Genomic DNA, 56,619 nt, shown 5'->3' with positions numbered 1-56,619 from the left:
GCAGGGAGGAGTACAAGGGCTAATACCATGGCTAAGTCTTCAACTATCAACCAACCAATCGCAATTTGGCCTCGCTGACTATCAATAAGCCCTCTTTCTTCAAGTGCCCGTAAAAGAACGACGGTACTTGCGGTTGAAAGGCATAAACCAAACACAATACCACTAAATAAACCCCAACCAAAAAATGCTGATAATCCCAAGCCTAATAATGTAGCTACTGCAATTTGCGCAATAGCACCAGGAATAGCAATAGCTTTTACCGCCATAAGATCTTTTAAAGAAAAATGTAAACCTACGCCAAACATTAGCAGAATGACGCCAATTTCAGCGAGTTCAGGGGCGAGAGAGGTATCAGCGACAAAACCGGGGGTAAAAGGGCCAGCGAGTACACCCGCAGCAAGATATCCTACTAAAGGTGAGATTTTTAGCCGTTGAGCAATCATGCCTAAAATGTAAGCAAGTGCTAATCCACCAACAATGGTGGTAATGAGGGGGGTTGAATGCGGCATCAATTCTCCTTCTTTTTATAAAACTACATGTATCGGGGGGCGAGTAATATAGCAGGCTGACAGTTTAACGTATTTATGCAATAAATTCGCTAAAAATTATTGATTATTTATAAAAATAGCAAGTTGGTTGAGTTTTTTGATGCAAATGCTCATTTTTATGTTATTTTAGTCAGTTCTCGCCTTTGATGCTTGTTATACCCTGTTATCAATTCATTTATATTACAGGGTGATGTACAGCTTATTCGGTTTTTTCTACCCCAATATTGGGTAGAAAAAGGGTGAAAATACCAAGTAGTGGTAGATAAGCACAAATATGATAAACATATTCAATACTTTTCTGATCTGCGATATACCCTAGGACAGCAGCACCAATTCCTCCCATCCCAAAAGCAAGTCCAAAGAAAAGTCCTGAAATCATGCCTGTTTTACCCGGGATGAGCTCCTGAGCATAAACTAAGATAGCAGAAAATGCTGAAGCCAAAATCACACCAATAAATACGGTTAAGATACCCGTCCAATACAAGCTGGCATAAGGCAAAATCAATGTAAAAGGCGCGACACCTAGAATAGATCCCCAAATAACATATTTTCTACCAATTTTATCGCCAACAGGTCCGCCTATCATCGTGCCCGCGGCTACTGCAAAAAGGAAAACAAATAGGTGAATTTGTGCATTTTGTACAGAAACGCCAAATTTATGGATCAAATAGAAAGTATAGTAGCTACTGATACTCGCAAGATAAAAATACTTAGAAAAAATCAGAATAAGCAAAATACCAAGAGAGCCAAAGATAGCCTTGCGAGGCAATAATGCTTTAACTTGCATCACATGAAACTGTTTCTTTTGAGCTTCTTGCTGAATTTTATACCAACGACTGACTTGTAATAACACGACGATTGCCAGCAATGCAGCAAGAGAGAACCAACCGATATTTCCTTTGCCATACGGAGCAATAATTAAAGCGGCTAAAAGTGGCCCTAATGAACTGCCGAGATTTCCGCCCACTTGGAAAAGTGATTGTGCAAACCCATGTCTTCCTCCTGACGCCATTCTGGCAACACGAGAAGATTCAGGGTGGAAAACAGATGAACCTGTACCTACTAATCCAGCTGCCAGTAATAACATAGGGAATGTGTCTGCAAAGGCGAGAAGAATAAGCCCTGTTAGAGTGAATCCCATACCAATAGGTAATGAATAAGGCTTAGGATATTTATCAGTATAGAGCCCAATAAAAGGTTGTAATAAAGATGCTGTAATTTGATACGTTAAAGTGATCATCCCAATTTGCACAAAGCTCAAGGAAAACTCAGATTGCAACATTGGGTAAATAGCCAATATCAATGATTGGATCATATCATTGAGTAAGTGTGAGAAGCTTATTGCAGTTAAGATGCTGAAAACGGTATTACGTTTATTGGCTTTTCGCTGTAAAACGTGCGCTTTTATGGGGATTGTCGGGTCGGTATTACACATTTTAATTCCCTGTCACATCATTTTGTTAATAAATTGTTTCTGTTTTTATTGGTCTAGTTTACATCTATTTGGAATAGAGTGCTTTTGTGAGAAATAGAGTTTGATTCATGTCTCAAAAAAACTATTGGAACAATGAAATAATAAAAAAATTATATAACCTACGTCATAAAATACAGCAAAAGTATTTAACTTCTGTCTTTTTTTTCTACAGTAGATGCATGGCAGAACCTTCTCAATAATTAATATACATGGGGATATACCATGAGCTTATCTTTTAAATTATCGGCATGCGCGTTGACCGTTTCTTTGGCTATGGCGCCTGCGTTGTCTCAGGCATGGGAAAAGGATAAAACGTACGAAATCACTATTTTGCATACTAATGATCATCATGGCCATTTCTGGCATAACGATCGTGGTGAATACGGCTTAGCAGCTCAAAAAACTGTTGTTGATAATATTCGTGATGAAGTGGCTAAAAAAGGCGGTAGTGTTCTGCTGTTATCAGGCGGTGATATCAATACAGGGGTTCCTGAGTCTGACTTACAAGATGCAGAACCTGATTTTAAAGGAATGAATCTTGTTGGTTACGATGCCATGGCATTAGGTAACCATGAGTTTGATAATCCATTAGAGGTATTACGCCAACAAGAAAAATGGGCCACATTCCCATTCTTATCTGCAAATATTTATCAAAAGAGTACTGGTGAGCGTTTATTTAAGCCTTACACTATTTTTGATAAGCAAGGTGTGAAAATTGCAGTATTAGGCCTAACAACGGACGATACTGTTCGTATTGGTAACCCCGCGAACTTCCCTGATACCGAATTCCGCAAGCCTTCTGATGAAGCTAAAAAAGTGGTAGAAGAGTTACGTACAACGGAGAAACCAGACATTATTATCGCAGCAACTCATATGGGTCACTATGATGATGGTCATCATGGCTCTAACGCACCAGGCGATGTAGAAATGGCGCGTGCTTTGCCAAAAGGCTACCTTGATATGATTGTGGGTGGTCACTCACAAGATCCAGTCTGTATGTCTCAAGAGAATAAAAACTACAAACAAGCTGATTATGTACCTGGAACACCTTGTGCACCTGATAACCAAAATGGCACATGGATTGTTCAAGCTCATGAATGGGGCAAATATGTTGGTCGTGCAGATTTCGAATTCCGTAATGGTGAATTCACATTAAAGCATTATCAACTTATTCCAATTAACTTAAATCAAAAAGTGAAGAAGGACGACGGTACTACGGAACTTGTCTACTACACAGAAGAAATTCCGCATAATCCAGAGATGATGAAATTGTTAACCCCTTACCAAGAAAAAGGTGGCGAGCAACTGAATGTTAAAGTGGGTGAGGTTGTTGGAAAATTAGAAGGTGATCGTAGTAAAGTTCGCTTTGTTCAAACCAATATGGCACGTTTATTATTATCAGCTCAAGCTGAACGTGCGAATGCAGATTTCGCAATTATGAGTGGCGGTGGTGTTCGTGATTCAATTGAATCTGGTGATATCACTTATAAAGATGTTTTAAAAGTTCAACCATTTGCTAACGAATTGGTTTATGTTGATTTCAAAGGCGAAGAAGTAGAACCTTATCTATCAACTGTTGCATGCATGAAAGTCGATTCTGGTGCGTATGCTCAGTTCTACAATGTTAGTTTAACCGTCGATGCCGATTGTAAAGTTAGTGATGTTAAAATTGCAGGCAAACCATTAGATAAAACACAATCTTACCGTATGGCGACATTAAACTTTAACGGTATCGGTGGGGATGGATATCCTAAGATTGATACACACCCTGGTTATGTCAACACGGGGTTTGTTGATGCTGAAGTATTAAAAGGTTATATCGAATCGCATTCTCCATTGAAAGCTGCTGATTTCGAACCTAAAGGCGAAATTGTTTACAAAAAATAAGTTTTATCAATAATGCTTATATAGACAAAAGGCGACATTAATGTCGCCTTTTATTTTTGGTCAAGATCACGGTAATTTCTTATTTTGAGGATGAACCTTAAAATAAAAAATCATTTATGATTATGACTCCTTACGAATAAGTGCAAATTGAGCACCTAATACGGCACTTAAATCTTTCGCTGATAATTCAATATCTAAGCCTCGTTTACCACCAGAAACAAAGATCGTATCAAATTCAAGAGCCTGTTCATCGATCACGGTCGGTAGGCGTTTTTTTTGACCTAATGGACTGATCCCACCAACTAAATAACCTGTTACCTTCTGTGCAATTTGTGGGTCTGCCATATCCGCTTTTTTTGCTTTAAAGCATTTAGCGATAAGTTTTAAATCTAACTGACCAGAAACGGGAGTGACTGCAACAGCTAGATTTTTAGCGTCACTATTTAAAGAAACTAAAAGAGTTTTAAAGACTTGGCGATTATTCAAACCTAGTTTTTCAACGGCTTCATCACCAAAATTATGAACATTAGCATCATGCTCATAAGGATGAAGGGTAAATTTTATTTTCTTTTTTTCCAGTAAATTTACAGCGGGAGTCATAATTATTCCTATTTACAAGGTTAGAACAATATCTTTATGCTTGGTGAGTTAATAAATCGACCAAATTCTCTTCACCAAATAAATGAAGGGCACCTACAGTCACTACATAACGGCCAGCCGGTAATTTTAATAATATACTGACCCATTTTTGGTTACGGCTTTCCATTAAAATATCAAATACCGCTTTGCTAAAGGTGTTTGGTAAAGGTGGCTGTTTCTCTCTATTATTATAATTTAACCACCAATTGATCATGATTTGCAATGTACGTGCGTTATCGTGCCAATTTTTTAGTGTGTCTTCGAGCAATTGCTGACCATCATCAGGAAAATTCAATAGTAATGAGACCTGATCCTCAATACCTTCGAGTTCAATAATATTTTTTTTGTATTTATTAGCATATTGGATAACTTGATAATCAATACCATATTGAGGCTGTAATCCAAGTTGCATTGCTTGGGTTGATTGCAAAATTAAGGCAATTTGCCAAAGTGGTTTATTTTCGATCTGATAAAGAGAAAGAGGGAGAGCTTCACAGTGTTGTGTAATTTGAGAAAAAAGAGAGCTATTTAAGCGTGTTTCTAGTGACGCTCTAAAAAGTGAGGCTTGATCAAAAGGTTGAACGCTTGTTGAGATATCTGCTTCAACAATAACCGCATTTGCATTCTTTATTTCGTTAATAAACACATTGGAAAGCGGTGACATAGTAGGCACACCCATATGAATACTACCCACAAGGTGTAAAGAGACATTATTCGGTAGCGTAATATCAACAGCAGGATAAGGGTATTGGGGCGTATTTTTTATTCCTACCCAATGTTTTATTTTTTGAAAAATCCCCGTCATTGATAGGCTCCTTTGAGCATAAAATCACAAAGTTTTAGCATAACGGATTTGATATGGAATGATACAGCGAAAACTAAGCTTTACTTAGTTTTCGCAGTTTTTACGTTATTTACCAGCTTACACCAACACCACCAGCAGAGACCCAATTTGATTCATTCCATGCTGTAGAAGCTCTTACTTTAATATTTTCATTAATACGATATTGCATACCCCAAGCAAGCGCAGTGGCATTACGATAATTACCGATACCAATAGCGGTACTAAATGTCGCTGAATCAGTAAAAGGTAAATTACTCATTGCTGCAACAGAAGCAATACCTTGATTGGCACGTTTTTCTACTTTATAAAAACGATTTTGAGTGTCAGATTTAAATTGTTCAAAATTGTTTTTAAGCGCATTAAATTGGCTTCTGTTTGTTGATTGTTCATTATATAAATGAGAAAGATGGTTTTTTAAAGGTAATTTAACGTTATTAATATTAATATTATCTATAATATTTTCTTTTATATCATCTATTATTGATGCATTATAGTTAATGTTATCTCTATTTTTTGTTATATGATTTTTATTCTCACTAATATCCGCTTTATTTTTTTTAATTGCGTCTTCATGTGTGATGATACTATTTATATTTTGTGTTATTTTTTCATCATGCTTTGCAATATCGTTCGTGTTTTTCGTTATTTTTTCATTGTTTTCTTGAATGCTATTTTTATTTTTATTTGTTTTTTGGTTAAGATCATTGAATTCTTCGTTTGTTCTTTCTTTAAGATCGCGTATTGAGTTGTTGAGCATACCATCGGCTTGTTCTAATTTTGTTATTTCACGCTCAATATGTTGGCTTAGTACCATGATTGTTGAATTTCTTGGTTTGTATTTATCTGTATTAATGTTAAATTCAGCTATATCTTCAGGGAGATCTGCGCCATCTTCTCTTAGCTTATCTAGCTTTATTCCTGATTGTGGTGTTCTTTCGAGAAGGATATTTTTATTTCCTTGCATGATACTTAAAACGCTGTCGCGATTCATTGAAAAATTTGAATATTCTGAATCTGGGTTATGACGAAAAGAGAAGAAATCTGTGATTACATCTCTTACTTTTTTATCAGAAGCATTAATTTGAATATATCCGTTAGGTATTTTAATCAGTTTATCTTGTATTTTATTCGCTTCATTTGTTAACCCTCTATTTTGTAAATAACTAGCTAACTCTGAAAGTAGTGGTTTATCTATACGTAGATAAGAGTAATTCTGATCGTTATCTATCCAAACATAACTGTTGCTGATAATTTTATCTGCTACCGGTTTTTTTAAAAAATGAGGGGTAGATACTGAAGGTTGAAACTCAGGAATAATTGTATCTTGTGTGCTTTTTTTTATTTCTATAGTGTTGGAAAAAACAGTGGAAGAGTAAATCAAAGAAAAACTAATAATAAATAATTTGTTATATCTCATGTATAAATCCCTTTAAAATTAAATTATATTAACAATGTTTTAATTCTAATATTTTAAACTCTAGCTTTTATTTCACTATAAATTAATAACCTTATTATTGAAGTGCTTTTAATATCAATGTTATATTTATTTTAAGAGTAATAAAATTTAATGAAATATTTATAAGATATTGCTATTCTAGCACTAAGAGAGCGGAGTAATGACTCTCTTGTATAATGAGAAATTCCTCTTTGACTGGCCGATAGAAATATCGGCTTTTTTTTAACCTTTTGATAATATTACCAATCATCAAAGAAATGTGAAAACTAAGATAATAAAAACCCCTTTTATAGATAAGTAAAAAGGGGTTCAGTATGATACTTATTAATATATTGTTAGGCTTTATTGCTTAGGTTTAAAACGTAATAAGCGGTTTGCATTACTCACGACAGTGATTGAAGACAGAGCCATTGCTGCACCAGCAACAACAGGATTTAATAATGTGCCTGTAAATGGGTATAGAAGGCCTGCCGCAATAGGAATACCTAAACTGTTATAGATAAAAGCGCCGAATAAGTTTTGTTTCATATTGCGTAGCGTACCTTTTGATATTTCAACGGCATCAGCAACACCATGTAAGCTATGGCGCATCAACGTGATAGACGCAGTTTCAATCGCGATATCACTACCTCCTCCCATCGCAATACCGACATCCGCTTTGGCTAATGCGGGGGCATCATTAATGCCATCACCTACCATTGCTACGCGACGACCTTCCGCTTGAAGCTCCATAATAGCTTGTGCTTTACCCTCGGGCATTACGCCTGCAATAACTTGATCAATACCGGCTTCTTTTGCAATTGCATTTGCAGTAATCGGGTTATCTCCTGTTAACATCACTAGGCGATAACCTTGATTATGTAAACGTTGCAACGCACTGACAGTATCTTCTCTAAGTGGATCTCGTATAGAAAGCAGTGCCGCAATTTTGCCATCTTGTGCTAATAAAACGGGCGTAACACCTTTGGTTGCCTGTGCATCAATCAGTGGATTAATTTCACTAATATCAATACCCGATCCAAGCATGAGTTTAGGGTTGCCTAAAAGCACTGTTTTACCATTAATCTCTCCCCTTAATCCCATACCTGCGAGTGTACGGAAATTGTTTATTTCAGGTAAATCAATGCCTTCAGCACGTGTTAAAATTGCTTTAGCTAATGGGTGATTAGAACCATTTTCCAGTGATGCGGCTAACGCAAGTGCTTGTGTTTCATCTACTTGATTGAAAGTATGAATTTCAGTGACCTGAGGCATACCTTCTGTCAATGTTCCTGTTTTATCAAAAACTAAAGTATCTAATTTACTCGCTTGTTGTAGTGCATCCGCATCACGAACAAGTACTCCATATTCAGCTGCACGACCAACACCTGAAATAATCGACATCGGCGTGGCTAAACCTAAAGCACAGGGGCAAGCGATGATGAGCACCGTTGTAATAATCACCAGTGCATACGTAATTTGAGGCGAAGGGCCAAAGAAATACCAAATAGCACCAGCAATTAAGGCAATAGCAACGACAATAGGAACAAAAATACTTGAAATTTTATCTGCTAACTGACCTATTTCAGGTTTGCTGCTTTGTGCTTGGCGAACTAATTTAATGATACGAGCCAGCGTCGTTTTACTTCCCACAGCAGCTGCTTTAAATAGGACTGAACCATCTTGGACTGTGGTTCCGGCATGAATAGTATCACCTACTGTTTTTTGTTGTGGAATGGGTTCACCTGTCAACATGGCTTCATCCATCCACACTTCACCTTGGATAATTTCACCATCAACCGGTACTTTATCACCTGTTGCTAAACGTAATGTCATTCCTTGTTTAACATCAGCCAATGGCATTTCAACTTCACCGTTTTCAGTGATGACTCTGGCTGTTGGTGGCGTTAAATCTAATAAACGCTCTAGTGCTTTAGAAGAACGCTGGCGTGCCCGCTGCTCAAGCATATGACCCAGATTAATTAAACCAATAATCATTGCACTGGCTTCATAATAGAGATGTCGAGCTTGAACAGGAAAGACTTCTGGCCATAAGTTTACTGTTATAGAATAGAGCCATGCAGCCCCTGTACCTAATGCAACTAAGGTATCCATTGTTGCATTACGGTTTTTTAAACTCTGCCATGCACTACGATAGAAATGGCCACCAGCAACAACCATGACAAACAGTGTTGCAATACCAATACTCAACCAAATGCCATGGTTAGCCTCTGTGAGCATCATATTGTCGCCGATCATTCCCCAAATCATGACAGGAATACCAACAATTAAGGCTAATGCAGCTTGCCAGCGAAAACGTTTCATATTAGCAACAGCGACTTCTTGCTGACGCTCTCTGCGTTTTACATCATCTTGAATAATTTCAGCGCCATAACCTGCTTTTTCAATGGCAGTCACTAGTGCATCATGTTCGATTTCACCTGTCACTAATGCGCTACGTTCAGCAAGGTTTACACGCACATTCTCAACACCATCAACAGATTGTAATGCTTTGTGAACCTTGTTTACGCAACTTGCACAGGTCATGCCATCAATTAAAAGTTGAACACTGCTGTCATCGTCAGTGTCTATTTCTGGGCTGTTCTCAATGTCAGCATTTTCAACTGGAATGTCGCAAATAGCCGCTGACGATGCTTCCAGTTGTGCATGCGTTTGCGTCAGCGGCTCAGTTTTTGGGAAATCAGTACCTGCTCGTTGTGCTTCAAAACCAGCATCTTTAATAGCAGCTATTAATGATTCTGTGGAGGCGGACCCGATTACTTTTGCGTGAGTTAATTCAACTTCAGCGCTTTCAACACCTGTCGTGGATTCAAGGGCTTTTTTAACAGTACCGATACAATGACCACAATTTAAACCAGAAAGAGTTAAATAAATGGTTTCATCAGTCGGCGCTAAACTTGCTTGAAAACCTTCTGAGGTGATAGCTGAAATCAAAGTATCAGCATTGGCATCACCAAAGATCTCAGCCGTTTCTTTAGTGACATTAACAGCAACAACACCATCAATATCTAATAATGCTTTTTCGGTTTTACCTATACACTTCATGCAGTTAAGTCCACTTAGACTTAATTTTACATCAGGTTGTGTTGCAATTTTAGCTTCATAACCAGCATCCTCAATCGTTTTGATTAAACTTTCAGCGGTTGCATCACTGTCAATTTTAGCGTATTGAATAGTCACATTTGACTGTTCTATATCATTGCGAGCATCAAGTGCTTTTTTTACACTGTTAACACAGTGGGAGCATGAAAGCCCTTGTAATGCGAGTAGCGTAGTTTTTGCCATGTTAGTTTATCTCCGAAATAAAAAGCGTTACCTCTATTATTGCGCAATATCTGGTAACTTGCTTTCTTTAAAGGTTTTTTCTTATCAGAGATAAAGGCTAAACCTTTCCGCAAGGGGAAGGTCAAGGGGGAATTTTGAATATTAGTGAAATCGCACACAAAACAGGGTTAACAGCGAAAGCTATTCGGTTTTATGAAGAAAAAGACTTGATTACACCTCCAGGGCGAGGTGAAAACGGCTATCGCTATTATCAAGCGCAACATATTGAAGAGTTAACATTATTGCGACAAGCCAGAGAGGTGGGTTTTAACTTAGAAGAGTGTCGCGCACTGTTAATGTTATTAAGAAATCCATCACGACATAGCGCTGATGTGAAAGAAGCGACGTTAAAAAAGGTTGCTGAAATTGAGAAGACGATTAACGAGCTTAATGCCATTCGTCAACGTCTTCTCTTGTTAGCCAGTGAATGTCCCGGCGATGATGGTGCAGATTGCCCGATCATTGATCATTTGTCAGGATGTTGCCATCATCAGAAGTAGTCGGTTTAAGTGGAATAACGTGCAAAGTAATGCCATCAATAGCAATAATTTCAACCTTATCACCTGCTTGCAATGGCGTGTCTGAATAAACACGCCAACTGCCATCAGCTAGCTTTACACGACTAAATCCATTTTCTGTATCTGATAATAAAACAGCATGAACACCAATCAGCTGATGACTTTTCTGATTTAAGTTCTCAGCTTCTTTTGATTGCTTTCTACGTTTAAGCCAAAGGTGCCAAAGTACAGCACTAATAACCGTTAATATCGCAAATAACACACCTTGAATAGGCCAGTTAATAGGTAGCATCCATGCGAGCAAAGAAACGCACAGCGCTGCCATTCCTGACCATAAAAGGTATCCTGCTGTTCCTAGCATTTCTGCAATTAACAGCAAGCCACCAAGACAAAGCCAGAAAAGTGCGGGGTGAGCACTTATCCATTCAATCATCATGAATTACTCTTGTTACCAGAGTCATTTTTCTGGGTTTTCAATAGTTCTGAAATACCGCCAATTGCGCCCATTAAATTACTGGCTTCTAGTGGCATCATCACTACTTTACTGTTGTTGGCAGAGCCAATTTGTGCGAGTGCATCCGTATATTTTTGAGCAACAAAGTAATTGATCGCCTGCATATCCCCTTTAGCGATAGCTTCAGATACCATTTGTGTCGCTTTGGCTTCAGCTTCTGCAGCACGCTCACGGGCTTCTGCTTGTAAGAATGCAGATTGACGCTCACCTTCTGCTTTTAGAATTTGTCCTTGTTTCTCACCTTCAGCCTTTAAGATAGCGGCTTGACGAACACCTTCAGCTTCAAGAATATCAGCACGTTTAGTACGTTCTGCTTTCATCTGGGCATTCATTGCAGAAATCAATTCTTTAGGGGGGCGAACATCACGAATTTCAATACGGGTAATTTTGATGCCCCAAGGGTTTGTTGCATCATCCACAATCAGTAAAAGGCGACTATTGATTTGATCACGTTGAGAAAGGATTTCATCAAGTTCCATTGAGCCTAGGACTGTACGGATATTCGTCAGTGTTAAGTTAATAATCGCAAGTTCGAGATTATTAACTTCGTAAGCTGCTTTTACAGGGTCGATCACTTGAATAAAGCAGACTGCATCGATGCTGACGTTGGCGTTATCACGAGAGATCACTTCTTGAGATGGAATATCAAGCACTTGTTCCATCATATTAATACGGCGACCAACACGATCGACAAAAGGAATAAGAATTTGAAGTCCTGGAGTGAGTGTTCGAGTGTAACGACCAAAACGTTCGACAGTCCACTGATAACCCTGTGGAACGGTTTTAACACCGCTTATAACTAAAATAATAGCGAATAAGATGATAATACCAATGACTATTTCCATATACCTGTCCTAAGTCTGCTTTTTTATAAGAAAATAAAACTAATAAAGTAAAGAATACACCATACGGCGATATTTAGACGCCAAATTATCATTAGTGCCTAATGCAGATAAAATATCCATCAGGGTTTTCTTAACTTGCCCGTCACCTGCATTCAAATCTTTTTTGATAAAGCTAAATAGCAATTCTAGTGCTTCTTCATTACGGGCAACTTCATGTAATTTTAGTGCAAGTTGAATGGCAAGATCCGTATTTTCAGGCTGTTGATCAAAATCATTTTGTAACTGTTGAATTTCAGGCGTATCAGCAGCCTGTTTTTGTAATTCAATTTGCGCTAACAAACTATGATAGTAACTATCTTGGTCTTGTAATGGGATAGTTATTAACAAGGTTTGAGCTTCTTCATTTTTATTTAAAGAAATTAAAGCACCTGCTAGCGCAAGTGTAATTTCACTATTTTTAGGAGCGAGTTGGTGAGCCTCTTTTAGCAGAGGTAAAGCTTCGTCTGCTTTGCCTTCAGAAAGAAGTTGTGCTGCTTGTGTCGCTTTTAGTTCTTCAGGTTTTGGTAATACATTGGCTAAAACTTGACGAATTGCTTCTTCAGGTTGAGGGCCTTGGAAACCATCGACAGGGCGACCTTCTTGCAAAATATAAACAGTTGGAATTGCGCGTAGGCCAAATTGTGACGCAATCATTTGTTCTGCATCACAATCCAATTTTGCCAAAATAAATTGATCGGCAAATTCGGCTGCTAGTTTATTCAATGTTGCACCAAGCTCTGCACAATGCGGGCTATGTTCTGAATAGAAATACATCATGACTGGCTTAGTCATGGACTGTTCTATAACTTGTTGAATATTTGATTCATTTACATCAACAATGTGTGCAGTTGCTAACATTAACTTGTCCCTTTTTTAGAGTTTTAAATATAGATGCGATTTATAAAGCTTATTTATTAATAAGTAAGGGTGAAACCCGAAAAATCAAGCCTTGCCATTTTGGCGACCTAAAATTGCATCCATCAAGGCATCAGGTAGAAAACGTTTTAATATTTTGACAGCATAAGTTAATAGCGTTATCGGATAACGTATCTTAGGTTTTGGACTTTCTAAAGCATGGATAAGCTTTTTCACTACATCTTCGGGTGTTAATGTGAAACGACTCGCAATCCCCGGATTTTTTACGGGTTTATCTTTTTCCGCTTGTGCCACATTTTCTGTAAAGCAAGTTCGTATCGGGCCCGGCTCAATTAAACTGACTTTAACACCGGTATGCACTAATTCCATTCTTAAGGCATCGGACCACGCCTCTACGGCATATTTACTGGCAGCATAAGCACCTCTGCCTGGCGTTGAAATTATCCCCATCACTGAACTAGTTTGAATTATTCTTCCTTCACCATGAGGCAACATAGCCGGTAACAGTAAAGTTGTTAATTGATGCAAACCAAAAAAGTTTGTGGAAAACTGTTTTTCCATTTGTTGGCGACTAATGGCCTCTAGCGGGCCGTATACACCAAATCCACCATTATTAAATAACCCATATAAACGACCATTTGTTAGGTGAATAACCTCTAATGCCGCTTTTTCAACACTTTGAGTATCATCAAGATCAAGATAAATAGGCTCGAATCCTAGTGTTTCCATGCGTTTAAGGTCGTCATCTTTACGGCAAGCAGCAAGGACTCGATAGCCTCTTTGCTTGAGTGTTTTAGCTGCACAAAGCCCGATCCCACTAGAACTTCCTGTAATCAATACCGTTTTTTGCATAATTTTACAATTAATCTCGTTTAATCTACGTTAACTACTGTCAGAATAGCCTAACGTGTTAAGTAAGGGGATAATGTTTTATCCATCCATTGAGCAATAAAAGGCTGAGCATCTTCATTGGGGTGTATGCTGTCATTTTGCATCCACTCAGGCTTATCAGCGATTTGCTCCATATAAAAAGGAAGCAGAGGAAGCGCATTATCTTCAGCGAGTTTTGGATAGATCGCTGAAAACGATTGTGTATAACGTTTACCGTAATTAGGTGAAATCATTATTTGCATAAAAAGTGGCGTTGCACCGGCATCTTTCACTAGTGTAATGATGTTTTGTAATGCCTCTTTTGTTTGTGCAACAGGGTATCCCTGTAAACCATCATTTGCACCTAATTCAATTAAAACCCAGCGTGGTTGATGCTGTTTTAATAAATCAGGAAGCCTATTTTGTCCCTGAAAGGCAGTTTCACCACTAATGCTTGCATTAACAACATTAATTTCAGGGTGGGTTGTTTTCCATTTATCAGCAAGACGTTGTGGCCATGCGCTTTCAATCGGAAGACGGTATCCTGCACTCAAGCTGTCACCAAAGATCAAAAAGGTATCAGCAGCAATTGCCTTAAAGCTAAACATCATCATAACGATAAGGAAAAATGTATGTCGACGGAAAAGGTTCTTGAAGTTCATCAGTTAACCAAACAAGTAGGACAAGGTGATAGTCAGATCTCTATATTGCAGGGTGTTGAGTTAGTTGTCGAGCCTGCACAAACAATTGCGTTAATTGGTGAGTCAGGATCGGGTAAATCGACCCTGTTAGGGATCATTGCTGGATTAGATGATGGCACCTCTGGCAGTGTACATTTGATGGGTGAAGATCTCACAAAAATGAATGAAGAAGAGCGAGCCAAATTGCGTGCTCAACATGTTGGGTTTGTTTTTCAATCATTTATGTTGATCCCAACATTGAATGCACTCGAAAATGTGCAGTTGCCCGCATTATTAAAAGGTGAGTCAGAAAAGCACAGTCATGCGCGTGCAGTTGATTTACTTAAGCTGTTAGGATTAGGTGAACGTTTATACCATATGCCAGCACAGCTTTCTGGCGGTGAGCAACAGCGCGTTGCATTAGCAAGAGCATTTTGCACTCAACCCGCCATTCTGTTTGCGGATGAGCCAACAGGGAACCTTGACCGTAAAACAGGTGATAAAATTGCTGACTTGTTGTTCTCTCTTAACCGAGATTATTCAACAACATTGATTTTAGTGACTCATGACAATGAGCTGGCAGCTCGTTGTCAAAGACGATTACGATTAGTCGACGGACAACTTAAGGAGGAGTCATGATTTGGCGTTGGTTTTGGCGTGAATGGCGTTCTCCTGCACTATTAATTGTTTGGCTTTCTTTGGCGCTGGCAGTTGCTTGTGTGCTTGCTTTGGGGCGTATTGGCGATCGCATTGATAAAAGTATTTATGCTCAAAGTCGAGATTTAATTGCGGGCGATCTAGTGTTACGAGCATCTTATCCCGTTGATGAAGACTGGCTTGCTGAGGCGAAAAAAAAGGGGTTAACCCTCAGTCGCCAAATGCAATTTACGACGATGTCTTATGCGCCAGAAGGGGATACGCCTCAGCTTGCTTTAGTCAAAGCCGCTGATCATTTATATCCTCTTTATGGTGAACTAGAAACAGAACCCGCAGGCTTAAAACCAGAAAAAGGAGCTGCGCTTGTTGATGCCAGATTATTGGAACTACTGGATATAAAAGTTGGTGATAATATTGATGTAGGTGATGCTACATTTACAATCAGTGGTGTATTAATTCAAGAGCCTGACAGTGGATTTAACCCTTTCCAAATAGCGCCTCGTATTTTAATTAATCTTGACGATGTTGAATCAACAGGGGCAGTACAACCCGGTAGCCGTCTAACGTATCGCTATATGTTAGCGGGTGATGAACCAGCGATTGATAGCTATAAGCAACGCTTTGATCCCCTATTAAAGCCCGATCAGCGTTGGAATAGCTTAAAACAAGAGAGTGGTGCACTTTCACAATCGATGGAAAGAGCAAAAAACTTTCTTTTACTTTCTGCGCTGTTAACATTATTACTTGCGATATCCGCAGTTGCCGTTTCCATGGCGCACTATTGTCGTAGTCGTCATACCTTAATTGCGGTACTAAAAACCTTAGGTGCAGATAAACGCGCATTGCGAAAATGGATAGTAGGACAATGGGGCGTCATTCTCGTTGGTGCCATTATTGTTGGTTCATTGACGGGACTTCTTTTTGAAGCTGTCCTACTACAAATTTTAGCCCCGGTTTTACCTAAACGTTTGCCTGAAGCAAGCTTTTTACCATGGTTTTGGTCGGTGGGCTCTTTATTGTTAATTGCCTTACTCACAGGATTAAGGCCTTACTACCAATTAATGGCAACTCAGCCTTCTCGTGTATTAAGAAGTGATACTACGGCTCCAGTCTGGCCACTACGTTATTATTTACCACTTGTGGCGTTAATTATTGTCGGTACTTTAACGCTTTTTGCTGGAACGGGTGTTTTATTGTGGTCAATTTTATTCGGTGTTGTTGTCATCGCCTTTTTACTTGGGGTCATTGGTTGGCTTGGATTGTGGGTATTAAAACAGTTTAAATTCCGTCAACTCAGTGCTCGTTTAGCGGTGACTCGTTTATTACGACAACCATTTCAAACGATGACCCAGCTTGCGGCTTTCGCGCTCTCATTTATGTTATTAACACTTTTAGTCCTTATTCAAGGTGATTTGCTAGACAAATGGCAAAAACAGTTACCAGAAGATAGCCCTAATTATTTTCTAATCAATATGTCAGCGCCTCAAGTTCAAGAAATTAATACCTTATTGGCAAAGTATAACGTTGAACCAACGGATGCATTTCCTGTGGTATTGGCGCGTTTAACACAGATTAATGAGAATAATGCCAAAGAGTGGGCAGATAAACGTGATGCAGGTAATAACACCGTTCGTCGAGAGCTTAACTTAACATGGCATAGTGAATTGCCAAAAGATAATGTGATTGTTGAAGGAACATGGCCTCCTGTGGGGAATGGGGTTTCTCTCGATCAAGGTGTTGCTGAACAACTTGAGATTAAGCTGGGCGATGAATTAACTTTTGTCGGCGATACTCGTGAATTTAAGTCCATTGTCACTAGTATTCGTCATGTTGATTGGGAAAATATGCGCCCTAATTTCTTCTTTATTTTCTCTGAAGAAGGGTTAAGTAATCAACCAGAAAAATGGATGAGTAGCTTTTATTATAATGGTGATGGTGCATTAATTACGGCGCTTAATCGACAATTTCCAACTGTCAGTGTGTTAGATACAGGCGCACTCATTCAGCAAGTTCAGCAAATCTTACAGCAAGTTAGTCGTGCATTGGAGATTATGGTTGGATTGGTGATGATCTGCGGTATGTTGTTGTTAGTTGCTCAAATTCAGGTAGGGATGACACAACGACGCATTGAGCTGGTGGTATATCGCACATTAGGTGCAGGTAAATCATTACTAAGACGGACTCTTTGGGCTGAATTTGCATTATTAGGCTTAATGGCCGGATTAGCTGCAGCGATTGGTGCTGAGGTGGCATTAGGTTTATTGCAAAAATTTGTATTTAATTTTTCTTGGCATCCTCAATGGGGAATGTGGCTTACTGTACCTATTATTGCTGCACTTCTATTGTCGCTGTGTGGCAGTATTTTAGGTGTAAGGCTGTTGCAAGATAAAGGGCAATATCGTCGAATCCAAGGTGAGTAGTTGCAATAAACAAGATCTATAAATAGAGTTAAATAAAATGCTGATGTTTGATGACATCAGCATTTTTTTATGAGAAAAGATAAGGCAATTATTCTTTTATAACATAAGCATAAATTCGCTTACTGCCATCATCTTCATCATAAATATAAACCCCTTGAAGTTCAGTTGAAAAGCCGGGTAGCTGATTAATTGTGACTTCAAGCGCCTGAAAATAACGTAAAACAGCACCGCTCCAAATTTCACCTGGTACAGCACATAAAACACCAGGTGGATATGGTAATGCTCCTTCTGCGGCAATTCGTCCTTCTAATTTATTTAAAGGTAACAAATCAAGGTTACCACGAACAAACTCAATATTAGCCTGTTGCGGGCTTAAGACTCGCTTAGGGAAATGTTTTTTCCTAAACATCTGTTTTTGTAATAGCTTGATATTGTATTTGACACAAATATCATGCATTTCCTGACAGAGTTGACGTAATGTATAACCCTGATAACGAGATTGATAACGACGACAAATCGAAGGTAATACCCGTGCTAATGGGGCGTCATCAATTAACAATTGTTCAAATCTCACAATTAATGAAATTAAACGTTCAAATTTTTCACTATGCTCTGCGGGGGTGAGCAAAAATAAAATAGAATTTAAGTCACTTTTTTCAGGGATAACGCCATGTTCCCGCAAATAATTTGCCAAAATAGAAGCGGGTACACCAAAGGCTTCATATTCTCCTGTATGAGGATCAATGCCCGGTGTTGTGAGCATTAATTTGCAAGGATCAACAAAGTATTGATTGGTGGCATAACCTTCAAAAGCGTGCCAATTATCATTAGGAATAAAATTGAAAAAGCGTTGATCGTGAGCGATTTCATCTGTGTCGTGATCTTGCCAAGCAATGCCATCAATAACTTCAGGAATAAATGGCTTAATAAACTGGCACTGTCTTAGTAAGGATTTACGAGCCTCGATGCCTTGCTTAACACAATTTATCCACATTGCTTCACCACTTTTATCCGAATGCATTTTTGCATTGACATCAAGAGCCGCAAAAAGAGGGTAAAAAGGGCTGGTGGATGCATGCATCATAAAGGCATTATTCATACGTTTATGATTAACATATCGAGATTGCCCTTTGATATGCGCATCTTTTTTATGGATCTGGGAGGTTTGTGAAAAGCCGGCTAGTTGCTTATGAACAGATTGAGTGACGAGAATACCAGGATCGTTTTCATTGAGTGTCAGCAACAAAGGCGAACACTGTTTCATCATTGGAATAAACTGTTCATAACCGACCCAAGCGGAATCAAATAAAATATAATCACAAAGATGACCAATTTTATCAACAACTTGTCTTGCATTGTAAATCGTACCATCATAAGTGCCTAGTTGAATAACGGCCAAACGAAAAGGGCGCTTATCGAATTGGCGTTCAGGCGTAATCTCTGCAATTTGTTGGCGTAAATAGCTCTCTTCAAAGCAATGTGCATCAATACCACCGATAAAACCAAAGGGATTGCGAGCTGTTTCTAAATAAACAGGCGTTGCACCCGCTTGAATTAGTGCACCATGATGATTGGATTTATGGTTATTTCTATCAAATAACACTAAATCATTTGGTGCCAATAAGGCATTTAATGCGACTTTATTTGAAGAAGACGTTCCATTTAAGACAAAATAGGTTTTATCAGCATTAAACACTTGCGCGGCGAATGCTTGAGCATCATAAGGTGCACCCTCGTGGATAAGTAAATCACCCATTTCCACATCAGCATTACAGAGATCAGAGCGAAATAGATTCTCACCAAAATATTGATAAAACTGTTCCCCTGCGGGATGACGACGGAAAAACTCTCCGCCTTGATGACCGGGACAATCAAAAGCAACGTTCTTTTCGGCAACATAATTCACTAAGCGTGAAAAAAATGGTGTTGTCAGACTCTTTTCATATTGCTGTGCAGCTTCATTAATCAACGTACTATTTTTTTGATGCGCGCTTTTATCAGTGATCAAAATCCCTGAAACTTGATTAAGTAATTCAGCACCGACTGTATCATTAAGATTAACTGCAATAAATACGGGGAGTTGAAAGCCTGTTTGATGAATGCGATATAGTTCGCCAGACTCAATATCTGACAATGACAATACTACTGCTGACACTTGCGTTAAATTTGCATCAACAATATCAACAATCGGACGTTCACAATAAAAATAGTGTGAAAGCGAGGGGCGACACGCCAACTTCATTTTTTTCATTACACTCGTGTTTAATCAATAGGAGAATTGGCGAACAATATACTTGGTTGTGAATATGATTGAAATAAATTAAAGAGTAAAAGGAGTTTTTTATGCATGGTATCTGCATAAATTACCAGTCTGATAAATAAGTTAATGGATAAGTCTATAGAAAAATAAACTTATCCATTGTTTTATTATTGGGTAATAGGAGTGGGTTTTTCGATATAAACAGTTTGAGATGGAAATGCAAAATCGGCACCATGTTTATGCACAATCTCAATTATCTTCAAATAGACTTCTTGCTGAGCTTCTAGCCACTGTGCCCAGACGGTTGTTTTGGTGAAACAATACACCATAATATTGAGTGAAGAGTCTGCAAATTGATTAAAATAGACTAACAAGGTTTGTTGTGTATCGATTTTTTCATTTTGCATGAGCATAGTGCGAATATCTTCAACGATAACACCAATTTTATCTGAATCTTCGTAACGTAAACCAAGTTCAGTTTCAATGCGCCGGTTCGTCATTCTCCCCGGATTTTCTACGCTAATGGAGGAGAAAATTGAATTGGGAATATAAAGTGGCCGGTGATCGAAGGTAATAATTTTAGTAATACGCCAACCAATCTCTACTACTGTACCTTCAATATTACGATCAGGCGAACGTACCCAGTCACCAATATTAAAAGGACGGTCGAAATAGAGCATAACACCCGAAAAAAGGTTACTGAGTACATCTTTACTCGCCATACCAATGGCAATACCGCCTAATCCGCCAAAAGTCATTAAGCCAGATAAACTCATACCAAAATGTTCACCAAACAATAAGATGATGATGACAAAAAGGGTAATTTTAAATATACGAGAAATAATACGAGCAGAAGTAGGATCGCTACCTTTTCTGATTTGTGATTGCTCTAATTGATTAATAAGTAAGAAAAATTTTTGCATTAAAATTAAGGCAATGCCGATATAAGTTAAGAAATTAATCATCCTAAAAGAGATAAAGTGGAGATTAAAATCAATAACGGCCATTTCACAATATTGGCTTAAGATAATCACTAAACTACAAAGGAAGATGGCTTGGCTAATATGAATAATAATATTTCTACGACGTTTTTTCTTTTTATCATGAAAAAGAGAGACGGCAACAAAACCAACAAAGCAGGCTAAAGCAATGCCGACACCTATTGAGTATTTTATTATTAATGCATCATTCATCAGCTTAACATCTCCTTAGAAAATGCGTTTTTTATAATATGAAACACGTTATCTTACTTATTTTAATCGTTACTTTTCCTGTTCATTTGCATGCTGAAATTTAGGGTAAGTCGGTGGTTTCATAAAGAGTGTTACTGCTAGGATCAATAGTACAGGTACGGTTAAAATTAAGAATGCAGGAGTGAAACTTCCTGAGATATCTTTTATTGCACCCGCAAAGAACGGCGCTAAGCAAGCAAGAGTTGAGATTAAATTCATCACTGAAAATAGCTCAAGATAAGGTGAGCGGCCAAAGTAGTTAGCCAGCAATATACTTGATGCTAAAAATGTCATGCCATAGCCGATACCGACACAAACCGTAAATAGGATCAGGTAAATCCAGGAGTTCGCCATACTGAGTGCTAATAACCCGATAATGATAATACTTAAACTAGCGATAAGTAATTTTTTAGGCTCTAACCATTCACCAATCGCCCCCCCCGCTAAGCGTGAGAAGGCGTTGATAAATGCCATGCTACTTAATAAGGTTGCTGCAATGGTTTCGCCAAAGCCATTTTCAATAATATGAGCAACGGCAAAACTATTAACGGTAATACCACACCATAAAAAAGCTGTGTAAGTTGCCGCGATAACATAAAATTGCCACGTTCTTAAAGCATGACGTGCCGTCCAAATTTCTTTGGTTTGATAGATACGTTTTGTACTTTGGCGCTGGCTGATCCTTTTGGCGTGCTCTTGCTCTTTGCTTCCTTCTCGTAAAACGAGAATAGTGAAAAGAGTAACAACGGTAAGCGTGATCGCTGAAATAAGCCAATGCATACGCCATGTATGCCATAAATGCGTGGCTAAAAAGTAGATCCAAGGCCCCGCTACACCGCCTAATCCACCAATCGTAAAATAAACACCGAAGGCAAAAGATTGCTTTTCAAATAAACGAGAAATAACGTAAGTTCCGGGGACTGTTGCAAGCAAAGTAAAACCAATACCTAATAATGCAGTACCAAGGAAATATTGTGCTATGGTGTAGGTTTCATAAAGAAAATAAAAACCGCTGACGAAAATTATCAGTCCAATAAGAAGAGTAAATCGAACACTTAATTTACGAATAAGTAAGGTGGGTAAAAAACTAGCGAGACCACAGGTTAATCCTAATAACGTAAAACCAAGGCCCGCTTGTGTCCAATTCCACTTCAGCTCGCTTATCATGCTAGGAAGCACAACACCCAGAGATGTAAATGTGGTTGCGGTAGCTAAAAAATAGACAAAACCCAGTAATATCAGCATACTCCACTGATAAATGGGTCCAAAATTCTGTTGCGTGGCTTGCATCCTGACTCCATCAAACGGGTGCAGTAACCTGAATAATCAGGAGAAAATAGCGAATAACAGACCTCTTTAATTAAGGTCTGTTCGTTTAAAGGCTATTATTCTCTAACTTTATGAGTCGGACTGCTAGCTTAATTTTCCTAAAGCCCATTCGATAGGATACTGATAGGCATCATCAAGCATTGGACTTAAGGATTTGAGTGTGTCTTTCAGTGGTTGGTTATTACGATGAACAAGATTGAGATGACCCACTTTACGCACAGGCCGAACTTCTTTTTCATACCAATGTAGATGTACTAAGGGTAATGAAAGCCATTGCGGATTTATATTCGTACCAATCAAATTAATCATCACTGCTGGTTGGCACACTTCGGGTGTTGGCATTGGTAAATTTAAGATTGCACGTAAATGTAACTCAAATTGGCTAATTGAGGCGCCGTTTTGTGTCCAGTGACCACTGTTATGGACTCGGGGAGCTAATTCGTTGATAAGTAATTTATCACCGACAATAAAACACTCCATCGCCATCACACCCACATAATTGAGTTTATCAAGGATAGATGTCAGCATTTTTTCTGCGGATTGTTGTAATTCTGGGGGGGGCGTTGGTAATGCAACACTCATACGCAAAATGCCATCTTGATGAAGGTTATGTGTTAAAGGATAAAATACACAATGGCCTTTTTTATCTCTGGCTCCTACTAATGATACTTCACCAGAAAAAGGAATACCTTGTTCAACGATACATTCACCATAAATTTCAGTGGGTAACTGTTGCTCCTCACCGGGGTGAATTCGCCATTGCCCGCGACCGTCATAACCACCAACACGACGTTTCACAATAATAAAATCACCCAATTGAGCAAAAATATCAGGCCACTGTGTGGGAGATGTTAAGGGTTGCCAAGGTGCGGTAGCTAAACCTAGTTCATCAAGAAGTTGTTTTTGAGGTAACCTATCGGCAAGCAAAGGGAAGATATCACGGTTTACAAAGTTAGTATGACGCTCTAACTCTTTGGTGAGTGCAGTTTCAGGCCAGCGTTCAATTTCAGCCGTGATTATACTTTTTTGATAGGGAACAGCTTCTGGTTCTGCATCTAAGCCTATGGGGTAAACAGCAATGCCTAAAGGTTCACCTGCTTGTCTTAGCATTCTGCCTAATTGACCATTTCCGAGGACACAAACCGGTTTCATAGTGCCTCTCTTGGATCTGGGTTATTTAATACATTGTCGGTTTGTGCTGTGCGCCATGCAGTCAATGCATCTAAAATAGCAGGAGAATGTAACGCTAAAACTTGAGCCGCTAATAAAGCCGCATTGGCAGCCCCTGCTTTACCAATCGCTAAGGTTCCTACAGGGATACCTTTTGGCATTTGTACGATTGAATAGAGGCTATCAACACCGCTTAATGTCGCACTTTGAACAGGAACACCAAATACGGGTACTAACGTTTTAGCTGCAAGCATTCCTGGTAAATGGGCAGCTCCTCCTGCACCAGCAATAATGACATCAAAGCCATTACTTTTTGCTTTTTCAGCAAAACTAAATAACTTATCAGGGGTTCGGTGTGCAGAGACAATCTCAACATGGTAAGGAATTTGTAGTGTATCTAATACATCTGCGGCATGAGACATGGTTGCCCAGTCACTTTTGGAACCCATTACAATGGCGATACGAGGGTAAGTGGTATTTAGACCAACGTGAGAAGACATTACTTAACTGCTCCTGTAAGCATAAACGGATATAGCCTAATAAACTGAGAATGATAGTATCATGCTAATACGTCAAGGAAAACGTTTGCGTAAAGAAAAAAAGGCTCTTTATAGAGAAAAATAAGTGAAAGAGCTTAAAAGGGAAAATGAATCAGTTCTATTTTTTTAGCGGTTACTTTAAACATTGAACCTTCTGTATGCCAAGCACCCAGTACACCACGATAGTATGTTTTACCTTCAATATGGACAGTATGAACAGCGGGGCGGTGTGTATGTCCGTGGATCATCCATTGTGTATTGAAATGTTTAAAGGTATCAATCACCGCTTGTGGGTTAACATCCATAATTGCATCAGATTTATATTGGTTTTCGTGTTGACTACGCGAACGCATTTTATCGGCAATACGCAGTCGAACAAATAGAGGTAACAATAAGAAGAGACGCTGGATAAATTTATTATGTACTTTTTTACGATAACGTTGATAAGCATCATCATCTGTACAAAGTGTATCACCGTGCAAAATTAAGATGTGATGTTGATAAATTTTGAGTACTTTTTCTTGGGGAAGTAGAATGATCCCACTCTCTTTTGCAAAACGAGTGCCAATTAAAAAATCACGATTGCCATGAATAAAATAAACAGGAATACCCGCATTTTTTAGTGTCATTAGTGCTTGAGCAATTTGTTGATGTAAAGGATTGGGGTCATCATCACCTATCCAAAAATCAAAAAAATCACCTAGGATATAAAGCGCTTTGGCCTGAATCGCTTGTTCCTTTAAAAAGCGAAGAAAACCGGCAGTGATTGCCGGTTCATGTTCACTTAAATGTAAGTCTGCAATAAAAAGCGTACACATAAAGAGTGAGGCTTATTCGCTAACCGTTACACTTTTAATGATGATATCTTCACGAGGAACATCTTGGTGGAAACCGCTACGACCTGTAGAAACCGCTTTAATTTTGTCGACAACGTCCATTCCTTCAACAACTTCAGCGAAGACACAATATCCCCAACCATTTGCATTTTCAGCACGGAAGTTTAAGAAATCATTATCTGCAACGTTGATAAAGAATTGAGCCGTTGCAGAATGTGGATCGTTAGTACGAGCCATCGCCAATGTACCACGGTTATTAGCAAGTCCATTGTTTGCTTCGTTTCTAACAGGTGCTTTGGTTGCTTTTTGGTTCATACCGGGTTCAAAACCACCACCTTGGATCATAAAACCGTTAATGACACGGTGGAAGATAGTGTTATCGTAGAATCCTTCTTTACAGTAGTCTAAAAAATTTTCTACGGTTGCAGGCGCTTTGTCTGCAAATGTATTAATCACGATATCGCCGTAATTGGTATGAAAAGTAACCATATTCAGATCCTAATATAATTTTAGCTTTACCCAGATTGGGGCATAAACAATAGTCCCGTTTTTTATATCACAGTTGCCTTATTTAGTCAGTATTCATCTTTTTTTCAGATGATTTTTCTAGCTAAACAGACGTATAAAATGAGAGAGAAACACTTTTAGCCAAAATTTAGCGAAATAACAGAAGTTTGATTGTTCACTATCAACGATTGAACAGTGAAAATAAATATTAAGCAGAGTAATATAAAGGCGCTAATCTTGAGTTTGCTTTGCCTTTAAGATCCAATATCCTAATAAATATCGTGCTATAGTAGTTGTTATTTTCTTTTATATAAAAACGTAATAAACACGTACAGTTGAAAACGGGAACGTCCACTGATGCTAAAGATTTTTAATACTCTCACTCGCCAAAAAGAAGAATTTAAACCTATCCATGCAGGGAAAATAGGTATGTACGTGTGTGGCATCACTATTTATGACCTGTGTCATATTGGTCATGGACGTACATTTGTGGCGTTTGATGCCATAACCCGTTATCTGCGTTATTTAGGCTATGACGTTAATTATGTTCGTAATGTGACGGATGTGGATGATAAAATCATCAAGCGGGCGATTGAGAACAATGAAACGTGTGAGCAATTAACGACTCGTATGCTTGCTGAAATGCACAAAGATTTTGATGCATTAAATATTGCCCACCCTGATTCAGAGCCTCGTGCAACACATCATATTGCTGAAATTATTGAATTAACTGAAACGTTAATCAAACGTGGGCATGCTTATGTTGCTGAAAACGGTGACGTTATGTTTGCGATTGATACGGATCCTGATTATGGCCTACTTTCTCGCCAAGATTTAGAGCAATTGCAAGCTGGTGCTCGTGTTGAGGTGGCGAACGTGAAACGTAATCCAATGGATTTCGTGTTATGGAAAATGTCCAAACCGGGTGAGCCAAGCTGGAAATCTCCATGGGGAGATGGTCGTCCTGGTTGGCATATCGAATGTTCTGCAATGAATGGTAAAGAGCTAGGACATCATTTTGATATTCATGGTGGTGGCTCAGACTTAATGTTCCCTCATCATGAGAATGAAATAGCACAATCAACTTGTGCTCATGATGGCCCTTACGTTAATTACTGGATGCATTCCGGTATGGTGATGGTAGACAAAGAAAAAATGTCTAAGTCACTTAATAACTTTTTCACCATTCGTGATGTATTAGCTTATTACGATGCTGAGACGGTGCGTTATTTCTTATTATCGGGCCATTATCGTAGCCAACTTAACTATACTGAAGAGAACTTAAAGCAGGCACGTACGGCATTAGAGCGCCTCTATACTTCATTACGTGGTACTGATGCAAATGCACAACCTGTAGGGGGAGAAACGTTTGAAGCACAGTTTATTGAGGCTATGAATGATGACTTCAATACACCAGAAGCGTATTCAGTATTATTTGATTTAGCGCGAGAAGTAAATCGCTTAAAAAGCGAGGATATGAATAAAGCTAATGGTTTAGCTGCCATGTTACGCAAATTAGCTAAAGTATTAGGTCTGTTAGAGCAAGATCCGGAAGCCTTTTTACAAAGTCGTGCTAAAGCAGACGATGCTGGTGAGGTTGAAAAAATTGAAGCTTTAATTCAACAACGTAATAATGCACGTAAAAATAAAGATTGGGCTGCTGCCGATATTGCGCGTGATGCGTTAACTGCGATGGGGATTGTCTTAGAAGATGGTCCTCAAGGAACAACTTGGCGTCGTAATAATTAATATAATTAACGAGTTGTTACACTAAATACGTGTTTTTATAAAAATATCGGATATTTATTATCCGATATTTTTTGCTATTTATTATTTAATATTTAATTTATTGGCTAATAATACTGGTTTCTCTTTCATTATCTTCTTGTTTATTTTTAAAATAATTTATGACATGCTCAGAAAAGAAGAGTCTATGAGTTAAGATAACTATAATAGAAAAAGTTATAAAACCAATTTCAGATATATTCGTTAATGACATAGAAATGCTAAGTATAAAAAATAAAGAAATAGATAAACATACCCATGAAATTTTTAAAAATGAGTAAGCATTTTTACTGTTTCTTGCAAGTTTTATCCATGCTGTAACTTGAATTATCATTGTTATAATTAAGCATAGCATGATGAATAAGCCTACTAGCATTGTTTTGCCACCCCCCATTGCCATGGCTAATAAATAAATTGGAGCTCCTGCAACCAATATAAATAAACTTACACCTAAAAATAATACTGAAATAATTTGGATCCATAAAAGTACTATGGGCCTTTCCATAATTTCTCCTAAAAACAAAATAAGTTTTTATTGGCTTTAGAATATTGTTATTAGCTTTTAATAAAGTGAAGTTTATCGAATAACTGGAAAAAATAAAGTTTGATTTAATAATAAATAATTATTAATCAATTTAAGAGATTCTATTTTGGAGTTTTTATAAATATGACGTTAATATATTTAATTGGAATAGTGGTAATTCTACTTAATATTATTCGATATACCACTGGTATTATTACTTATAATTTTAGAGGGGTTAATTCTACTTCTGCCATCATTTTTGCCAATTGTTCTCGATCACGAATACCAACATTGGTCTGACTTACGGCAAGTGCGGAAACGGCAGTTGCAAGGCGTAAAGTATGCTCGCTGGTTTGCCTCATCATTAGTCCATAAATTAGGCCACCAACCATTGAGTCGCCAGCACCTACAGTACTAACAACATCGCATTTCGGGGGAGTTGCCATCCATGCGCCAGATGCATTTACCCACATTGCACCTTGCTCACCTAATGAAATTACAACGTGAGCAATACCTTGTTGACGTAATGCTTGGGCGGCTTTCACAACATCAGAGAGTTCAGGTAAAGGCCTACCTGCCCAAATCTCTAACTCATGATGATTTGGTTTAACAAGCCAAGGTGAGGCTTTTAATCCTGCGACAAAAGCATCTCGGCTACTGTCAAAGATCAAACACATACATTCGCTACGTAAACGTGTCATCCATGCGGTGAAATCATTAAGATCAACGCTAGAAGGTACACTGCCACTGACACAGATCATATCAAATTGACCCGCCCAACTTAGGGTATCATTAACGAAACGAGCCCAATCTTGTTTTGTAATTTCAAAACCAGAAAAATTAAAATCGGTGACTTTACCATTTGGTTCGGTCAGTTTCACATTGATACGGGTACGGCCTTCAACCATTTGAAAACGGTTAGCAATACCTGAATCACTAAACTCTTTTTGAAACCCATCTTGATTTTCTTTGCCTAAAAAACCGCCAACAGTGACATCAACACCGAGGCTTTTTAAGACTTTAGCTACGTTAATACCTTTACCGGCAGCATGAAAGCCTGCTGTTTTAACACGATTAACTTCACCAAGTTCAATAGGATCACTTAAGCCAACAAGATCATAAGCAGGGTTAAGTGTGATGGTTGCAACTCTGCGTTTCATGCTAGTTCCTTACCTTCAATAAATGAACAGGCATCGTTTTTTGCTGTGGTTTAGCAAAGGCAGAGATACCTTGAATGGGTAAGCCGAGCATAAAATCTCCTGTTAGATAAAGGGCAAAAAAGACCTAAATATCACAAAATAACAACTAAAATCGTATCATTAGGCTGAATCGTTTCAAATTATAACGTGTAATTTAGTACAAACAATCTTCTTTTGCCTAATGAAAGTAGAAATAAATTAGATCTAAATCACGTTTTAGTGCATTTAAACATGAATAAATGAGTAAAAAATGTCAACAAAAAGGTTTGTTGCTGAAGTTTTACAGTAATAGTTTAAAAGTGTTATCTATATATATAATAATAACTTACATTATCTTTTTTTATCTATATCTTGATCAAATGTATAATATGCTGAAGATCTGTGAGAGATTATATCAAGAGATAAGCCAAAAAATGATGATCTAAATTTAATTAAACTAAACTAAATTTATTGATTTTCTTTTAATTCAATTGGTTGTGATTGTCTTTTTTTAAAAAAACAGGATTAAATAAAGAAAAGTAGAGGAAAAAAGAAGAATAAAGAGAAAAAGTAGTAAAAAGAAAAAAAGCGTCACTTAGAGTCGTAACGCTTTTAATATTAATGGATTTGCTGATTATTTGCTGACACTAACTGAGAATTCACCAAAGGTGACCACTTTCCCATCCATAATTTTACAGCGTTTACGTGTTTCAACTACACCATCAACGCTAACTAATCCTTCAGCAATGACAATTTTAGCTGCCGCTCCACTTTCAGTCCAACCTTGAAGTTTTAATAGATCACAAAGCTCAACATAGTCGTGTCCATCTAATTGAAATGTTTCCATTGATTAGTTATTTCCTATTTCAGGGTCGTGATATTCTTCACATGCTTGTAAAGTATTTTGAATCAGTGTGGCGACTGTCATTGGGCCGACACCTCCAGGTACGGGTGAAATCCAACCTGCACGTTGTGATGCAGCTTCAAATTCAACGTCTCCCACTACTTTACCATTTTCAAGACGGTTAATACCGACATCAATGACAATGGCTCCAGGTTTAATCCACTCACCGGGAATAAAATTAGGTTTACCTACCGCGACAACGACTAAATCAGCGTGTTCAACATGAAAACGCAAATCTTTAGTAAAACGATGAGTAACGGTTGTTGTACAGCCTGCGAGTAAGAGCTCTAAGCTCATTGGGCGACCCACAATATTTGATGCACCAATGATAACGGCATTTAAACCATTCATCGGAATATTGCAACGCTCTAGCAGTGTGACAATACCACGAGGTGTACAAGGGCGTAATTTTGGTGCTCGCTGGCATAGACGACCGATATTATAGGGATGAAAACCATCCACATCTTTATCAGGGTGAATGCGTTCTAACACCTTAACATTATCAATTCCAGCAGGTAAGGGGAGTTGGACGAGAATACCATCAATGGAGTTATCTTCATTAAGCTGGTCGATAAGGTTTAATAAATCCGCTTCACTGGTAGTGTCTGGTAAATCATAAGAGCGAGATATAAAACCAACTTCATCACAAGCACGGCGCTTACTTCCGACATAAATCTGTGATGCTGGGTTATCACCCACTAAAATAACAGCTAAGCCAGGTGCTCGTTTTCCTGCATTAATACGTTGTTTTACTTTTTCTGCCACTTCGCTTCTGATGGTCTGCGCAATCGATTTCCCATCTATAATTCTTGCTGACATCTATACATCCAAATTATTCAATTACGGTATCGCTCTATTTTGTCAGATCAAGAGCAATCTGTCAGTCGAATACTTGCCATATTTTGACCATATAGTTTGAGAGGGTTGAAAAATCGTTGACTCTCAGAATGTTGAACGTATAATTCACACCCGTTATCAGCAGTGATTGCTGACGTCTAATCTCTTCTAGGCGCCCTTAGCTCAGTTGGATAGAGCAACGGCCTTCTAAGCCGTAGGTCACAGGTTCGAATCCTGTAGGGCGTACCATTTAAAATCAATGAGTTACAAGATTTTAAAAAGAAACCCGCAAGAGATGCGGGTCAAGTAACGGGTCAAGTTAGCATTACAGTTTTTCACTTCTAACCCACTCTTCATAGACATGTTCTGGCCAGCCTAAAAACGTACCACCTTTTGTTCTTTCTGGTCTGGGAAACTCATTTCGTTTTGCGTACATTCTCCAAATTGTAGGTTTGCTTTTGCCAGTTAACTGGATCATTTCCTTCCACTTAATGTATCGAGTCACAGTTGTCATTTTTTATTTCCTTCCCTATACCCGTTCTCCATAATGCACTGTGCGATAGTCGCTGGTGGGTTATCCCAATGGGCATCAAAAATGATATCGTTTAAATGATATTTACTGATGTCATCTAAAGTCTTAGGTAAGGTGTCATGGGGTAATTTTAAACAAATAGAATCACCCGTCATGCTTACTGCAATATCAATGATCTGCTCAGTGGTAAAATCTGTTTTACGATAACCGGCTTTCCAGACTGCATCAGTTATATCACCGGGATCACTACCTGCATTTTTGATGACACTAACGAGATTGAAATCTAAAGTTGTCATTAATCATCATCCTTAATTAAGCTGTAAACTTTATCAGCAATATCAAAAGCATTATCAGCCACTGCTAATACAAGTAATTTAGGATCACCAAATGATTTTTTTGTCAGAAGTGAAAAATCGAAAAGCACACTTTTGCTATCTTTTGTTTTCAGCATTCCCGTAATAACACGGCCAAATAGTAGATAAGGCAAGGCTAAATACATGGACTGCAATAAAGGTGCTTCACCTTTAATAAATTCCTGCTCAAAAAGACGATTAAATGACGGGTACTTATCTTTGATTAAAGTGAGTTTTGTTTTATAGTAGGGATAGAAATTTTCATCCTTCTCTTGCTTATAATGAATAGCGACATAAGAACCATCGTCATATGATTTAATATGTGTATATTCAGCATCGCTAGGAATTGCTTCATCAAATTGAATAACAATATCATCACTGAATTCAGAGTTGTGTTTCATGCGTAATACTACATGCCCATTAGACACTTCGATATGTTCAGCGTTGATATGTACACAGTTAGTAACAAGACGAACATCATCACTCATTTTTAATAATGTAAGTGCAGCTCTTAATTGGCTTGTCTCGATGTAAGGTAATTTAGTTGTCATTTTTTACCGTCCTTAGTGCATAGTTGGCATAGCTAGAAATCCGTTATTAGCTTCTAACTCGCGAATATAATCATCATGAAGAATACAGAGCCCTTCACGTCCTTTTTCTGATAGGCGAGGACCATGTTCAAGGGAGATGTCCAGAAAGCCGATATAGGCTTTTATGATGAAGTCAGGACAATAATCTTTATAGATACCCCCTAACTCTTCGATAAGAATGCTTTCAAAATGGCTTGCAAGACAAAGGCGCAAAGAAGTTGGGTAAATGGTTAAAGCGTTTTCTCCGTTACTGTAAATAGTGGCAAGATCAACACCGCCTTCTTCATTACGAATTTCAGTGGTGCCATTCTTTTCTTGTAGTTCACGAATAAAGCAAGTTGCTACCACCCAGCGCCAGACAGAAATTCTCTGTTCAGGTGTTAATGTTTCAGGTTCATCAGCTAACTTACCCATGACTGCAGCGGCTAAATATAAACCTTTCAATAACTCTTTATCGTATTGACCTGATTCAAGGGCTGTTACAGCTTCAGAGTAAGATATTAAAGCACCATCATCAGAAATAACGCCATTACTAGTATCAGTAAAATAAGCCATTATTTACCCTCCCAGCCAATTGCCTGAAACAATCCCATTTTAGGATGATGCCAGCGAGTGCCACGTTTTTCGGCTTCACTCATCATTGCCTTGAATGCAGATATAAAATCAGCTTCATGAATAATGGCCATAGGCCTAGGCATACCTTCGGGCGTAAGAATAGTTATTTTATTTTTGCGAACATTGAACTGTTTGGTGAGTGTTTTGCATTTATCCACCGTCATACCTGATTTAGTTCTCGCCAGAGAGTACCCAATCCAACCTACAGGGATCGTTCCTTGTTTTATTTGCTCAACGACTTCATTCACTTGTTCAACTTTTTGCTCTACATGAGATATACGGCGTTCGCTTTCTAAGTTAGCCAGCGCCATAGCAGCAATAATTTCTGCTTGTGATTTTGGTTTGACTCGTTCATCTTCAAGTTCTTTCCAGCGATCAACTAACCGAGCTGTAAACTCTGGGGACAGTTGCGCAACGACAATGATACTGTCTCGTTTACCTTTTTCACCTGTGAAAACATAATGTAGTGGAGTGGTTCCGTTTGCTGCTTTAATCCCATCCACCGTTGGTGGTTCGGATATAACATTTTTCTCTGCCAACCGTTCGATAGTTCTTTTAACACTATCTTCACGGCTACCAACTAATTCGGCGATCTCTTTAGAGGTCATTGACGCATTGGTGCTAATTAAATTATTCATATTGACTATCCTTAGTGTATTAATTGACTTTTACCTTGTGAGATAAGCAAAGTGGCGCTATTGATGAGTAGTTGATCAAGCATGTCTTGCATCCATTTATCACCTTCTTCGCCTTTTGCTTTGTTACCTTCGTAAAAACGGAACAGGGCGAATACGCCATCGCCTGACTGATCGAGAATGACTGACTCAACTTTTACAATGAGTAGCTTCTCGATAATTTTTAAATCCAAATCGACAACAATATTTTTGTGTCTAAATGAAAACTGCTCATTAAGACCAGGACCGAATCGCGTTACACAGGAGATTAAATATTTATTTGCTACAATCGTTCTTAAATTATCAACAATGTGCTTAACAAATATCTCTTGTTCTTCTGGTGTTAATTTACGATTTGACTTAATAGCTTCTTTATCTAATAAGGAAGCAGGGAAACCTTTTTCTTTTAAATATTCGATGATTTCATTTGTTGTCATTTTTTTACTATTCATAACATGCCACCCGGTATTTTAATTTTGGCTTTATCTAAACAACGCTTAGATGATTGATTACTTATTTTTTGTTGATAACTCATTGCGCCTTTAGCTGGTGGATCTGCGATAATAAAAGCTTGGTTATATTGCTCTAGTGCGCGTCTATAAAATCCTTTCCCCTCTAATTGCTTACCTTTTTTCATGAATTCAGAATACGTCATGATATTTATATTCCTCTCCATTTAAGTAAGGAGGTAAATACTCAACAATATAATCAATCATGAATTTACCCATATCAGAAATCGAGCCATTTAAGTTATATAACCATTCATAAGTATTGTAGATATCTTTATCACTCCACTTACAACGTTGACGGCAATCTTTTTCTTCATAGACATCACGGAAGAAATTATTTAAATTTTCAAAGCTAATTTCTGTAATAACAGTTTTATTATTTAACTTTGATTTAAACTCAGCTTTCTTTCCATTTTGTTTAATATAAATAAGCACTGAGTTGATAAAACGCTTTCTTCTTACTTCAAGTAAATTAACTTTATCCATGTTGCTTACTCCTGATTTAGAGCGCAGCAATCCCTAGCATGAACGCTATAATTAATTTTTATTTAGTGGATGATTTATTTATTGGTTAAAGCATTATTTAATTCGTAATATAGTCTATCAGCTTCTTTTTCTGCATCATCATATTTAGCGACAGCTTTAGCATATTCTTTTTGTAATCGTTCAATATTACGCTCTTGCTTTAATCGCTCTTGGAGTTCGGTTAGTTTAGCTTCCTTGCGATCCATAAAGTGTTCGGTAGGTTCGCCACGCTTAAAAGCGATTGTGCCATTTTCAAGTTCGCATTGTTCACCTTCATAGTTAGTCTCAATGCCTTCCTTATGAAGTTCACGCTCGGTGAGGATATTTGCTAGCTTATTTAATGCTGAACGCTCACTTAAGTAAGCACGATTAGCACCTGAAATAATATAAACAGGGCGCATAGCAATAGTAATTTGATTGTCAGTTGCTTTCTCAATAGCTTCGTGTTGTCTGCTCATTTTCTTGTTCCTTTTATTTTTCGATTTGATATTTCGTATTCAATTCCACCAAGTCTGTCATTTAATATTGATATAAATGACGATAGCTGACTTACAAATAATCCCACATCCCCAAGATGATCTTTACCATCGGGATAATTTTCATTAGCATCAGCCCAAAACATAAACTCACCGAATATATTCATTCCTGTAACAAGTGAATCGATAGCTAAATCTAAATTACCTCTTAAGTTACCCAGTTCACCTTCTGTTAATTTACTTAAATCAGGAAGAGTAACTAAGTCATCAATATTCATTAAGCCTCCGTGAAACTTACTTTTTCATAAACAGTTTCTAAATTTAATTTGGCTGACTGGATTAAATTTGTAATTTGAATATCGTAATTTTTAATGTGACCGCTTTCTTCAGAGACTTTTAAATTAATTGCAGTTTCTAATGTATTTAAAATGCACCCGACAGCCGTTTCAATTGTATCGTTATCACTGATTTTAATTTCACCGATAGGCTTTGGTGATTTATCAGTATTAATATTCGATACACTTTCTTTAGCTCTTTCTATATTGGCTACTGCTGATTCAATCGCATTAAACATATTATCGCTAGGTGTTACGTTATCATTGATAATGAGATTTAAAATAGAAGTTGCATAAAGTAATTCATCACAAGCGGATTCTTTTAACTTAGTGTTATTCATCATTTAAAACCTCATCGATTTCATCTTCTGCTTGAGATAATAAGCTAAGTTGAATTGCTCGCTCTTCGCTATTACGAGAAAGAAACTGAGCTGAAATTAAGAATGCTTTTACTCGATGTAATGTATCTAGCATTTTCCCGCTATCTACATTAATTATTTCTTTTGCCATGATCATTATCTCTCTGTGCATTTTCTTCAATTAACCAGACTGAAATATCACCTGATAATTCGTAAGCTAGTCCAATTAAGCTTTCTATCTCAGGCTGACCCGATATGCGCTCAGCGTTGAGCTGGAATAAAAGGGCGTTTAGTTGGTCGCTTTTTTTTGCAACAGCTTCTAAATTGAGTTCGTGAGCCATAATTAAGCCTCGCAAGGAAATTGTGCAGAGAAAACTACATTACCACCAAGTAACTCTTTAGCTTGTTCAGCGCTGGTGGCCATAACTTCTTTTTTCTCTGGATGCTCAGTTTTAGTCCAGAAACGAAACAAGAACATAGGTAACATTATGGCTGTATGCATGTCAGGTTTCGGCAAATTAGGGATTGCGGTAGAATATATACTGGTCATATATGATCCTTCATTAATTATATCAGTTATCATTTACAATTAAGTATCACCGCTAGTGATTTTGTTGTCAACACCGCGGGTGATTAATTATCATTACCGCAAGTTATTTTATTGAATTTAAAAGGAATTTATTTTCAAATAAATCTCAGATTGGAATGCAGATCACTTCTTTGGAGGGGAGAGGGGACAAAAAAGCCCCGTTAGGGGCTATAGGGTATTACTTATGATCTCTTCGATACAAAGTCCACTCTTCAATTCTTTCACCAGAAGGTAATGTACAGTATCCTACTTGACCTTTATCTGTGTTAACTATTTCCAGCTTTCCGCTTATTTCACCGCAGTACACAGAGGCAGGGTTTGCCATTCCTACCTGTTTATTTCCCGTAGTAGAGCACCCAGCGAGTATAATGGTAGCTGCCAAAACTGTTAATTTTTTCATTATTCTGTCCTTACAGATGCGAATGGCTATTGTGAATAATATATTTTTAGCATAAAAAAGCCCTCGCGAGGAGGGCTGGGAGGTTAGTGTTTGTTTGGCAGCTCTGGTTTTTTTACTTGCGTCAGTAAATTTCCTGCATTCACCTTCGGTATTGCTCCATCTTTTATTTTGCTTTCTATGTATGCAGGGAATTTTTGTGGTAAATATATTTTCTGTAACCAGCGCCTAAACTCACCTAATGCGTCATCTGGATATATCCACGCTTCTATAGCTCCTGCTTTGTGTTGAGGGAACCAATCAGGATAATGGTGCGGGTGCTTTGTCCTTTCTCCGTATTTACTGCATAAGTCATTTTTTACCCAGTGTTTTCCCCAGGTTATTCCAATGCTTATATCAGGTATTGAGGCTGGCCCAAGGTTGAACCCTGTATTGATCATCCGCAGTGTTAGATCTGCCATTTCGCTAAAAATAGAAAAATACCCGAATGGTATATTTGCATTTAGCTGCAATCTCTCTTGAAAGCACTTCCATGCACTACGTAATGGGTTTTCTGGGTCAATACCAAGATTGAGGAAAATAAAGCGTCTTAAGCTATATTCGGCTAAGTCTCTATATCTTTTCTTAGCTACAGAATTATCAAATGCAGATGAATCTGCATCAAGGGCGTAATACTCCAATATGGCCATGCATACGCGATCGGAGTATGCATATACTTCACCGGTATTATTATTAAGAACAGTATATAGGCTGGAGAGCGTTAACCCTTTTCCTCTAAGGATTGAGTCAATTTTCTTTCCTCTCGGTTTCGTTCTTTCTTCAAGCCAGTTGGTTGTTAACCTACCAAGAGCTCTATGATCTACTCCACATAATCTAGAAAGCCCTCTCAATGTTAAATACGGAGTGCCATCATTCATTATTCCCATCTGGATACCATCGAACTCAACTTCTTTCACTGGAAATAATTCTAATTCCCCTTGGGGATTGATTACTGCTAGTTTATTGTTATCCAATTGATATCCTTATTTATTTTAATGGGGCTCACCCTAAAACGTGTCGTCACCCAAAGAAGCAGCCTTGTACATCATCTTCGACGAGCTTAATAGCGTCAGAGAAACTACCTAACATTTTTTCATCGCAGTTGTGCCAGTTACTATTTTTATCCATCCAAAGCAGAGACCATGAATTCGAATATTTATTATGTGTGATTTTTGCTATAGGTTCTTCTACTTTGCCATCACTCCATATTAGTTGCCTAATTTCAAAGATAATTACTGAGTCGTCCTCGATACGATACTGTAAATCTAATTCATCCCTTAGGTGCTCTGCTGGGCGGCGTTTTTCCATGAAAAATTCCATACACCGTCTAATATTTGCTATCTCAATATTGTTAAACGCCATATTTCCTCCTAAAACGTGTCGTCAGGCCATTGTGACTTGATTACCTTACCTATGATTGTGCAGTTCCCGTTAATAGGGATCAGGTCAAAACGAGGGTTTAATGGCTCTAGGTACTCAACTCCACCATCTCTAATCAGTCGTTTGAATGTGAACTCATCATTTAGTAAACGAGCAACGCAGAAGTCACCGAACTCTACTTCTTCCTCAGGATCAACCAAGATAAGCATTCCTTCTGGAAAACTTGGCTTACCTCCCGGTGGTGCGGTCATTGATTGACCTTCAACCTCTAGCCAGAAAGAACGTTCGCTGGCTTTCTTGGCTGTTGGTATCCACGACACTGCGTCTTGTTTTGTGTATGAATTAAATTCTGTCGAGAAGGCACCAGCCTGAACTTTTGTGAACAATGGGTATTGATGAAAACTTTGAGAGCTTTGTGTTGTGTGAGATAAAACAGGTTGGTAAACCTCCCTAATTTCTTTTGCAAGAAATGGGCTTATTTCTTCTACCGAAACGTCAAGTATTTTTGCAAGTTTTGCAACATGCTCATGATTAATAGCATTAACGCCATTCAATATTTGCGCAACAGCGCTTTGCCCCATCCCCAACATTTCCCCAAGAACTTCTTGTGATAATCCCAAGTTTTTTTTCTTAGATTCAAATATGGATTTGAGGCGAATTGCGTCTGCTTTTTGTTCATCAGTCAAAGGTTTCTTTTTCATAAATTAATAATATCACCTCCGGAGATAAAAACAATCACCTCCGGTGTTGATTTAATTATCATTAGCGGTAATAATAAATTCAGGAGGAGCATTTATGGAAAAAATACCATTATCGGTTTTGGTTTCAAAGTTGGGGCAAAAAAAAGTAGCTGACTTATTTGGTATTCAGCAAAGTGCAATAAATAAAGCATTAAAAAACAAAAGAAATATTTTTGTTATTCATGTTGATGGAGAAGTGGTGGGAGCCGAGGAAATTAAAGTTTTTCCTAATAAACCAGAAAGGGAAACTCATGCACCAAATCAATATGCCGATGCCTGATCACTACTTTCCTGATGATGCTAAGTGGATTCAGGAACAACTCACGAAGTTAAGCCCAAGCATGAGGCAAAAGGCATTAGTTAAATATTCAGAAGTGTATCAAACGGAATGGGAACGAGAACAAGTTCCCTACCGTAAAGACAACAAAGCTCGTCATGAGGCTAACGTGAGATTAAGAGAGTTCATAAAGCGTTATCAGAGAGCAATGCAAGGTTATACAGCAAAGCCGTTATCGATTTGACAGTGATTGGATTTAGGAGATGTTGGAAGTTAAGACGTTTAGCCGTCTAGATTGTTTTCTGGGGAAGAGGGGAAAACTTTCTAGGGGGGAAAGGGGGGTGATCTTTGAAAGGGGTGTTAGGGAAGGCACAGCCAAGGGAGTGAGTAGATCTTAAATATAGATCTCTATAGGAGTTAAAAAGCAATAGCCGTTTAGACGTCCAAAGAAATAAAAATAAATCCCTTCCTTTGGCAGCGCTAATTATCAAATGAGGAAACCGATGTTAACAATCACACCAAATTTTGCACAGGAACGCGGATTGACGATGTTACGTCAGGCATGGAAGCAAAATAGAACATTCATGATTTATAGCCCAACAGGAAGCGGAAAAACGGCATTAGCTGCGTTTATTACTGATGGACATGTTCAGCGTGGAATGAGAGTAATGTTTCTTGTTCCTTACACCATTTTAATTGATCAAACAGCCAGTCGCTTCATTGAGTATGGATTGCCAGTCGAAGAGATTAGTTATGTATGGCGTGATCACCCTAATTATGATCCGACTCGTTTAATTCAAATAGCGTCAGCAGATACCGTTATTCGTAGAGATTTTCCAAACAACATCGATTTACTCATTATCGATGAGGCGCATTTACGCCGTAAGAAAATATTAGAAGTGATCAGTGAAAGTGAATTCAAGGTAATTGGTTTGTCCGGTACGCCTTTTGCACCATTCCTTGGTCATTACTACGAAACACTAATCAAACCCACCACCATGAAAGAGTTAATCAAGCGTGGTGATCTAAGCTCATACGAGTTTTACGCACCGACTAAACCCGATTTATCAAAAGTGAAATCGTCCAGCAACGCAGAGTTCGGTAGTGATTACAAAGAAGCTGAGATTGCTGAAATCATGAGTGGTGCGGACTTGGTGGGGGATATTGTTGATAACTGGTTGGTGAATGGTCGAAATCTACCTACGATTTGCTTTTGCGTCACAGTCAGTCATGCCAATTTTGTCACCGTCGAGTTTAATCGTGCAGGTGTCAATGCTGAGGTGATCACCGCAGATACGCCACATGATGAGCGTCAGATCATTATTCATCGGTTTGAGCAAGGCGCGACCAAGGTGCTTGTGAGCGTGGGAACATTGATTGCCGGCTTTGATAGTGATGTCCGTTGCATTATTTACGCCCGTCCAACTAAATCAGAGATTCGTTGGTGTCAGGCTATTGGAAGAGGATTACGTACCGCACCAGGAAAAGAGACTTGCCTTATTTTTGATCACTCCGGCTCAGTTCACCGCTTAGGTTATCCCGATGATATTGAATATGACGAACTGCCTACCAAAAACGACGGTATGAGTGAATCTTCGTCTAGCAGAGAGCAAGAAAAACGAGAGAAGAAACCGAAAGAATGTTCCTCTTGCCATTACATGAAACCTGCAGGTGTTTATGTTTGCCCTAAATGTGGGTTTAAACCTTTAGTGGGTGAAGATATCGATGTTGATACCAGCCGAAACATAAAAAAACTGAATAAAAAAGAGCGCACTTACACCAGAGAAGATAAGCAAAGCTGGTGGTCTCAATTGAAATACTACCAGAATCAACGTGCGACACAGGGCAAGCCCATCAGTGATGGTTGGGTATCCAATACCTTCAAAGATAAATTTGGTGTATGGCCACAAGGTTTTCACAACACGCCACAAGAAATCACACCTGAAGTGAGCAACTTCATTAAATATAAACAAATTGCCTTTGCTAAATCTCGCAAGAAGGCGCAAGTCAATATTCAAAATCTACGTACCCAAATTAGCCACCAGTCACAGCAAGGAGGTTTACTGTGAATACAATTGATGCCGTAAAAGGGCAATGGGCAAAAATATTTGCACATTATGGGTTACCTCCTATAACAGGGCGTAAGCACTTTAAAGGGAAATGCCCTATCTGCGGACAAAAAGGAAAGTTTCGTATTGATGATAAAGACGGGCGAGGAACCTACATCTGTACGTGTGGTTCGGGTAACGGTTTTCAATTGTTAGAAAGAACACAAGGCAAAGACTTTAAAACATTAGCAGATGAAATTGATGTGTTGATTGGTAATCAGCGAGAAAAAGAAGCTATTTTGCCAACTAAAATAAATAAGAATAATTTATTCCAACGTATTACGGGCTGTTATTCCAAACTACCCATACTTAAAAATACACCAGCCATGCAGTATTTGCAGAATCGAGGTGTTTTTGAGTTACCACTTGATAACGTCCGTTATTGTGATCATCAGCCTGTTCGTAATAGTTCTGACAAATTTCAAGCTATCTGGTCACTAGCTACTGATGCTAAAGGGCAACTCTGTTATTTACATAGAACGTATTTACAAGGGGATAAAAAAGCACCTCTTGATATTGTGAAGAAAATGACTGCTGTGCAGGATGACAATTATTTAGAGTATGCAGAATCTGTCGCGATAAGAATGTTTCCTGTCGATACTACACTTGGCATTGCTGAAGGTATAGAGACCACACTTTCTTGTAAGCAACTCTATGGTGTAAATACTTGGTCGGTCATCAATACTAACTTCATGAAAAAGTTCAAAGCACCAAAAGGTGTTATCCACCTTGTTATCTTTACAGATATGGATTGGAATGCGGCAGGTCATGCAGCTGCTATGGAGTGCGCACATAAAAACCTACTTTCTAATAATGATGTAGAAACGGTCAGTGTGAGATGGCCTGATAATGGTGATTTTAATGACATGCTAACAGAAGCTTGTGAGGTAAGAGAGTTAGTATTTTCAAGACAACATAAGGAAGTGGCGTAATGCGTGATATACAACAGGTATTAGAAAGATGGGGTGCATGGTCGGCAGATAATACAGAGTCGGTTCAATGGTATTCGATTGCTGCGGGATTTAGTGGATTAATACCAAGCAAGGTTAAAGCTCGTCCTCAATGCTGTGAAGACGATGCAATAATTATTTCTAGTTGTATGGCGCAATTGAATAAAAAGAATAGTGATATGCATGATCTATTGCTTGATTATTACTTATTCGGAATGACATTTATGCAACTTGCTAACAAGCACAATTGTTCTGATGGGCATATAGGTAAAAAATTACAAAAGGCAGAAGGAATAATAGAAGGTATGTTAATGATGCTAGATGTTCCATTAGAGATGGATCGATATGTAGAAAAAATCATATAAAAACTTTACGTACGTAAAAATGATGATATTGTGATAAGACTGACATCAAGGTCAACTAGCTTATGAACCTCATTTAAAGTGAGGTTTTGTGTTTTTATTGGTTATTCTCTTTGTCTGCGCTTTTAATTTTTAAAATGAAATAGCTTCATATTAAATATGAAATAGTTTCAATATCCATTTTTTTTATTAATGCTATGTTTGGTAGCAAAATTCTTAATAAGAAAATATAGGATATATTGAATGAGCACTAACATCCCTCCATTTAAAGCTGATGTCGTTGGTAGTTACCTTCGACCTGAATATCTACATAAAGCGCGTAGCGATTATGCTAATGGCACTATTTCTAGCCATGAATTAAAAAAAATAGAAGATAAAGCGATCATTGAGTTAGTAGAAAAGCAGAAAAAAGCCGGATTACATGTTATTACCGATGGTGAGTTTCGTCGTAGCTGGTGGCATTTAGACTTTATGTGGGGATTAAACGGCGTTGAAAAAGCCTTTTTATCTAAAGGATATTCATTCGATGGTATTGAAACTCGTCCAGAGACGGCTCGATTAACAGGAAAAATATCTGGAAATAACCACCCTTTTATTGAACATTTTTCATTTTTGTTGAAATTTGCTGAGGATAATATTGTTCCTCGTTTAACGATCCCTGCACCAGCTCAATTTTTCAAAGAGCTTTATCGACCAGAGAATTTAGATAGCACTAATGCAATTTATCCTTCAAAAGATGAGTTAATTAACGATATTATTGGTGCTTATCAAGAATTTATAAAAGAGTTATATCTTGTAGGGTGTCGCAATTTGCAATTAGATGATTGTACTTGGGGTATGATGGTTGATTCTCGATATCACAACTCAGGTATTGCTGAGAGCGAAAGTGTAAATAGTTGCTCATGCCATTCAGATCATACTGTAATAAGCAATGATATAAACTCATTAGCGGAAACGCTTGTTTATTTGAATAATGAAGCGATTAAAAACGCACCATCAGATTTAGTGTTAACAACACATGTTTGCCGAGGTAATTATCGTTCTACATGGGCCGCTAGTGGTGGCTATGGACCGATTGCTGAGATCCTTTTTGGAAGAGAAAATGTATCAGCATATTATTTAGAGTTTGATACAGATAGAGCTGGTGATTTCTCCCCGTTATCTTATGTTTCAGGCAATAAAAAAGTTGTTCTGGGATTAATTTCTTCAAAAACTGGAGAGTTAGAGAGTAAACAAAAAGTAATAGAGCGAATCTATGAAGCTAGTAAGTTCGTACCATTAGATCGACTATGTTTAAGTACTCAATGTGGATTTGCATCAACTGAAGAAGGGAATGCATTAACTGAAGAGCAACAATGGGATAAAATTGCATTAGTAAAAGAGATTGCTCAAGAAGTCTGGAAATATTAATCCCACAGACTGAAAACGTTATTACTCATAAAACTCCATATATCGTGAGATTATTGATAGTTTTTTTTAAAACCTCGCTTCGGCGGGGTTTTTTGTTATCTGCAATGGTAAGGTGTCTTTGGGTGAGTAAAATCACCCTTGCACTGCATGGAGAAGGCGCCTTAACCATTGTGGAGAACGCCGAGACTGATCGGCAGTGTATGGACTGTCGGATGTACCGCACACCATCCAGAGGCGGCCTTTGCGGATTAGGCTAAGCCCCTGAGAGTATCTGGAAACCGACGAAGGATTAAATAGCCTTCCTCCACAATCTCATAATAGTGCCCTCATAGTCACTACGCAGAACGGAGAAATCTGGCTTGCGATACACTTGGGGCTTTCTATTTTAATTCCCCCGAATTCGAGGGTGTTACCTTCATTGATGAGGGTAACATAGTTTAAGTTATTGATATTGTTCCGATGTCGGAATTCCGATAACGCTATTTCACATGTTCGGTTATTCCGAGCAACTCATTTTGAAGATCGCTTAGGCGGTCTTTTTTCGTATATGCCGACCACAGAACAATTACCCTCGTTATCACATTCACACAAGAGCTGTGAGTCGGCGTTCTATTAACTAATTCCTCCAAATAGGGGGTGAGTATGAATCATATGAAAGAAACCCCTGAGTTTTGGGATCAAGTATTCCAAGTTATCGCCGCTCATAAGGAGCAAGGAATTAGCGCGTCACTAGCAACTGGCATGGCAATTCTGCGTGGTAAGTACAACGGCGGTGGCTGGAAGAAAACGTTATTTGATGGTGCTATGTGTGCGTTGTTTGCATGGTTTGTAAAAGACCTCTTGACGCTACTTGGCCTTAATCATGAATTGGCATATCTGGCTAGTGTATTCATTGGGTATGTCGGTGTGGATGGATTAAGTAAACTCATTAAGGGTAAGGCAGGACTGAAAAATGACTAAACCAGCACGCGGTGAACGCAATAACAACCCAGGCAACATTGACTATAACCCACGTAATAAATGGAAAGGTTTAGTCGGAATTGAAACGGGAGTTCCTAACCCTCGATTCTGTGTCTTTGAGTCGCCTGAGTATGGCATCAGAGCAATTTATAAACTAACTCAAACATATCAACGTAAATATGGTTTGAACTCAGTATCAGCAATTATTAATAAGTATGCACCGCCAGTTGAGAACAACACGAATGGTTATGTTAGCCGTGCATCAAAAGAGATTGGTGTTGGTATTAATGACAAGATAGATACTCAATCAAAGTCAGTTGCTATCTCTTTAGCAAAAGCAATCGTGGGCGTTGAGTTGGGCTATCAACCGTATTCACAAAAAGTCTTTGAAGATGCTTGGTTGTTACTTTAACTCAATAATTAATCCTATCTCATAGCCTCGCATTTGCGGGGCTTTTTTGTATCCACGTTTTACGCACACCGAAAGTGCAAATCACATCGAGCCAATATTTAGGTAATGAGCCTTTGAGGGGATCAGTTAAAGCTAGTGTCGCTTCGATGGGCTGATTTCCTATTTCGGCAAAGGTTCATTACTAAATAAGGTAGACACTATGACTAATACAATTACTGTTCCATTTTATGATAACGAGCTTTATGTTGTTGAGCATAACAATGAACCGTATGTTCCCATGAAGCCAATAATTGAAGGTATGGGATTAAATTGGGCATCACAGTTTACTAAGTTAAAAAAACGCTTTAGTAAAGGTATTGTGGAAATCGCAATACCTTCTAAGGGTGGTGAGCAATCAATGATTTGCCTACAACTTAGAAAACTTTCAGCTTGGATGCTGACTATTTATCCCAACAAGGTCAAATCTGAAATCCGCGATAAAGTAATTCAGTTTCAAGAGGAATGTGATGATGTTCTTTATCGATATTGGACAGAAGGGCGAGTTGTTAATCCTAGAAAATTAAGCGTGATGGAACAACTCAATGAAGCTTGCGCTGATTTTAAAAGAGATGAAGCAATTGCGAGTAAGTTTGGCAAAGGGTTAAATGCTTGGAAGGATGTTAAGCCTCAACATGAAAATAAAATTCAGAGCCTAAAAGAAAAAGCAGGGGAAATGGTACTTGATTTTATTTTGATGGAAACGGGTAAAGGTAAAATAACGAGGGGTAGTTGTGAATAAGTTAAAGCCCTGGTTTCCCATTTTATTATGGGGAGCTTTGTGTGTTGCTTTATTCTTTTCAACTAAAGAAATGATTGAACTTGGTAAAGAGAATAAAGAGCTAAAGAAAACAAACGACTCTCTCGTGGCTGAAATGGCCGACTACGAAAAGCGCATTAACTCACTTCATGAACTTGATACAAAACACGCGACGGAACTTACAAATGCAAAGGCTGAAATCGATAGGCTGCGCGTTAGTGCTGAGCGTAATCCTGACAGGGTGTACATCAAAGCCGAATGTCCAAAGAGCGCTACCACTTCCACCTCCGGCGTGGCTAATGCAACCACCGCCCGACCTACTGACACCGCTATCAGAAATTATTGGTTACTCCGAGAGCGAATTGCAGAATCAGAGCAAGTGATATTGGGATTACAGGATTATATTAGGACGGAGTGTGTGAACTAAAAAAAGCCCTACGTAGGGTACGAGGGCAAACTAACAAGATATCAATTAAAGTATAGCGATGTTTACTTAGTATAGCTTAGGTAAATATATATACCAGATTGATTATTCTTATCTATCTCCTACCTAAATAAACAGAGCAATATAAAAATAACCCTGTGAGTTTGGGCGCCCACAGGGCTTTCACTAGTATGTGAGAAAACAATAGATTACCAATATTTAGTAAGCCAATCTGTTAATAATCAACGTAAGTTTTTAAAAAACAATCTTTCTTTGCCTGTTTGTCGTAGAGCAAGTTACATGGCGGTAGATCATTATCGTCGAAGTTCTCAAGCAAGTAGAAAAGGGCGAATGTTTGACGACTGCTTACATATTGCCAAAGTATGGGCGAATAAATTTGCTAAGGATATGATAAAAATATTTATATCTAGCGCGTTGTTATTTAGACATATTCTGTAAAAATAATAAGTTAACACAGGTTATTCAGCTATATTGGGTATGATTATTTTTTTAATTAATTATTTTAATGGATTTTATTTTCGTTTGTTCTTTGAGTCAGATTTTGTAGTGGCGAGGGAAATCAAGAATACAATAGCGATAATTGTGTATAAAAAATACATAATACCTCCTCGTTTGAATGTGTGTCAGAGAGGCTTTATTATTGATGTAAGGTCATTCGGGAAATAAACATCTATAACAAAAAACTAGCATTCTCACATAAGAATATAAGCCTATATATTAACATTAAAAGTAATTATCGAGAGTGATGTGAGTCTAATTAATATCATGAGTGTAAATTATTTATTTATTAATCATTTGGTTACAATGAAATAACATGCTGTAATTATCCATTACAAAGAATTGATTTTTTATTAAATTAATAGATGTAATTATAGTAATTAAATTCAATAAATATCATGTATTGAGAGGCGTTGATAGAGTTTATAGAGATAGCCATCAGTTAATCACTGGAGGCTTTTTTATTGGAGAGAGTAAATGAATATAATTATTAATGATGATGGTTCTGTCCGTATTGAAACAAAAACATACAGTGCGTCTTATTGTGCGAATGGTTATTTAAAACTTTCAATAGGTGGTAAGGCTCCTGAAAAGATAACTATTAATCATCCTAAAAAAGAAATAGGTGAGCTGATTTACAAAGTCTCAGTAGATACAAGTGACTTAGATAAGTTAGAAGAACAGCTCACTCGCATTAAGCAACTGATGCAAGATGTAGGGGGAAAGCCTAAATCAACACCACAGTTTGCTGGTAAGTTATTTATCAAAGATACCTTTGTTAATTCCGCAGAACTAAAAGATGTGGCTGTCAGTTATAAGTTAGAACAGGGTACTAAGGCTGAGTTGGCGGATTTACGCATGCGAGCTAATAGTCAAGATATTGCTATCACTGAGTTAAAAAGAGTAATGGAAACTCAGCATCAAGCGTGGGCACAAGCTGTGAGTGAGTTAAATAACAAAACGTGGTGCAGTCAGAGATAAGAAATGAAAAAACGTAATGTCTATGGTGGTCGATGGGCAAAGGCGCGATTAGCTTTTCTTAATGAGCATCCACTCTGTGTTATGTGCAAAGAGCAAGGACGTATTACTGCAGCCACAGTTGTTGACCATATTATTCCTCATCGACTTAGAGATGCGATCCAATCTGGTGATAAGGTCCTTATCACAAAAGCACAAGCCCTATTCTGGGATAAGAAGAACTTTCAAAGCTTATGTGACCTTCACCACAACTCAACAAAACAGCGAATGGAAAAGAGTGGAAAAGTCATTGGCTGTAATGCGGATGGTATTCCACTCGATCCCAATTCTCATTGGCATCAATAACACAATGAATACAGGGTGGGAGCGGGGTAAAAGTTCAGACACTTTCGCCCTGATTACCTAGCGCCCTCATTTGTGCGCACAACCGCGAAATGAAAAGTTTTTTTCTGGGAGGTTCCGATGGCAGGAAGACGCCCGAAACCGACCCACTTGAAGGTGGTCACCGGTAATCCGGGAAAACGAAAACTCAACGATAAAGAACCCCAACCTAAACGTGAAATTCCAAGCCCGCCCGAACATTTAACGGATTGGGGGAAAATGGCGTGGGCAAAATTAACCTTATTACTCGATGGAATGGGTGTTTTAACCGTGGCTGACACGCTGGCATTAGAACGGCTGTGTGATATCTACGCCGATATTCTTCAATTGCGAGACACCATTGCCATTGAGGGGCGGACATACACCACAAAAACGCAATCAGGGGATTTTTTAATTAAAGCGAATCCTGCTGTTGCCATGTTGGCCGATGCAGATCGCCGTTTTAAAAGTTATTTAGTCGAGTTTGGTTTAACCCCTGCCGCTCGCTCGAAGGTGAATATGGATGGTGGAGAAGAAGAGGAAGATCCGCTCAACCAATATTTCGGTTGATCCCGCAACACAATACGCGCAAGACGTGCATCAAGGCAAAATCTTAGCGGGGCCTGATATTCGTCATGCATGTGCACGTCATCTCAAAGATTTAAACGAAGCCGAGCAACGAGGATTAGTCTGGGATGTCGAGGCTGTCAAAAGGGTGATCGATTTTTTCGCGAAAGTCTTAAAGCTCAATGGCGGGGAACATGAAGGCAAACCGTTTATTTTATTGCCTTGGCAATGCTTTGTGATTGGCTCCATTTTTGGCTGGAAAATGACTGATGGTACACGGCGATTTCGCATTGTGTACGTTGAATCAGGTAAAGGTTCAGGAAAATCACCGATGGCGGGTGGCGTTGGGTTGTATTGTTTAGTCGCCGACAGTGAACCGCGTGCTGAAGTGTATGCGGCAGCCACGAAAAAAGACCAAGCCATGGTTTTGTTTCGTGATGCGGTGGCAATGGTTGATCAATCTCCCGCATTAAGTCAGCGGATCACCAAATCAGGCGGAACAGGCAAAGAGTGGAACTTGGCTTATTTGAAAACGAGTTCATTCTTTCGTCCGATTAGTTCGGATGATGGGCAATCAGGGCCTCGTCCCCATTGTGCGTTGATTGATGAAATTCATGAGCATAAAAATAATACCGCCGTTGAGATGATGCGAGCGGGCACAAAAGGTCGGCGACAAGCCTTGATATTTATGATCACCAATAGTGGGCATGATAAAACCAGTGTGTGTTATGACTACCATGAATACGGACGAAAAGTTGCCGAAGGCACTATCGAAGACGACAGCTTCTTTTCCTATATTTGCTCACTGGATGAGGGCGATGATCCCTTTAAGGATGAGTCTTGCTGGGGGAAAGCCAATCCGTCATTGGGCTACACCTTTTCTGATCGCTATTTGCGCGAACAAGTGACACAAGCTCGAGGTATGCCCGCGAAAGAAAGCATTGTGCGTCGGCTTAATTTTTGTCAGTGGGTGGATGCCGATAATCCGTGGATTAACAGTGAAACATGGATGCAGTGTGAAAACACGTTCACATTCGATGACCTTCAAGGTGAAGAGTGTTATGGCGGACTGGACTTATCGGGAACCAAAGATTTAACCGCATTAGCCTTGTATTTTCCTAGTCTCAAACGTCTTTATGTCGAATTTTGGACACCCAAAGACACTTTATTGGATAGAGCGAAAACCGACCGAGTGCCTTACGACTTATGGGTAAGGCAAGGTTTTATGCATACCACGCCAGGGAATGCGGTGAGATATGAATTTGTGGCAGAACGCATTGCTGAAATGGCGATGCACGTCAGCATGAGAGCCATTGCCTTTGACCCTTATCGCATTAAATACCTTGAACCCAAACTCGATGACGCGGGTGTGACGGTTCCTTTAACTCCGCATGGACAAGGATATTACAAAGCCAAAGATTCAGGGCTGTGGATGCCACACTCTATCGAACTGTTTGAACAGCTCATTGATGACAAGAAGATTGAGATCCACGCCAATCCTTGTTTGAGATGGAATGCCGCATCCGCTGTGCTTGAGGCTGACCAAAAAGATAACCGCGTCTTTGCCAAGAAAAAAAGCACGGGTCGAATTGATGGAGTGGTGGCCTCTGCAATGGCGATTGGGGCTTCTGAAGGGGAATTCGAGGATGAAGGGGATATTGATGGTTTCTTTGATAACCCAATTATTGTGGGGATCTAAATGCGTAACGTGAAAAAAAAGAGCCGAATAAAATCGGCGATCCTCAATTGGATGGGGATACCCATTAGTTTAACTGATGGCGCCTTTTGGGAAGAATGGATTGGAAAGAGTAGCAGTGGCAAGGTGGTCACCGCAGATAATGCATTACAGCTGTCTGCGGTATGGTCTTGCGTTCGGTTACTCAGTGAATCTATTTCGACATTGCCATTGAAAATCTATCAAACGAAGGCGGATGGCTCGCGCGAACTGGCGAAACATCATCCCGCTTACACAGTATTATGCCGAAAACCCAATGCAGAAATGACGCCTTCTCGCTTTATGTTGATGGTTGTTGCCAGCTTATGTTTAAGAGGAAATGCGTTTATTGAAAAATGTTATATCGGGAAAAAGTTGGTTTCTCTTCAACCGTTATTACCTCAAAACATGACGGTGAAACGATTGGAAAATGGGCAATTGGAATATACCTATACTATGCCTAAATCGAATAAACGGGTTATTCCCGTTAAAAATATGATGCATATTCGAGGGTTTGGTATGGATGGTGTGTGCGGAATGATACCGATCCAGATTGGGCGTGATGTGATTGGTACCGCGTTATCGACGGATGAAGCGGCCGGAAAAGTGTTTGAAAATGGGTTACAAACCAGTGGATTATTAACGTCAAAGAATGCCTTGAAAGCCGATCAACGAGAACGCCTAAGAAAGCATTTAATGACGTTTACCGGCTCAAAAAATGCCGGAAAGGTGATGATCCTTGAAGCGGATTTGTCTTATCAAAATGTCACCATGAACCCTGAAACGGCGCAATTATTACAAAGTCGCGGATTTAGCATTGAGGAAATTTGCCGTTGGTTTCGCGTTCCACCTTTTATGGTGGGGCATGCCGATAAGCAAAGTAGTTGGGCATCCAGTGTGGAAGGGATGAATATGCAGTTTTTGACCAATACACTACGTCCCTTATTGGTCAATATTGAGCAAGAAATTAATCGTTGTTTACTCGACAGTGATGATGATTATTATGCGGAATTTTCTGTTGAGGGCTTATTACGTGCAGACAGTGCAGGACGTTCAGCTTATTACACAACAGCGTTACAAAATGGCTGGATGAGCCGAAATGATGTTCGACGGTTAGAGAATTTACCGCCTATTGAAGGGGGCGATATTTATACGGTTCAGCTTAATTTAACGCCACTGGATCAGCTCGGAAAAGATATCACGAACAATGAAGCTGAAAAGCTCAAAGCACAGATCACTAACTGGTTATTTCCTGAAGGTGAACCTGTAACCCCATCTCAATCCAATCCACCTCGTCCCGAGGAGTCATCGTTATGAAAAAAAATCAGTTGCCAGTCGCGCTGGAGGATCGCCCCTGCGCATCGATTCGCTATGAGCTGAAACCCAAAGCACTGGATAAATGGAATAGCCGTATTCGGGCATCCAGTGCGGATAACTCGATTTCGATATTGGACGTCGTTGGAGAAGATTATTGGGGTGAAGGTGTCACCGCTAAACGGATTTCCGCCGCGCTTCGTGCCATTGGTGAGCAAGATATTGTCGTTAACCTCAATAGTCCAGGGGGCGATATGTTTGAAGGGTTGGCAATTTATAACTTGCTTCGTGCTCACAGTGGCAAGGTAACGGTCAATATTTTGGGCATTGCCGCTTCCGCTGCGTCCATTATTGCGATGGCAGGGGATGAAATAAAAATGGGGCGCGGTGCCTTTTTAATGATCCATAACTGTTGGGCAATGGGGGTAGGAAATCGTCACGACTTTGCAAAACTTGCTCATGATCTCGCCCCTTTTGATGCCTCGATGACCGATATCTATGTGGCACGCAGTGGGCAATCGAGTGACGTGGTGAGTCAGATGATGGACAACGAAACATATATCAGTGCGAGTGAAGCGATAGAAAAGGGATTTGCGGACAGCCTACTTTCTGCCGATGTGATTGACGAAGGTGATGAAAGTCCCCAAGCCGCGATCCGAAAACTGGATGCGCTACTTGCCAAAACCAACACACCTCGTGCTGAACGACGAAAACTAATTAGTGCATTAACCCGAAGTACGCCGAGCGCTACTTCCCAACCTAATGGTATGCCAAGCGCTACCTGCGATATTAATCCTGAAATCCTGTCAAAATTGGAGGAGGCGGTGACCGCCTTTGCCTGCGTTAAGTAATTGGAGTGACTATGTCAGAGACAAATGAATTATTAAAAAACCTATCGGCAAAAATTGAAGAAGCCAATCAGCATTTTAATGCCAAAGCTGAAGAAGCGTTAAAAGAAGCGCAGAAAGTGGGTGGATTAAGTGAAGAAACGAAACATGCCGTAGACAAAATGGCAACCGAGCTAAATGCGCTACGCGAATCTGAAAAAACACTGAAAGCCGCATTAGGGGATTTAGAACAACATGTTGCGCAAATGCCACTCAATAATGCGGTGCAGGTTGTAAAAAGTGTTGGTCAACAAGTGATCTCGGCTGAAGTATTAAAAGAGATCAATTCCAGCATTCAAGAGGGCAAGCGTGTTTCAATTCCTGTTCAGGCAGCATTAACATCTACGGGGGTTGCCGAAGGCGTAGTTGAACCACAACGATTGTCGGGTATCGATGTTGCACCGAAACAACGACTTTTTATTCGTGACTTAATTGCGTCAGGTAAAACGCAATCTCCCGCCATTTTCTGGGTTCAGCAAACGGGGTTTACCAACAAGGCGGCGGTTGCGCCTGAAAATACCACTAAGCCGTATAGCGACATTGCCTTTGCGACCAAAATCACGCCAGTGACGACGATTGCTCATATGTTTAAAGCGTCTAAACAAATCTTAGATGATTTTTCTCAGTTGCAGTCGTTGATTGATGCAGAAATGCGTTATGGATTGAAGTTTGTTGAAGAGCAAGAAATTTTATTTGGTGATGGATCTGGGGCTCATTTGCACGGCATTATCCCACAAGCCACTCAATATAAAGCCTCCTTTACGGTTGAAAAACAAAATGGTATCGATGATTTACGGCTTGCCATGCTTCAAGCTCAATTGGCGCGTTTCCCTGCTTCTGGTCACGTTTTACACTTTATTGACTGGGCGAAAATTGAACTAACCAAAGACGCTTTGGGGCGCTATATTTTGGCTAATCCTTCCGCATTAACAGGGCCGACTTTATGGGGATTACCGGTTGTGGCAACAGAAACTCCCGCGTTTAAAGGGAAATTCTTAACAGGGGCATTTAATGCGGGTGCACAGCTCTTTGATCGCGAAGAAACGAATGTGGTGATTTCAACGGAAAACGCCGATGATTTTGAGAAAAACATGATCTCTATTCGTTGTGAAGAGCGTCTTGCTTTGGCGATCAAACGTCCAGAAGCCTTTGTTTACGGTGATTTTACGGTAGCAACGTCAAGTGATTAATGTAACTAAGGCGGTCTTTATGACCGCTTTTTCTTTGGAGGTGATATGAAATTAGTCATCTTACGAGCCATTTATTTTGAGGGACGAGTGGTGCTTGAAGGCGAGCAGATTGATACCTTAGAGCAACATGGACGGGAGTTAATCCAAAAAGGCTATGCCAAAGAACAGGAAGAAACACATCTTGTTACTGAACCCGAACCTGAACCGAAAAGAAATATTAAGGCGAAAAAGGAGAAATAATGCTTTCTCTCAAATTGGTGAAGCAGCATTGCAATATCGATCCTGATTTTACGGATGACGATAATTTATTGACGCTGTATATCGGTTCCGCTGTGAAATATGTTGAAAATTACACGCGTCGAACATTACATAAAACTCAGGAGATGGATAAAGCACAAGAAGATCCTGAAGCCTTGTTCTTAACGGATGATGTGATTGCGGCAATGCTCTTATTAATTGCGCAATGGTATGAAAATCGTGAGGGGGTAATTTCGGGGCAAGCTTTTTCTACACAACCTTTTGCGGTCACCGCACTACTTCAACCTTACCGGATTTATGGGTTGTAGGAGGTTTTATGCGTGCAGGACGATTACGCCACACTATTCATATTCAAAAATCAGTATTAGCGCCCGATGCCATCAGTGGCAGTGATGTGATTTGGACGGATCATGCGACAAAAGTACGTGCAGCGATCATGCCTTATCAAGGGCGAGAATATTTTCAAGCTCAGCAAGTACAAAGTGAGGCCACAACGCGAATTCTTATTCGCTATATCGCTGATATCGATACCTCAATGCGTATTGTATGGGGTAAGCGAATATTTAATATTATTTCGATTATTGACCCTTATGAGCGTCATCGTGAGCTTCAATTAATGTGCAAAGAGGGCGTGAATGATGGGTGAAATTAAAATCAGTGGATTGTCTGAACTCGCTCAACGAATGCAAGACATCGCCCGTAAAACTAGAAATCAAAGCGCGCGTAAGGCGATGAATGTAGGGGCTTCGGCGTTAAAAGAAGAAATCAAACATCGAGTACCTATTCTTAAGGAAACGGTGCCTCATCGACGCAAAGGCACCATCAAGCGCAATATTCGTTCTAAAACGAAAGTGCAGCGCAATGGGCAAGTTAAAACGCGCATTTGGGTGAAATCATTATCGGGTAAAAAGGTGTCTGCCTTTAAACAGGCAACGGGAAAAAGTGCGGCATTGAACCCAAATGATCCGTTTTATTGGTGGTTTGTCGAGTTTGGCACCGCCAAGATGCCCGCACAACCGTTTATGCGGCCCAGTTTTGAAGCGAAAAAGGAAGCGACGGCTAAAGTGATTGTTCAAGCACTCAAAGAGGACATTGAAAAAGTAAGGTAGAGATCATGATACAGCAATTAAAAGAGACCCTTTCACCTCTTGTCGATGGAAGGGTTTTTTTTCAGGTATTACCCGAAGGCAAAGGGCATTATCCCGCCATTGTGATCCAGTTTGCCAGCATCACGCCTAACAGTGCGCTGGAGGATACGGATTTAGACAACTATCGCGTGCAACTTGATGTGTATGCGCCACAACCACAACCTCTCATAGTCTTGCGTAAAAAAATCGAGGCTCAGATTATCGAGGCAATCCCATTTGCACAACGAATGAATGCGGTCTTTGGGTATGAAGCGGATGTCAAATTGCATCGGCTTGTTCTTGAATTAATGATTTCATCAGATAAATAAGGAATGGATATGGCAAAGTCAAAAAACCATAAAGCGACGCCTTTCCTCGGCACGAAGATCTTTGTGCAAACAGGCTTAGGGGAGGCGATGACAGTGACGGAAGCGACGTTATCACCCGCAACCATTACCATCGCCAATAATAAACTGAAAGCGGATGACATGATTATGTTATCGGGTTTAGGGGAGTTAGATGGGCGTTTTCCCATTGCACAGGTTGATGGCAATAAAGTGACCCTGTGCGACGAAGTGGATTGGAGTGATAAAACGCTACCCACGGATTTTGTAAACGCCAAAGCACAACGTATTCAGTGGTCTAATAACTTTTGTGCGGTAAAAAGTTTCAGCAAAGACGGTTCGACAACCGAACAAATTGATGTCACTACCATTTGCAGTGATGGGAAGGAATATGAATCTGGCGATACGGAATACGGCTCAATTAAATTGACCTTTTTCTTACGGTATAGCTCCAGTGAGGTGCAGCGACTCTTGCGTAAATATGAAAACAGCAAAGAAAAATTCGCAGTGAAAATGGTCTTAACGCGAGATGAAGGCTCCATGTTTTATTACGGCTCCGTCGAAACGGGCATGAACATTGATGGCAGTGTAGGGCAAATGATGGATTCGGGGATCTCGATTAAATTGTCTGGCCGTGATTATTTGAATGCGAAGAAATAACCCTTAATTCATCCACCTCATTATTTCTCTTCTCCCTTCTCGATAAAAAATCTTAGGAGTAATTATGTCTAACGCGTTATTGCGTGAATTAGTGTTAAACCAAGCACTGAAAGTGACGCCTTTTACTTATTTAGACAACACCTTTTATGTCAAAGAGCTGGATGTTGGCACCATGAATTACATTCAGCGCAAACTTCG

The 56,619-nt window shown here is 39.1% G+C and carries 68 protein-coding genes and 1 tRNA gene (1 of these 69 only partly in view); 29 read left to right on the top strand and 40 right to left on the bottom strand.

The features are described from left to right. A protein-coding gene (ybaL, locus tag GWJ05_RS09000) for a YbaL family putative K(+) efflux transporter (RefSeq protein ID WP_036934721.1) crosses the window boundary here: on the bottom strand, positions 1-509 show its start. 1,252 nt of this gene lie to the left of the window's left edge; 509 of the gene's 1,761 nt are visible here — the first part of the coding sequence; its start codon is at positions 507-509; its stop codon lies off the left edge, out of view. A gap of 238 nt (positions 510-747) precedes the next feature. Next, positions 748-1,983, bottom strand: a complete 1,236-nt coding sequence (locus GWJ05_RS08995; protein ID WP_161681368.1) for an MFS transporter — start codon at positions 1,981-1,983, stop codon at positions 748-750. 261 nt (positions 1,984-2,244) lie between these two features. On the opposite strand from GWJ05_RS08995, the gene ushA reads away from it, so the two are divergent. Beyond that, complete coding sequence (gene ushA, locus GWJ05_RS08990) at positions 2,245-3,909, top strand: bifunctional UDP-sugar hydrolase/5'-nucleotidase UshA (RefSeq protein WP_036934719.1); 1,665 nt, start codon at positions 2,245-2,247, stop codon at positions 3,907-3,909. 120 nt (positions 3,910-4,029) lie between these two features. Here the strand turns inward: ushA and ybaK are convergent, their stop codons facing one another. The 4 genes from ybaK to copA form a co-directional block, all read right to left on the bottom strand. Beyond that, positions 4,030-4,509, bottom strand: a complete 480-nt coding sequence (ybaK, locus tag GWJ05_RS08985; RefSeq protein WP_036934717.1) for a Cys-tRNA(Pro)/Cys-tRNA(Cys) deacylase YbaK — start codon at positions 4,507-4,509, stop codon at positions 4,030-4,032. A 34-nt stretch (positions 4,510-4,543) separates the two neighbouring features. Beyond that, positions 4,544-5,353, bottom strand: a complete 810-nt coding sequence (locus tag GWJ05_RS08980; RefSeq protein ID WP_036934715.1) for a TraB/GumN family protein — start codon at positions 5,351-5,353, stop codon at positions 4,544-4,546. A 109-nt stretch (positions 5,354-5,462) separates the two neighbouring features. Beyond that, positions 5,463-6,809 carry a YadA C-terminal domain-containing protein gene (locus GWJ05_RS08975; RefSeq protein ID WP_052038447.1) on the bottom strand — a complete coding sequence of 449 codons (1,347 nt, stop codon included), beginning with the start codon at positions 6,807-6,809 and terminating at the stop codon, positions 5,463-5,465. 381 nt (positions 6,810-7,190) lie between these two features. Beyond that, positions 7,191-10,133, bottom strand: a complete 2,943-nt coding sequence (copA, locus tag GWJ05_RS08970; protein WP_161681367.1) for a copper-exporting P-type ATPase CopA — start codon at positions 10,131-10,133, stop codon at positions 7,191-7,193. 134 nt (positions 10,134-10,267) lie between these two features. Here copA and cueR point away from each other — a divergent pair, with 134 nt between their 5' ends. Beyond that, entirely contained in the window at positions 10,268-10,672 is a 405-nt protein-coding gene (gene cueR / locus GWJ05_RS08965) for a Cu(I)-responsive transcriptional regulator (protein WP_036934712.1), read from the top strand. Here cueR and GWJ05_RS08960 read toward each other — a convergent pair. From GWJ05_RS08960 to tesA, 5 genes are all read right to left on the bottom strand, one after another. Beyond that, positions 10,632-11,123 carry an NfeD family protein gene (locus GWJ05_RS08960; protein ID WP_036938847.1) on the bottom strand — a complete coding sequence of 164 codons (492 nt, stop codon included), beginning with the start codon at positions 11,121-11,123 and terminating at the stop codon, positions 10,632-10,634. The genes cueR and GWJ05_RS08960 overlap by 41 nt on opposite strands. Continuing rightward, positions 11,123-12,049, bottom strand: coding sequence for an SPFH domain-containing protein (locus GWJ05_RS08955; RefSeq protein ID WP_036934711.1), 927 nt, complete (start codon positions 12,047-12,049; stop codon positions 11,123-11,125). The genes GWJ05_RS08960 and GWJ05_RS08955 overlap by 1 nt, the downstream gene beginning before the upstream one ends. A gap of 39 nt (positions 12,050-12,088) precedes the next feature. Further along, positions 12,089-12,946 (bottom strand): co-chaperone YbbN, encoded by an 858-nt coding sequence (locus tag GWJ05_RS08950; RefSeq protein ID WP_036934709.1) that lies wholly within the window; start codon positions 12,944-12,946, stop codon positions 12,089-12,091. 84 nt (positions 12,947-13,030) lie between these two features. Next, positions 13,031-13,816: an SDR family oxidoreductase gene (locus tag GWJ05_RS08945; RefSeq protein ID WP_161681366.1), complete on the bottom strand. Its 786-nt coding sequence runs from the start codon at positions 13,814-13,816 to the stop codon at positions 13,031-13,033. A 50-nt stretch (positions 13,817-13,866) separates the two neighbouring features. Next, positions 13,867-14,496 (bottom strand): multifunctional acyl-CoA thioesterase I/protease I/lysophospholipase L1, encoded by a 630-nt coding sequence (tesA, locus tag GWJ05_RS08940; RefSeq protein WP_036934704.1) that lies wholly within the window; start codon positions 14,494-14,496, stop codon positions 13,867-13,869. Between tesA and ybbA the strand changes: the two genes are divergently transcribed. Further along, entirely contained in the window at positions 14,467-15,153 is a 687-nt protein-coding gene (ybbA, locus tag GWJ05_RS08935) for a putative ABC transporter ATP-binding protein YbbA (protein ID WP_036934702.1), read from the top strand. The genes tesA and ybbA overlap by 30 nt on opposite strands. Further along, positions 15,150-17,591, top strand: a complete 2,442-nt coding sequence (gene ybbP, locus GWJ05_RS08930; RefSeq protein ID WP_087803077.1) for a putative ABC transporter permease subunit YbbP — start codon at positions 15,150-15,152, stop codon at positions 17,589-17,591. Before ybbA ends, ybbP begins: the two co-directional genes overlap by 4 nt. Before the next feature lie 88 nt (positions 17,592-17,679). Here ybbP and GWJ05_RS08925 read toward each other — a convergent pair whose 3' ends face one another. From GWJ05_RS08925 to ppiB, 7 genes are all read right to left on the bottom strand, one after another. After that, positions 17,680-19,842: an ornithine decarboxylase gene (locus tag GWJ05_RS08925; protein ID WP_036934698.1), complete on the bottom strand. Its 2,163-nt coding sequence runs from the start codon at positions 19,840-19,842 to the stop codon at positions 17,680-17,682. Positions 19,843-20,018: 176 nt separating this feature from the next. Then, positions 20,019-21,044 carry a mechanosensitive ion channel family protein gene (locus tag GWJ05_RS08920; protein ID WP_036934697.1) on the bottom strand — a complete coding sequence of 342 codons (1,026 nt, stop codon included), beginning with the start codon at positions 21,042-21,044 and terminating at the stop codon, positions 20,019-20,021. A gap of 69 nt (positions 21,045-21,113) precedes the next feature. Next, complete coding sequence (locus GWJ05_RS08915; RefSeq protein ID WP_036934696.1) at positions 21,114-22,373, bottom strand: MFS transporter; 1,260 nt, start codon at positions 22,371-22,373, stop codon at positions 21,114-21,116. A gap of 123 nt (positions 22,374-22,496) precedes the next feature. Next, complete coding sequence (gene purK / locus GWJ05_RS08910) at positions 22,497-23,564, bottom strand: 5-(carboxyamino)imidazole ribonucleotide synthase (RefSeq protein ID WP_036934694.1); 1,068 nt, start codon at positions 23,562-23,564, stop codon at positions 22,497-22,499. Beyond that, positions 23,561-24,082, bottom strand: coding sequence for a 5-(carboxyamino)imidazole ribonucleotide mutase (gene purE, locus GWJ05_RS08905; protein ID WP_036934692.1), 522 nt, complete (start codon positions 24,080-24,082; stop codon positions 23,561-23,563). The genes purK and purE overlap by 4 nt, the downstream gene beginning before the upstream one ends. Positions 24,083-24,216: 134 nt before the next feature. Further along, complete coding sequence (locus GWJ05_RS08900) at positions 24,217-24,939, bottom strand: UDP-2,3-diacylglucosamine diphosphatase (RefSeq protein WP_036934690.1); 723 nt, start codon at positions 24,937-24,939, stop codon at positions 24,217-24,219. Between the two features lie 12 nt (positions 24,940-24,951). Further along, positions 24,952-25,446: a peptidylprolyl isomerase B gene (gene ppiB / locus GWJ05_RS08895; RefSeq protein ID WP_036934689.1), complete on the bottom strand. Its 495-nt coding sequence runs from the start codon at positions 25,444-25,446 to the stop codon at positions 24,952-24,954. 375 nt (positions 25,447-25,821) lie between these two features. On the opposite strand from ppiB, the gene cysS reads away from it, so the two are divergent. Beyond that, positions 25,822-27,213, top strand: a complete 1,392-nt coding sequence (gene cysS, locus GWJ05_RS08890) for a cysteine--tRNA ligase (protein ID WP_036934688.1) — start codon at positions 25,822-25,824, stop codon at positions 27,211-27,213. Positions 27,214-27,310: 97 nt separating this feature from the next. Here the strand turns inward: cysS and GWJ05_RS08885 are convergent, their stop codons facing one another. The 4 genes from GWJ05_RS08885 to folD form a co-directional block, all read right to left on the bottom strand. Further along, complete coding sequence (locus tag GWJ05_RS08885; RefSeq protein ID WP_036934686.1) at positions 27,311-27,754, bottom strand: hypothetical protein; 444 nt, start codon at positions 27,752-27,754, stop codon at positions 27,311-27,313. Positions 27,755-27,990: 236 nt separating this feature from the next. Beyond that, positions 27,991-28,932, bottom strand: a complete 942-nt coding sequence (fruK, locus tag GWJ05_RS08880; protein WP_036934685.1) for a 1-phosphofructokinase — start codon at positions 28,930-28,932, stop codon at positions 27,991-27,993. 652 nt (positions 28,933-29,584) lie between these two features. Next, positions 29,585-29,797, bottom strand: a complete 213-nt coding sequence (ybcJ, locus tag GWJ05_RS08875; protein ID WP_036934684.1) for a ribosome-associated protein YbcJ — start codon at positions 29,795-29,797, stop codon at positions 29,585-29,587. Between the two features lie 3 nt (positions 29,798-29,800). After that, on the bottom strand, positions 29,801-30,673 hold the full coding sequence (gene folD / locus GWJ05_RS08870) for a bifunctional methylenetetrahydrofolate dehydrogenase/methenyltetrahydrofolate cyclohydrolase FolD (RefSeq protein ID WP_036934683.1): 873 nt from the start codon (positions 30,671-30,673) through the stop codon (positions 29,801-29,803). 190 nt (positions 30,674-30,863) lie between these two features. Here folD and GWJ05_RS08865 point away from each other — a divergent pair. Next, positions 30,864-30,940, top strand: a tRNA-Arg gene (locus GWJ05_RS08865). A gap of 76 nt (positions 30,941-31,016) precedes the next feature. Here the strand turns inward: GWJ05_RS08865 and GWJ05_RS08860 are convergent. The 18 genes from GWJ05_RS08860 to GWJ05_RS08780 form a co-directional block, all read right to left on the bottom strand. Further along, positions 31,017-31,169, bottom strand: coding sequence for a helix-turn-helix transcriptional regulator (locus tag GWJ05_RS08860; protein WP_115065750.1), 153 nt, complete (start codon positions 31,167-31,169; stop codon positions 31,017-31,019). Between the two features lie 32 nt (positions 31,170-31,201). Continuing rightward, positions 31,202-31,519, bottom strand: a complete 318-nt coding sequence (locus tag GWJ05_RS08855; protein ID WP_036934679.1) for a hypothetical protein — start codon at positions 31,517-31,519, stop codon at positions 31,202-31,204. Further along, positions 31,519-32,127: a hypothetical protein gene (locus GWJ05_RS08850; protein ID WP_036934676.1), complete on the bottom strand. Its 609-nt coding sequence runs from the start codon at positions 32,125-32,127 to the stop codon at positions 31,519-31,521. The genes GWJ05_RS08855 and GWJ05_RS08850 overlap by 1 nt, the downstream gene beginning before the upstream one ends. Positions 32,128-32,139: 12 nt before the next feature. Then, positions 32,140-32,721 carry a hypothetical protein gene (locus GWJ05_RS08845; RefSeq protein WP_036934674.1) on the bottom strand — a complete coding sequence of 194 codons (582 nt, stop codon included), beginning with the start codon at positions 32,719-32,721 and terminating at the stop codon, positions 32,140-32,142. Then, on the bottom strand, positions 32,721-33,419 hold the full coding sequence (locus GWJ05_RS08840; protein WP_036934672.1) for a Rha family transcriptional regulator: 699 nt from the start codon (positions 33,417-33,419) through the stop codon (positions 32,721-32,723). Before GWJ05_RS08840 ends, GWJ05_RS08845 begins: the two co-directional genes overlap by 1 nt. A gap of 11 nt (positions 33,420-33,430) precedes the next feature. Continuing rightward, a complete protein-coding gene (locus GWJ05_RS08835; RefSeq protein WP_036934671.1) occupies positions 33,431-33,907 on the bottom strand; it encodes a hypothetical protein in 477 nt (158 codons plus the stop codon). After that, positions 33,904-34,110: a hypothetical protein gene (locus GWJ05_RS08830; protein WP_052038446.1), complete on the bottom strand. Its 207-nt coding sequence runs from the start codon at positions 34,108-34,110 to the stop codon at positions 33,904-33,906. Before GWJ05_RS08830 ends, GWJ05_RS08835 begins: the two co-directional genes overlap by 4 nt. Then, positions 34,097-34,450: a hypothetical protein gene (locus GWJ05_RS08825; protein WP_072070107.1), complete on the bottom strand. Its 354-nt coding sequence runs from the start codon at positions 34,448-34,450 to the stop codon at positions 34,097-34,099. The genes GWJ05_RS08830 and GWJ05_RS08825 overlap by 14 nt, the downstream gene beginning before the upstream one ends. Before the next feature lie 74 nt (positions 34,451-34,524). Beyond that, positions 34,525-34,947: a hypothetical protein gene (locus tag GWJ05_RS08820; protein ID WP_072070106.1), complete on the bottom strand. Its 423-nt coding sequence runs from the start codon at positions 34,945-34,947 to the stop codon at positions 34,525-34,527. Beyond that, on the bottom strand, positions 34,944-35,243 hold the full coding sequence (locus GWJ05_RS08815) for a hypothetical protein (protein WP_036934667.1): 300 nt from the start codon (positions 35,241-35,243) through the stop codon (positions 34,944-34,946). The genes GWJ05_RS08820 and GWJ05_RS08815 overlap by 4 nt, the downstream gene beginning before the upstream one ends. Next, positions 35,243-35,644 carry a hypothetical protein gene (locus tag GWJ05_RS08810; protein WP_072070105.1) on the bottom strand — a complete coding sequence of 134 codons (402 nt, stop codon included), beginning with the start codon at positions 35,642-35,644 and terminating at the stop codon, positions 35,243-35,245. The genes GWJ05_RS08815 and GWJ05_RS08810 overlap by 1 nt, the downstream gene beginning before the upstream one ends. Next, positions 35,634-35,810 (bottom strand): hypothetical protein, encoded by a 177-nt coding sequence (locus GWJ05_RS18435; protein ID WP_164526622.1) that lies wholly within the window; start codon positions 35,808-35,810, stop codon positions 35,634-35,636. The genes GWJ05_RS08810 and GWJ05_RS18435 overlap by 11 nt, the downstream gene beginning before the upstream one ends. Continuing rightward, positions 35,791-36,000: a hypothetical protein gene (locus GWJ05_RS08805; protein WP_036934661.1), complete on the bottom strand. Its 210-nt coding sequence runs from the start codon at positions 35,998-36,000 to the stop codon at positions 35,791-35,793. Before GWJ05_RS08805 ends, GWJ05_RS18435 begins: the two co-directional genes overlap by 20 nt. Before the next feature lie 2 nt (positions 36,001-36,002). Then, entirely contained in the window at positions 36,003-36,209 is a 207-nt protein-coding gene (locus GWJ05_RS08800; protein WP_072070104.1) for a hypothetical protein, read from the bottom strand. Positions 36,210-36,426: 217 nt separating this feature from the next. Next, complete coding sequence (locus GWJ05_RS08795; protein WP_036934656.1) at positions 36,427-36,648, bottom strand: putative hemolysin; 222 nt, start codon at positions 36,646-36,648, stop codon at positions 36,427-36,429. A gap of 83 nt (positions 36,649-36,731) precedes the next feature. Beyond that, positions 36,732-37,658: a hypothetical protein gene (locus tag GWJ05_RS08790; protein WP_052038444.1), complete on the bottom strand. Its 927-nt coding sequence runs from the start codon at positions 37,656-37,658 to the stop codon at positions 36,732-36,734. Positions 37,659-37,704: 46 nt separating this feature from the next. After that, positions 37,705-38,046, bottom strand: a complete 342-nt coding sequence (locus GWJ05_RS08785) for a DUF3024 domain-containing protein (protein ID WP_072070103.1) — start codon at positions 38,044-38,046, stop codon at positions 37,705-37,707. Between the two features lie 8 nt (positions 38,047-38,054). Then, positions 38,055-38,765 carry a LexA family protein gene (locus tag GWJ05_RS08780; protein WP_036934653.1) on the bottom strand — a complete coding sequence of 237 codons (711 nt, stop codon included), beginning with the start codon at positions 38,763-38,765 and terminating at the stop codon, positions 38,055-38,057. 94 nt (positions 38,766-38,859) lie between these two features. On the opposite strand from GWJ05_RS08780, the gene GWJ05_RS08775 reads away from it, so the two are divergent. The 23 genes from GWJ05_RS08775 (at position 38,860) to GWJ05_RS08665 (ending at position 56,421) form a co-directional block, all read left to right on the top strand. Further along, a complete protein-coding gene (locus GWJ05_RS08775) occupies positions 38,860-39,084 on the top strand; it encodes a Cro/CI family transcriptional regulator (RefSeq protein ID WP_036934651.1) in 225 nt (74 codons plus the stop codon). Then, complete coding sequence (locus GWJ05_RS08770; RefSeq protein WP_072070102.1) at positions 39,056-39,325, top strand: hypothetical protein; 270 nt, start codon at positions 39,056-39,058, stop codon at positions 39,323-39,325. Before GWJ05_RS08775 ends, GWJ05_RS08770 begins: the two co-directional genes overlap by 29 nt. A gap of 259 nt (positions 39,326-39,584) precedes the next feature. Next, positions 39,585-41,150, top strand: coding sequence for a DEAD/DEAH box helicase family protein (locus GWJ05_RS08765; protein WP_072070101.1), 1,566 nt, complete (start codon positions 39,585-39,587; stop codon positions 41,148-41,150). Beyond that, entirely contained in the window at positions 41,147-42,121 is a 975-nt protein-coding gene (locus GWJ05_RS08760; RefSeq protein WP_036934645.1) for a DUF7146 domain-containing protein, read from the top strand. Before GWJ05_RS08765 ends, GWJ05_RS08760 begins: the two co-directional genes overlap by 4 nt. Then, a complete protein-coding gene (locus tag GWJ05_RS08755; protein WP_036934643.1) occupies positions 42,121-42,504 on the top strand; it encodes an antiterminator Q family protein in 384 nt (127 codons plus the stop codon). The genes GWJ05_RS08760 and GWJ05_RS08755 overlap by 1 nt, the downstream gene beginning before the upstream one ends. 240 nt (positions 42,505-42,744) lie before the next feature. After that, positions 42,745-43,911 carry a 5-methyltetrahydropteroyltriglutamate--homocysteine S-methyltransferase gene (locus GWJ05_RS08750; RefSeq protein ID WP_036934641.1) on the top strand — a complete coding sequence of 389 codons (1,167 nt, stop codon included), beginning with the start codon at positions 42,745-42,747 and terminating at the stop codon, positions 43,909-43,911. Positions 43,912-44,553: 642 nt separating this feature from the next. Continuing rightward, complete coding sequence (locus GWJ05_RS08745) at positions 44,554-44,871, top strand: phage holin, lambda family (RefSeq protein ID WP_036934638.1); 318 nt, start codon at positions 44,554-44,556, stop codon at positions 44,869-44,871. Next, positions 44,864-45,283: a structural protein gene (locus GWJ05_RS08740; protein ID WP_036934635.1), complete on the top strand. Its 420-nt coding sequence runs from the start codon at positions 44,864-44,866 to the stop codon at positions 45,281-45,283. The genes GWJ05_RS08745 and GWJ05_RS08740 overlap by 8 nt, the downstream gene beginning before the upstream one ends. 199 nt (positions 45,284-45,482) lie before the next feature. Continuing rightward, a complete protein-coding gene (locus GWJ05_RS08735) occupies positions 45,483-46,061 on the top strand; it encodes a phage antirepressor N-terminal domain-containing protein (protein WP_036934633.1) in 579 nt (192 codons plus the stop codon). Then, positions 46,054-46,506 carry a lysis protein gene (locus tag GWJ05_RS08730; RefSeq protein ID WP_052038441.1) on the top strand — a complete coding sequence of 151 codons (453 nt, stop codon included), beginning with the start codon at positions 46,054-46,056 and terminating at the stop codon, positions 46,504-46,506. Before GWJ05_RS08735 ends, GWJ05_RS08730 begins: the two co-directional genes overlap by 8 nt. Before the next feature lie 993 nt (positions 46,507-47,499). Next, positions 47,500-48,003: a hypothetical protein gene (locus GWJ05_RS08725; RefSeq protein WP_161670821.1), complete on the top strand. Its 504-nt coding sequence runs from the start codon at positions 47,500-47,502 to the stop codon at positions 48,001-48,003. A gap of 3 nt (positions 48,004-48,006) precedes the next feature. Beyond that, entirely contained in the window at positions 48,007-48,345 is a 339-nt protein-coding gene (locus GWJ05_RS08720; RefSeq protein WP_036934628.1) for an HNH endonuclease signature motif containing protein, read from the top strand. A 117-nt stretch (positions 48,346-48,462) separates the two neighbouring features. Then, positions 48,463-48,930 (top strand): phage terminase small subunit P27 family, encoded by a 468-nt coding sequence (locus tag GWJ05_RS08715; protein ID WP_036905779.1) that lies wholly within the window; start codon positions 48,463-48,465, stop codon positions 48,928-48,930. After that, positions 48,884-50,626, top strand: coding sequence for a terminase large subunit (locus tag GWJ05_RS08710; RefSeq protein WP_161681357.1), 1,743 nt, complete (start codon positions 48,884-48,886; stop codon positions 50,624-50,626). The genes GWJ05_RS08715 and GWJ05_RS08710 overlap by 47 nt, the downstream gene beginning before the upstream one ends. Then, positions 50,627-51,958, top strand: coding sequence for a phage portal protein (locus GWJ05_RS08705; RefSeq protein ID WP_058336210.1), 1,332 nt, complete (start codon positions 50,627-50,629; stop codon positions 51,956-51,958). Next, entirely contained in the window at positions 51,955-52,806 is an 852-nt protein-coding gene (locus GWJ05_RS08700) for a head maturation protease, ClpP-related (RefSeq protein WP_109395509.1), read from the top strand. Before GWJ05_RS08705 ends, GWJ05_RS08700 begins: the two co-directional genes overlap by 4 nt. An 11-nt stretch (positions 52,807-52,817) precedes the next feature. Then, positions 52,818-54,032, top strand: a complete 1,215-nt coding sequence (locus GWJ05_RS08695) for a phage major capsid protein (protein ID WP_161681358.1) — start codon at positions 52,818-52,820, stop codon at positions 54,030-54,032. Between the two features lie 45 nt (positions 54,033-54,077). Continuing rightward, entirely contained in the window at positions 54,078-54,272 is a 195-nt protein-coding gene (locus GWJ05_RS08690; protein ID WP_072071162.1) for a DUF7210 family protein, read from the top strand. Further along, a complete protein-coding gene (locus tag GWJ05_RS08685) occupies positions 54,272-54,598 on the top strand; it encodes a head-tail connector protein (protein ID WP_161681359.1) in 327 nt (108 codons plus the stop codon). Before GWJ05_RS08690 ends, GWJ05_RS08685 begins: the two co-directional genes overlap by 1 nt. A gap of 8 nt (positions 54,599-54,606) precedes the next feature. Next, positions 54,607-54,936: a phage head closure protein gene (locus GWJ05_RS08680; protein ID WP_161681360.1), complete on the top strand. Its 330-nt coding sequence runs from the start codon at positions 54,607-54,609 to the stop codon at positions 54,934-54,936. Positions 54,937-54,952: 16 nt separating this feature from the next. Further along, entirely contained in the window at positions 54,953-55,399 is a 447-nt protein-coding gene (locus GWJ05_RS08675) for an HK97-gp10 family putative phage morphogenesis protein (protein ID WP_237585115.1), read from the top strand. A 5-nt stretch (positions 55,400-55,404) separates the two neighbouring features. Next, positions 55,405-55,746: a tail completion protein gp17 gene (gene gp17, locus GWJ05_RS08670; RefSeq protein ID WP_109910851.1), complete on the top strand. Its 342-nt coding sequence runs from the start codon at positions 55,405-55,407 to the stop codon at positions 55,744-55,746. Positions 55,747-55,755: 9 nt separating this feature from the next. After that, positions 55,756-56,421, top strand: a complete 666-nt coding sequence (locus tag GWJ05_RS08665) for a hypothetical protein (RefSeq protein WP_036937600.1) — start codon at positions 55,756-55,758, stop codon at positions 56,419-56,421. Positions 56,422-56,619: the final 198 nt, after the last annotated feature.

The organism is Proteus sp. G2626 (genome assembly GCF_009915985.1).
In the GTDB taxonomy this organism is placed as follows: Bacteria; Pseudomonadota; Gammaproteobacteria; order Enterobacterales; family Enterobacteriaceae; genus Proteus; species Proteus vulgaris.
Note: the sequence above shows the minus strand (reverse complement) of the source record. Positions and strands in the feature narration are given on the sequence as shown.

Coding starts and splice junctions, on each gene's coding strand:
- GWJ05_RS08860 (WP_115065750.1), bottom strand. CDS start 31,169: ATGATCCAGTTAACTGGCAAAAGCAAACCTACAATTTGGAGAATGTAC.
- GWJ05_RS08950 (WP_036934709.1), bottom strand. CDS start 12,946: ATGTTAGCAACTGCACACATTGTTGATGTAAATGAATCAAATATTCAA.
- GWJ05_RS08925 (WP_036934698.1), bottom strand. CDS start 19,842: ATGAAAAAAATGAAGTTGGCGTGTCGCCCCTCGCTTTCACACTATTTT.
- GWJ05_RS08745 (WP_036934638.1), top strand. CDS start 44,554: ATGAATCATATGAAAGAAACCCCTGAGTTTTGGGATCAAGTATTCCAA.
- GWJ05_RS08740 (WP_036934635.1), top strand. CDS start 44,864: ATGACTAAACCAGCACGCGGTGAACGCAATAACAACCCAGGCAACATT.
- GWJ05_RS08960 (WP_036938847.1), bottom strand. CDS start 11,123: ATGATTGAATGGATAAGTGCTCACCCCGCACTTTTCTGGCTTTGTCTT.
- GWJ05_RS08690 (WP_072071162.1), top strand. CDS start 54,078: ATGAAATTAGTCATCTTACGAGCCATTTATTTTGAGGGACGAGTGGTG.
- GWJ05_RS08775 (WP_036934651.1), top strand. CDS start 38,860: ATGGAAAAAATACCATTATCGGTTTTGGTTTCAAAGTTGGGGCAAAAA.
- GWJ05_RS08840 (WP_036934672.1), bottom strand. CDS start 33,419: ATGAATAATTTAATTAGCACCAATGCGTCAATGACCTCTAAAGAGATC.
- GWJ05_RS08815 (WP_036934667.1), bottom strand. CDS start 35,243: ATGAATATTGATGACTTAGTTACTCTTCCTGATTTAAGTAAATTAACA.
- ybbA (WP_036934702.1), top strand. CDS start 14,467: ATGTCGACGGAAAAGGTTCTTGAAGTTCATCAGTTAACCAAACAAGTA.
- purE (WP_036934692.1), bottom strand. CDS start 24,082: ATGTCTTCTCACGTTGGTCTAAATACCACTTACCCTCGTATCGCCATT.
- GWJ05_RS08955 (WP_036934711.1), bottom strand. CDS start 12,049: ATGGAAATAGTCATTGGTATTATCATCTTATTCGCTATTATTTTAGTT.
- GWJ05_RS08800 (WP_072070104.1), bottom strand. CDS start 36,209: ATGACCAGTATATATTCTACCGCAATCCCTAATTTGCCGAAACCTGAC.
- GWJ05_RS08785 (WP_072070103.1), bottom strand. CDS start 38,046: ATGGCGTTTAACAATATTGAGATAGCAAATATTAGACGGTGTATGGAA.
- GWJ05_RS08825 (WP_072070107.1), bottom strand. CDS start 34,450: ATGGATAAAGTTAATTTACTTGAAGTAAGAAGAAAGCGTTTTATCAAC.
- GWJ05_RS08735 (WP_036934633.1), top strand. CDS start 45,483: ATGACTAATACAATTACTGTTCCATTTTATGATAACGAGCTTTATGTT.
- gp17 (WP_109910851.1), top strand. CDS start 55,405: ATGATACAGCAATTAAAAGAGACCCTTTCACCTCTTGTCGATGGAAGG.
- GWJ05_RS08665 (WP_036937600.1), top strand. CDS start 55,756: ATGGCAAAGTCAAAAAACCATAAAGCGACGCCTTTCCTCGGCACGAAG.
- GWJ05_RS08685 (WP_161681359.1), top strand. CDS start 54,272: ATGCTTTCTCTCAAATTGGTGAAGCAGCATTGCAATATCGATCCTGAT.
- GWJ05_RS08980 (WP_036934715.1), bottom strand. CDS start 5,353: ATGACGGGGATTTTTCAAAAAATAAAACATTGGGTAGGAATAAAAAAT.
- GWJ05_RS08770 (WP_072070102.1), top strand. CDS start 39,056: ATGCACCAAATCAATATGCCGATGCCTGATCACTACTTTCCTGATGAT.
- GWJ05_RS08820 (WP_072070106.1), bottom strand. CDS start 34,947: ATGAGCAGACAACACGAAGCTATTGAGAAAGCAACTGACAATCAAATT.
- tesA (WP_036934704.1), bottom strand. CDS start 14,496: ATGAACTTCAAGAACCTTTTCCGTCGACATACATTTTTCCTTATCGTT.
- GWJ05_RS08850 (WP_036934676.1), bottom strand. CDS start 32,127: ATGACAACTAAATTACCTTACATCGAGACAAGCCAATTAAGAGCTGCA.
- GWJ05_RS08845 (WP_036934674.1), bottom strand. CDS start 32,721: ATGGCTTATTTTACTGATACTAGTAATGGCGTTATTTCTGATGATGGT.
- GWJ05_RS08680 (WP_161681360.1), top strand. CDS start 54,607: ATGCGTGCAGGACGATTACGCCACACTATTCATATTCAAAAATCAGTA.
- GWJ05_RS08695 (WP_161681358.1), top strand. CDS start 52,818: ATGTCAGAGACAAATGAATTATTAAAAAACCTATCGGCAAAAATTGAA.
- ushA (WP_036934719.1), top strand. CDS start 2,245: ATGAGCTTATCTTTTAAATTATCGGCATGCGCGTTGACCGTTTCTTTG.
- ybcJ (WP_036934684.1), bottom strand. CDS start 29,797: ATGGAAACATTTCAATTAGATGGACACGACTATGTTGAGCTTTGTGAT.
- GWJ05_RS08885 (WP_036934686.1), bottom strand. CDS start 27,754: ATGGAAAGGCCCATAGTACTTTTATGGATCCAAATTATTTCAGTATTA.
- GWJ05_RS08945 (WP_161681366.1), bottom strand. CDS start 13,816: ATGCAAAAAACGGTATTGATTACAGGAAGTTCTAGTGGGATCGGGCTT.
- ppiB (WP_036934689.1), bottom strand. CDS start 25,446: ATGGTTACTTTTCATACCAATTACGGCGATATCGTGATTAATACATTT.
- GWJ05_RS08810 (WP_072070105.1), bottom strand. CDS start 35,644: ATGATGAATAACACTAAGTTAAAAGAATCCGCTTGTGATGAATTACTT.
- GWJ05_RS18435 (WP_164526622.1), bottom strand. CDS start 35,810: ATGGCAAAAGAAATAATTAATGTAGATAGCGGGAAAATGCTAGATACA.
- GWJ05_RS08755 (WP_036934643.1), top strand. CDS start 42,121: ATGCGTGATATACAACAGGTATTAGAAAGATGGGGTGCATGGTCGGCA.
- GWJ05_RS08780 (WP_036934653.1), bottom strand. CDS start 38,765: ATGAAAAAGAAACCTTTGACTGATGAACAAAAAGCAGACGCAATTCGC.
- folD (WP_036934683.1), bottom strand. CDS start 30,673: ATGTCAGCAAGAATTATAGATGGGAAATCGATTGCGCAGACCATCAGA.
- GWJ05_RS08830 (WP_052038446.1), bottom strand. CDS start 34,110: ATGACGTATTCTGAATTCATGAAAAAAGGTAAGCAATTAGAGGGGAAA.
- GWJ05_RS08710 (WP_161681357.1), top strand. CDS start 48,884: ATGGTGGAGAAGAAGAGGAAGATCCGCTCAACCAATATTTCGGTTGAT.
- cysS (WP_036934688.1), top strand. CDS start 25,822: ATGCTAAAGATTTTTAATACTCTCACTCGCCAAAAAGAAGAATTTAAA.
- GWJ05_RS08805 (WP_036934661.1), bottom strand. CDS start 36,000: ATGGCTCACGAACTCAATTTAGAAGCTGTTGCAAAAAAAAGCGACCAA.
- GWJ05_RS08915 (WP_036934696.1), bottom strand. CDS start 22,373: ATGCAAGCCACGCAACAGAATTTTGGACCCATTTATCAGTGGAGTATG.
- GWJ05_RS08855 (WP_036934679.1), bottom strand. CDS start 31,519: ATGACAACTTTAGATTTCAATCTCGTTAGTGTCATCAAAAATGCAGGT.
- GWJ05_RS08920 (WP_036934697.1), bottom strand. CDS start 21,044: ATGAATGATGCATTAATAATAAAATACTCAATAGGTGTCGGCATTGCT.
- fruK (WP_036934685.1), bottom strand. CDS start 28,932: ATGAAACGCAGAGTTGCAACCATCACACTTAACCCTGCTTATGATCTT.
- GWJ05_RS08765 (WP_072070101.1), top strand. CDS start 39,585: ATGTTAACAATCACACCAAATTTTGCACAGGAACGCGGATTGACGATG.
- ybbP (WP_087803077.1), top strand. CDS start 15,150: ATGATTTGGCGTTGGTTTTGGCGTGAATGGCGTTCTCCTGCACTATTA.
- GWJ05_RS08900 (WP_036934690.1), bottom strand. CDS start 24,939: ATGTGTACGCTTTTTATTGCAGACTTACATTTAAGTGAACATGAACCG.
- GWJ05_RS08835 (WP_036934671.1), bottom strand. CDS start 33,907: ATGAATAGTAAAAAAATGACAACAAATGAAATCATCGAATATTTAAAA.
- GWJ05_RS08795 (WP_036934656.1), bottom strand. CDS start 36,648: ATGAAAAAATTAACAGTTTTGGCAGCTACCATTATACTCGCTGGGTGC.
- GWJ05_RS08700 (WP_109395509.1), top strand. CDS start 51,955: ATGAAAAAAAATCAGTTGCCAGTCGCGCTGGAGGATCGCCCCTGCGCA.
- GWJ05_RS08750 (WP_036934641.1), top strand. CDS start 42,745: ATGAGCACTAACATCCCTCCATTTAAAGCTGATGTCGTTGGTAGTTAC.
- purK (WP_036934694.1), bottom strand. CDS start 23,564: ATGAAACCGGTTTGTGTCCTCGGAAATGGTCAATTAGGCAGAATGCTA.
- GWJ05_RS08975 (WP_052038447.1), bottom strand. CDS start 6,809: ATGAGATATAACAAATTATTTATTATTAGTTTTTCTTTGATTTACTCT.
- GWJ05_RS08715 (WP_036905779.1), top strand. CDS start 48,463: ATGGCAGGAAGACGCCCGAAACCGACCCACTTGAAGGTGGTCACCGGT.
- GWJ05_RS08995 (WP_161681368.1), bottom strand. CDS start 1,983: ATGTGTAATACCGACCCGACAATCCCCATAAAAGCGCACGTTTTACAG.
- GWJ05_RS08725 (WP_161670821.1), top strand. CDS start 47,500: ATGAATATAATTATTAATGATGATGGTTCTGTCCGTATTGAAACAAAA.
- copA (WP_161681367.1), bottom strand. CDS start 10,133: ATGGCAAAAACTACGCTACTCGCATTACAAGGGCTTTCATGCTCCCAC.
- GWJ05_RS08720 (WP_036934628.1), top strand. CDS start 48,007: ATGAAAAAACGTAATGTCTATGGTGGTCGATGGGCAAAGGCGCGATTA.
- ybaK (WP_036934717.1), bottom strand. CDS start 4,509: ATGACTCCCGCTGTAAATTTACTGGAAAAAAAGAAAATAAAATTTACC.
- GWJ05_RS08705 (WP_058336210.1), top strand. CDS start 50,627: ATGCGTAACGTGAAAAAAAAGAGCCGAATAAAATCGGCGATCCTCAAT.